Annotated in this window: 45 protein-coding genes and 3 pseudogenes; 17 read left to right on the top strand and 31 right to left on the bottom strand. The window is 67.4% G+C overall.

The window, feature by feature from the left end; all coding sequences use genetic code 11:
• The 4 genes and pseudogenes from EJK91_RS17860 to EJK91_RS17850 form a co-directional block, all read left to right on the top strand.
• A pseudogene (locus EJK91_RS17860) lies at window positions 1-524 on the top strand (glycine zipper domain-containing protein); the annotation flags it as partial.
• 151 nt (window positions 525-675) lie between these two features.
• Window positions 676-846: a hypothetical protein gene (locus EJK91_RS21890; RefSeq protein WP_164518013.1), complete on the top strand. Its 171-nt coding sequence runs from the start codon at window positions 676-678 to the stop codon at window positions 844-846.
• 19 nt (window positions 847-865) lie between these two features.
• Complete coding sequence (locus EJK91_RS17855) at window positions 866-1,372, top strand: LpqN/LpqT family lipoprotein (protein WP_164518012.1); 507 nt, start codon at window positions 866-868, stop codon at window positions 1,370-1,372.
• A gap of 21 nt (window positions 1,373-1,393) precedes the next feature.
• Entirely contained in the window at window positions 1,394-2,011 is a 618-nt protein-coding gene (locus EJK91_RS17850) for a class I SAM-dependent methyltransferase (RefSeq protein ID WP_024443575.1), read from the top strand.
• Here the strand turns inward: EJK91_RS17850 and mnhG are convergent.
• From mnhG to EJK91_RS17810, 8 genes are all read right to left on the bottom strand, one after another.
• Window positions 1,996-2,343, bottom strand: a complete 348-nt coding sequence (gene mnhG, locus EJK91_RS17845; protein ID WP_024443574.1) for a monovalent cation/H(+) antiporter subunit G — start codon at window positions 2,341-2,343, stop codon at window positions 1,996-1,998. The genes EJK91_RS17850 and mnhG overlap by 16 nt on opposite strands.
• Entirely contained in the window at window positions 2,340-2,621 is a 282-nt protein-coding gene (locus EJK91_RS17840; protein ID WP_024443573.1) for a monovalent cation/H+ antiporter complex subunit F, read from the bottom strand. The genes mnhG and EJK91_RS17840 overlap by 4 nt, the downstream gene beginning before the upstream one ends.
• Window positions 2,618-3,145, bottom strand: a complete 528-nt coding sequence (locus EJK91_RS17835) for a Na+/H+ antiporter subunit E (RefSeq protein ID WP_024443572.1) — start codon at window positions 3,143-3,145, stop codon at window positions 2,618-2,620. The genes EJK91_RS17840 and EJK91_RS17835 overlap by 4 nt, the downstream gene beginning before the upstream one ends.
• Complete coding sequence (locus tag EJK91_RS17830; RefSeq protein ID WP_444850830.1) at window positions 3,142-4,740, bottom strand: Na+/H+ antiporter subunit D; 1,599 nt, start codon at window positions 4,738-4,740, stop codon at window positions 3,142-3,144. The genes EJK91_RS17835 and EJK91_RS17830 overlap by 4 nt, the downstream gene beginning before the upstream one ends.
• Window positions 4,737-5,186 (bottom strand): Na(+)/H(+) antiporter subunit C, encoded by a 450-nt coding sequence (locus tag EJK91_RS17825; protein ID WP_024443570.1) that lies wholly within the window; start codon window positions 5,184-5,186, stop codon window positions 4,737-4,739. The genes EJK91_RS17830 and EJK91_RS17825 overlap by 4 nt, the downstream gene beginning before the upstream one ends.
• On the bottom strand, window positions 5,183-8,077 hold the full coding sequence (locus tag EJK91_RS17820; protein ID WP_125079588.1) for a Na+/H+ antiporter subunit A: 2,895 nt from the start codon (window positions 8,075-8,077) through the stop codon (window positions 5,183-5,185). Before EJK91_RS17820 ends, EJK91_RS17825 begins: the two co-directional genes overlap by 4 nt.
• 198 nt (window positions 8,078-8,275) lie before the next feature.
• On the bottom strand, window positions 8,276-8,932 hold the full coding sequence (locus tag EJK91_RS17815; RefSeq protein WP_024443568.1) for a response regulator transcription factor: 657 nt from the start codon (window positions 8,930-8,932) through the stop codon (window positions 8,276-8,278).
• Window positions 8,932-9,948 carry a sensor histidine kinase gene (locus EJK91_RS17810; protein WP_046301956.1) on the bottom strand — a complete coding sequence of 339 codons (1,017 nt, stop codon included), beginning with the start codon at window positions 9,946-9,948 and terminating at the stop codon, window positions 8,932-8,934. Before EJK91_RS17810 ends, EJK91_RS17815 begins: the two co-directional genes overlap by 1 nt.
• A gap of 309 nt (window positions 9,949-10,257) precedes the next feature.
• Between EJK91_RS17810 and EJK91_RS23005 the strand changes: the two genes are divergently transcribed.
• Window positions 10,258-11,622, top strand: a complete 1,365-nt coding sequence (locus EJK91_RS23005) for a PPE family protein, SVP subgroup (RefSeq protein ID WP_125079587.1) — start codon at window positions 10,258-10,260, stop codon at window positions 11,620-11,622.
• A 20-nt stretch (window positions 11,623-11,642) separates the two neighbouring features.
• Here the strand turns inward: EJK91_RS23005 and EJK91_RS17800 are convergent, their stop codons facing one another.
• Together EJK91_RS17800 and EJK91_RS17795 are read right to left on the bottom strand one after the other, a co-directional pair.
• Window positions 11,643-13,730 (bottom strand): vWA domain-containing protein, encoded by a 2,088-nt coding sequence (locus EJK91_RS17800; RefSeq protein WP_125079586.1) that lies wholly within the window; start codon window positions 13,728-13,730, stop codon window positions 11,643-11,645.
• Window positions 13,723-15,111 carry a sigma 54-interacting transcriptional regulator gene (locus EJK91_RS17795; protein ID WP_024443692.1) on the bottom strand — a complete coding sequence of 463 codons (1,389 nt, stop codon included), beginning with the start codon at window positions 15,109-15,111 and terminating at the stop codon, window positions 13,723-13,725. Before EJK91_RS17795 ends, EJK91_RS17800 begins: the two co-directional genes overlap by 8 nt.
• Window positions 15,112-15,202: 91 nt before the next feature.
• On the opposite strand from EJK91_RS17795, the gene EJK91_RS17790 reads away from it, so the two are divergent.
• Complete coding sequence (locus EJK91_RS17790) at window positions 15,203-16,240, top strand: alpha/beta hydrolase (RefSeq protein ID WP_024443693.1); 1,038 nt, start codon at window positions 15,203-15,205, stop codon at window positions 16,238-16,240.
• On the opposite strand, the gene EJK91_RS17785 is transcribed toward EJK91_RS17790, so the two are convergent.
• Both EJK91_RS17785 and EJK91_RS17780 read right to left on the bottom strand, forming a co-directional pair.
• Window positions 16,220-16,807 (bottom strand): TetR/AcrR family transcriptional regulator, encoded by a 588-nt coding sequence (locus tag EJK91_RS17785; protein WP_046301712.1) that lies wholly within the window; start codon window positions 16,805-16,807, stop codon window positions 16,220-16,222. The two genes, EJK91_RS17790 and EJK91_RS17785, sit on opposite strands and share 21 nt — an antisense overlap.
• Before the next feature lie 3 nt (window positions 16,808-16,810).
• Window positions 16,811-18,634, bottom strand: coding sequence for an N-acyl-D-amino-acid deacylase family protein (locus EJK91_RS17780; protein ID WP_444850831.1), 1,824 nt, complete (start codon window positions 18,632-18,634; stop codon window positions 16,811-16,813).
• A gap of 110 nt (window positions 18,635-18,744) precedes the next feature.
• Between EJK91_RS17780 and EJK91_RS17775 the strand changes: the two genes are divergently transcribed.
• Window positions 18,745-20,121, top strand: a complete 1,377-nt coding sequence (locus EJK91_RS17775) for an HNH endonuclease signature motif containing protein (protein WP_125079584.1) — start codon at window positions 18,745-18,747, stop codon at window positions 20,119-20,121.
• Between the two features lies 1 nt (window position 20,122).
• On the opposite strand, the gene purH is transcribed toward EJK91_RS17775, so the two are convergent.
• From purH to EJK91_RS17750, 5 genes are all read right to left on the bottom strand, one after another.
• Window positions 20,123-21,700 carry a bifunctional phosphoribosylaminoimidazolecarboxamide formyltransferase/IMP cyclohydrolase gene (gene purH, locus EJK91_RS17770; protein ID WP_046301709.1) on the bottom strand — a complete coding sequence of 526 codons (1,578 nt, stop codon included), beginning with the start codon at window positions 21,698-21,700 and terminating at the stop codon, window positions 20,123-20,125.
• Complete coding sequence (gene purN / locus EJK91_RS17765) at window positions 21,697-22,284, bottom strand: phosphoribosylglycinamide formyltransferase (protein WP_046301708.1); 588 nt, start codon at window positions 22,282-22,284, stop codon at window positions 21,697-21,699. Before purN ends, purH begins: the two co-directional genes overlap by 4 nt.
• A 217-nt stretch (window positions 22,285-22,501) precedes the next feature.
• Window positions 22,502-22,930 (bottom strand): hypothetical protein, encoded by a 429-nt coding sequence (locus EJK91_RS22625; RefSeq protein WP_241178735.1) that lies wholly within the window; start codon window positions 22,928-22,930, stop codon window positions 22,502-22,504.
• 134 nt (window positions 22,931-23,064) lie between these two features.
• Window positions 23,065-24,525 carry a cell division protein PerM gene (locus EJK91_RS17755; RefSeq protein WP_024443700.1) on the bottom strand — a complete coding sequence of 487 codons (1,461 nt, stop codon included), beginning with the start codon at window positions 24,523-24,525 and terminating at the stop codon, window positions 23,065-23,067.
• Window positions 24,526-24,570: 45 nt separating this feature from the next.
• Window positions 24,571-25,473, bottom strand: a complete 903-nt coding sequence (locus EJK91_RS17750; RefSeq protein WP_024443701.1) for a DUF5336 domain-containing protein — start codon at window positions 25,471-25,473, stop codon at window positions 24,571-24,573.
• Between the two features lie 155 nt (window positions 25,474-25,628).
• Here EJK91_RS17750 and EJK91_RS17745 point away from each other — a divergent pair, with 155 nt between their 5' ends.
• Window positions 25,629-26,477 carry an LLM class F420-dependent oxidoreductase gene (locus EJK91_RS17745; RefSeq protein WP_024443702.1) on the top strand — a complete coding sequence of 283 codons (849 nt, stop codon included), beginning with the start codon at window positions 25,629-25,631 and terminating at the stop codon, window positions 26,475-26,477.
• Between the two features lie 99 nt (window positions 26,478-26,576).
• Here EJK91_RS17745 and EJK91_RS17740 read toward each other — a convergent pair whose 3' ends face one another.
• From EJK91_RS17740 to sucC, 3 genes are all read right to left on the bottom strand, one after another.
• Entirely contained in the window at window positions 26,577-28,109 is a 1,533-nt protein-coding gene (locus tag EJK91_RS17740) for an acetyl-CoA acetyltransferase (RefSeq protein ID WP_125079583.1), read from the bottom strand.
• A 92-nt stretch (window positions 28,110-28,201) separates the two neighbouring features.
• Window positions 28,202-29,104, bottom strand: a complete 903-nt coding sequence (sucD, locus tag EJK91_RS17735; RefSeq protein ID WP_024443704.1) for a succinate--CoA ligase subunit alpha — start codon at window positions 29,102-29,104, stop codon at window positions 28,202-28,204.
• A 3-nt stretch (window positions 29,105-29,107) separates the two neighbouring features.
• Window positions 29,108-30,286 (bottom strand): ADP-forming succinate--CoA ligase subunit beta, encoded by a 1,179-nt coding sequence (gene sucC / locus EJK91_RS17730; protein ID WP_024443705.1) that lies wholly within the window; start codon window positions 30,284-30,286, stop codon window positions 29,108-29,110.
• Between the two features lie 288 nt (window positions 30,287-30,574).
• Between sucC and EJK91_RS17725 the strand changes: the two genes are divergently transcribed.
• Complete coding sequence (locus EJK91_RS17725; RefSeq protein ID WP_241178734.1) at window positions 30,575-31,573, top strand: M23 family metallopeptidase; 999 nt, start codon at window positions 30,575-30,577, stop codon at window positions 31,571-31,573.
• Window positions 31,574-31,647: 74 nt separating this feature from the next.
• Here EJK91_RS17725 and EJK91_RS21885 read toward each other — a convergent pair whose 3' ends face one another.
• A complete protein-coding gene (locus EJK91_RS21885; protein WP_164518011.1) occupies window positions 31,648-31,917 on the bottom strand; it encodes a hypothetical protein in 270 nt (89 codons plus the stop codon).
• Between the two features lie 338 nt (window positions 31,918-32,255).
• Window positions 32,256-34,577, bottom strand: a complete 2,322-nt coding sequence (gene pcrA, locus EJK91_RS17715) for a DNA helicase PcrA (RefSeq protein ID WP_024443708.1) — start codon at window positions 34,575-34,577, stop codon at window positions 32,256-32,258.
• A 246-nt stretch (window positions 34,578-34,823) separates the two neighbouring features.
• Here pcrA and EJK91_RS17710 point away from each other — a divergent pair, with 246 nt between their 5' ends.
• From EJK91_RS17710 to cysW, 4 genes are all read left to right on the top strand, one after another.
• Complete coding sequence (locus EJK91_RS17710) at window positions 34,824-35,087, top strand: chorismate mutase (RefSeq protein WP_024443709.1); 264 nt, start codon at window positions 34,824-34,826, stop codon at window positions 35,085-35,087.
• Between the two features lie 54 nt (window positions 35,088-35,141).
• On the top strand, window positions 35,142-36,806 hold the full coding sequence (pgi, locus tag EJK91_RS17705; protein ID WP_125079580.1) for a glucose-6-phosphate isomerase: 1,665 nt from the start codon (window positions 35,142-35,144) through the stop codon (window positions 36,804-36,806).
• A 625-nt stretch (window positions 36,807-37,431) separates the two neighbouring features.
• Entirely contained in the window at window positions 37,432-38,316 is an 885-nt protein-coding gene (gene cysT, locus EJK91_RS17700; RefSeq protein ID WP_125079579.1) for a sulfate ABC transporter permease subunit CysT, read from the top strand.
• On the top strand, window positions 38,313-39,143 hold the full coding sequence (gene cysW, locus EJK91_RS17695; RefSeq protein ID WP_241178733.1) for a sulfate ABC transporter permease subunit CysW: 831 nt from the start codon (window positions 38,313-38,315) through the stop codon (window positions 39,141-39,143). The genes cysT and cysW overlap by 4 nt, the downstream gene beginning before the upstream one ends.
• A gap of 16 nt (window positions 39,144-39,159) precedes the next feature.
• Here the strand turns inward: cysW and EJK91_RS17690 are convergent, their stop codons facing one another.
• The 4 genes and pseudogenes from EJK91_RS17690 to EJK91_RS23000 all read right to left on the bottom strand — a co-directional run bounded on the left by EJK91_RS17690 (window position 39,160) and on the right by EJK91_RS23000 (window position 43,194).
• Window positions 39,160-39,909, bottom strand: coding sequence for an SDR family oxidoreductase (locus EJK91_RS17690; protein ID WP_024443713.1), 750 nt, complete (start codon window positions 39,907-39,909; stop codon window positions 39,160-39,162).
• Window positions 39,910-39,957: 48 nt separating this feature from the next.
• A complete protein-coding gene (locus EJK91_RS22620; RefSeq protein WP_231384352.1) occupies window positions 39,958-40,431 on the bottom strand; it encodes a zinc finger domain-containing protein in 474 nt (157 codons plus the stop codon).
• 147 nt (window positions 40,432-40,578) lie between these two features.
• Window positions 40,579-40,821, bottom strand: a pseudogene (locus tag EJK91_RS22615) (DNA-formamidopyrimidine glycosylase family protein); the annotation flags it as partial.
• Between the two features lie 63 nt (window positions 40,822-40,884).
• On the bottom strand, window positions 40,885-43,194 hold the full coding sequence (locus EJK91_RS23000) for a cellulase family glycosylhydrolase (RefSeq protein WP_277424736.1): 2,310 nt from the start codon (window positions 43,192-43,194) through the stop codon (window positions 40,885-40,887).
• A gap of 120 nt (window positions 43,195-43,314) precedes the next feature.
• On the opposite strand from EJK91_RS23000, the gene EJK91_RS17675 reads away from it, so the two are divergent.
• Window positions 43,315-46,089, top strand: a complete 2,775-nt coding sequence (locus tag EJK91_RS17675) for a helix-turn-helix transcriptional regulator (protein ID WP_164518010.1) — start codon at window positions 43,315-43,317, stop codon at window positions 46,087-46,089.
• A gap of 36 nt (window positions 46,090-46,125) precedes the next feature.
• Here the strand turns inward: EJK91_RS17675 and EJK91_RS17670 are convergent, their stop codons facing one another.
• The 3 genes from EJK91_RS17670 to EJK91_RS17660 all read right to left on the bottom strand — a co-directional run bounded on the left by EJK91_RS17670 (window position 46,126) and on the right by EJK91_RS17660 (window position 49,696).
• Window positions 46,126-46,518: a phage holin family protein gene (locus EJK91_RS17670; RefSeq protein ID WP_024443717.1), complete on the bottom strand. Its 393-nt coding sequence runs from the start codon at window positions 46,516-46,518 to the stop codon at window positions 46,126-46,128.
• Between the two features lie 83 nt (window positions 46,519-46,601).
• Window positions 46,602-46,892, bottom strand: coding sequence for a hypothetical protein (locus EJK91_RS17665; RefSeq protein ID WP_024443718.1), 291 nt, complete (start codon window positions 46,890-46,892; stop codon window positions 46,602-46,604).
• Window positions 46,893-46,927: 35 nt separating this feature from the next.
• Window positions 46,928-49,696, bottom strand: a complete 2,769-nt coding sequence (locus EJK91_RS17660) for a helix-turn-helix transcriptional regulator (protein WP_125079576.1) — start codon at window positions 49,694-49,696, stop codon at window positions 46,928-46,930.
• Between the two features lie 208 nt (window positions 49,697-49,904).
• On the opposite strand from EJK91_RS17660, the gene EJK91_RS17655 reads away from it, so the two are divergent.
• The 3 genes from EJK91_RS17655 to EJK91_RS17645 all read left to right on the top strand — a co-directional run bounded on the left by EJK91_RS17655 (window position 49,905) and on the right by EJK91_RS17645 (window position 52,484).
• The gene (locus EJK91_RS17655) at window positions 49,905-50,807 is read left to right on the top strand and encodes an AurF N-oxygenase family protein (RefSeq protein WP_125079575.1); all 903 of its coding nucleotides are present in this window, start codon (window positions 49,905-49,907) and stop codon (window positions 50,805-50,807) included.
• The gene (locus EJK91_RS17650) at window positions 50,804-51,529 is read left to right on the top strand and encodes a DUF4873 domain-containing protein (protein ID WP_125079574.1); all 726 of its coding nucleotides are present in this window, start codon (window positions 50,804-50,806) and stop codon (window positions 51,527-51,529) included. Before EJK91_RS17655 ends, EJK91_RS17650 begins: the two co-directional genes overlap by 4 nt.
• 82 nt (window positions 51,530-51,611) lie before the next feature.
• On the top strand, window positions 51,612-52,484 hold the full coding sequence (locus EJK91_RS17645; RefSeq protein ID WP_125079573.1) for a TIGR03619 family F420-dependent LLM class oxidoreductase: 873 nt from the start codon (window positions 51,612-51,614) through the stop codon (window positions 52,482-52,484).
• 6 nt (window positions 52,485-52,490) lie between these two features.
• On the opposite strand, the gene EJK91_RS22175 is transcribed toward EJK91_RS17645, so the two are convergent.
• On the bottom strand, window positions 52,491-52,652 hold the full coding sequence (locus tag EJK91_RS22175; protein WP_206430437.1) for a hypothetical protein: 162 nt from the start codon (window positions 52,650-52,652) through the stop codon (window positions 52,491-52,493).
• A 190-nt stretch (window positions 52,653-52,842) separates the two neighbouring features.
• Window positions 52,843-53,056, bottom strand: a pseudogene (locus EJK91_RS21880) (IS3-like element ISAar46 family transposase); the annotation flags it as partial.

Below are 53,056 nucleotides of genomic sequence, written 5' to 3'. Positions count from 1 at the left end.
CCACCCCACCCACCCAGATCAACGGCAAATGGGGCAACGTCGGCGACGGCCTCGCCGCGGCCGGTGAACGAGCGAACGTACCCGCCAATCCAGCGAAGTTGCCCGGGTTCGTTCCGGGCGGCTCCCCCAGTCCCGCTATTCCCGGCGGCGTCCCGATGACCACTGCGTTGGAAAACGTCGAGAGGTTCGGCAAACGTCTGGGTTTGGCCGGAAACGTCGTCACCGGCGTGAATGGGATCGTGGAGGGCTTCGACGACGTGAGCAACGGTGCCGCCGTGAGCACCACTCTGGTCGACGTCGGTGCCAAAACCGCGGGTGATATCGGCGGTGGCTTGGTCGGCGCCACCACTGGGGCCGAAGCGGGGGCCTGGATCGGGACCATGATCGCCCCGGGTGCCGGAACCGTGATCGGCGCCGGCGTCGGAGCGGTGGTCGGCGGCGTGATCGGCAGCGACATCGGAAAGAAGATGGGCGAAGAGATTGCGGATGTGTCCCACAGTGTTTGGCGGAGCCTCTTCGGCTGAGCTGGCCCATAGGTAAGGGAGATCGATCACCATCAGTAACGCAGAGCGCATCATCTTTGCTGCCGGAGCGGTGATGTTTCTTGTCGCAGTCCCCGTGGACCCCCGTAAGGACGCGAAGTCGAAGTGGCTGTTTTGGCTCATCGGCCCTCTGGTGTGTACAACGTTATTCGCTGTCGCGTTCTACAGCGCCGTGAAGAACCCGGAGACGTCAGACCTGATCAGCGCGGCCATCGGAGCAGCGTTCTTCTCCTACCTCGGCTTCGGCGCCGCCTATGTCCGCAAACGCTGGCCGATCGGGCGATGGCCTGGTTCTCGTTCGTGACGCACCGAAAGGACTTGACGTGGAACCCGATAGTCAGCCAGCCAGCGAGGGACCCATCCAGCTGGATCCCCGCACGCCCGACGAACCGACGATCACCCTCCCCCAGCCGCCGGGTTGGGGGTTCATGCCGGGCAAAGACGAGACGTCGATCCGCGGCATTCTGTTCAACCAGGAGCTGCGGCAGCACGGCTTCACGCCCAACGCGGTGGTGACGTGCGAAGAGCTCACCGGCCAGGTGGGACTCCCATCGCAGGCCCTGGCCAAGGAGCGCGCCGCGGTCATCGACCTCGTCGGTGACCTCGACACCGACATCGCAGGCACGGTGTCGGGCTTTCCCAGCAGAACGATCACCTACAACCTGCAGGGCCGGCCCGCCACCGGCCTGCTCATCGCCGTGCAGAACACCAAGGCCAGGATCTGGGCGATCACGGTCACCCTGCAGACCACCGACGCCGACAACCCCCACTACGTCGCAGCCAAACAGGCACTACTGGATTCGGTGGAAGTCCGCCTGCCCACCCCGTGAGGACCCTGCGACAATGCATCCATGGTCGAGCAGAGCCTCTGGATGCAGAAAGTCGCCGCCGATCCCGGGCATTCGCAGTGGTATATCGAACGCTTCCGCGAGATGGCCCGCGCCGGTAAGGATCTGGCCGGCGAAGCACGCTTCATCGACGCGATGGCATCGCGGGGCGCGCGCATCCTCGACGCCGGCTGCGGCCCGGGCCGGGTCGCCGGCGTCCTGGCCAAGTGCGGTCACGACGTGGTCGGTGTCGACGTCGACCCGGAGCTCATCGAGGCCGCCGAGCAGGACCATCCCGGGCCGCGCTATCTCGTGGGTGACCTCGCCGAGCTCGACCTGCCCGCCCGCGGCATCCCCGAACCGTTCGACCTCATCGTGTCGGCGGGCAACGTCATGGCGTTTGTGGCCCCGAGCACGCGCCCGGAGATCCTGCGCCGATTGCGCGCCCACTGCGCCGACGACGGCCGGACCGTGATCGGCTTCGGCGCCAACCGGGACTACGACTTCGATCAGTTCCTGCGCGACGCGTCGGCCGCCGGTTTCGCGACCGATCTCCTGCTGGGCACTTGGGAACTGCGGCCCTTCACCGCGGACTCCGATTTCCTGGTAGCGGTGCTGCGCCCCGCTCACAGCGGCAGCTGATCCTCCTCGGTCAGCTCGCCGAGTTGGTCAACGCTCAGCACCTCGGTCATGTCCTGCTCCTGATAGGCCAGACGGCCCACCCGATGCGCAACCACCGGGGCGGTGACCAGGGTGAACAGGATGCTCACGGTCACCATGCCGGCGTCGTGGCTGCCCCGTAGCCGGATCAGCGCACCGCCGAGTACCAGCAATAGGCCCAACACCTGCGGTTTGGTGGCCGAGTGCATCCGGGCCAAGGTGTCGGGGAACCGCACCACTCCGATGGCCGCCGTCAGCGCCAGCACCGAACCGGCGAGCACCAGCACCCCGGCGAGCACGTCGAGCAGGATCATGAGTGCCTCCCCACGTTGGGTGCGTCGTCGGGCACCCGGAAGCGTGCCACGCTCACCGACCCGATGAAGCCGACCAGCGCCAGTGCCGCGAGGCTATAGGTGACGGTGGTGTCCCGGCTGACCGCAGCCCAGATACCGATACCACACATCGTCATCGCGGCCAGCGTGTCCAGCGCCACCAGCCGATCCAAGGTGCTGGGTCCGGCCAGCAGTCGATACATGGTGATGACGGCGGCGAAGCCCAACAGCACACCTGCAGTTCCCCAGACCACGGTCATGCGTCTACTCCCGCCGGCCGCCACTTGTCGTCACGCTCGAACGCGGCGATCAACAGTCGCTCCACTTGGGCGACCTGCTGGAAAAACCGTTCCACCGCGGACGCCGAGCCGACATCGATCACATGGCAATACAGAATCCGCCGAACCTGATCGATCTCCAGCACCATCGATCCGGGAATCAATGTGGTGATGTTGGCGGCCAGCACCAAAACCAGGTCGGATTTGATGGTCAGCGGCACCCGTAGCACCCCGGTGCGCGGCGGCGGTCCGGGTCGGACCGCCAGCCACATCAACTGAAGGCTGGACTCCATCAGATACCAGGTGAACAACCCCAACAGTTTCAGCAGCGGCACCAGATGAACGCGGCCCTGCACCGGCACGGGCGGCATCGGTAGCAAGACCACGATCACGAGCGCGACCACGATTCCCGTGGTGATGTTGGGGATCGTGAAGCGGCCCCACAACAGCACCCACACGATCGTCAACGCGGACACCGTGAAAATCCGCAGCGCGAGGGCCCTCATGGTGCACCCACCGACAACACGGTCGAGATGTATTCGCTTCGGTCCAGAATCTCGGCCGCCGCCCGCTCGGTGTAGGCGAAAATCGGGCCGGCCAACACGCTCAGCGACAGGCCCAGCGCGATCAGTGCGAGGGTCGGGACCACCATCCACGTCGGCATCTTTCCGACGTCATCACGGTCGTCGTAGGCAACGTCGCCGACGTCGTCAAGCAGCACCGGCGGAGCGGCTAGCACCAACTCGCCCTCGGGAGCGTCGACGCGGCGGCGCCAGAACGCCATGGTCCACACCCGCGCCAGGACGTACAACGTCAGCAGGCTCGTCACCACTGCCCCACCGACCAGGCACCAGGCCAGCACCGACCCGTCGCCCACCCCGGCCTGCAGCACGGCGGTCTTGCCGATGAACCCCGAAAACGGCGGAATACCACCGAGATTGAACGCCGGAATCAGGAACACGAAGGCCAACAACGGATTGGCGATCAGACCGCCCAGCCGGTAAAGCGACGATGCGCCGCCCTGGCGTTCGATCAGTCCGGCCGCCAGGAACAGCGTGGTCATCACGATGATGTGGTGCATCACGTAGAAGATCGCGCCGGACATCCCCAGCTGGCTCGACAACGCGACCCCGAACATCATGAAGCCGATGTGACTGACCAGCGTAAACGACAGCACTCGCTTGATGTCGCTTTGCGCGATGGCGCCAAATATTCCGATCAACATGGTCAGCAACGCCGCGACCAGCAGCACCGAGTCCAGACCGCCGTCGGGGAACAGCAGTGAGTGCGCCCGGATGATCGCGTACACACCGACTTTGGTCAGAATCCCGGCGAACACCGCGGTGATCGGGGCGGGCGCGGTGGGATAGGCGTCGGGTAGCCAGGCCGACAGCGGGAACACCGCGGCCTTGATGCCGAACGCCACCAGCAACACGGCGAACACCGCGCTTCGGGTACCGCCCGGCATGGCGCCGGTCCGCGTCGCCAACTCGGCGAGGTTCAGTGTTCCGGTGGAGGCATAGACCAGGGCGATGCCGAGCAGAAAGACCATCGACGAGGCCATCGAGACCATCACGTAGCCGATACCGGCGCGGATACGTTCAGCACTGGCGCCGATGGTCAGCAAGACGAAGCTCGCCGACAGCAGCATCTCGAACCCGACGAACAGGTTGAACAGGTCACCGGCCAGAAACGCCAGGGAGACGCCGGTGGCCAGGGTCAGATAGGTGGGCAGGAAGATCGAGACCGGCTGGCGGTCGTCACCGTCGCGCACGCCCTGCCCGATGGCGTAGACGATGACCGCCAGCAGCACGACCGCCGACACCACCAGCATCAGCGCCGACAGTCGGTCGACGACCAGGCTGATGCCGAGCGGCCCCAGCTTCTGCTCGGTCGGTCCCCATCCCCCGACATGCAGCACCAGCGTGCCGTTGCGGTCGGTCAGATACAGCAGCGCCGCGCTGACCGCGGTTACCGCGCACAGCACACCGATGGTGATCGGCCGCTGCAGCCGGGGGCGGCGGCCGACGATCAGCGTCAGCGCCGCGCCCAGCGTGGGCAGCAGCACCGGCAGCGGCATCAAGACGGCGGCAAGACTCACCGCGAGACCTCGCTTTCAGGAACGGCGTCGAGCTCACCGGCCGCCACCGGCACGCCCTGGTCGGGTTCGGCGGCGATGACCTCTTCGTCGGACAGCTGCGAGACGCGGGTCGCTTCCTGGTCGTCGCCGATGTCATCGGTGGTCGTCAGGTGGTAGGAGCGGTAGGTCAGGGCCAGCACGAACGCGCCGACGCCCATGGTGATGACGATGGAGGTCAACACCATGGCCTGAGCCAGTGGGTCGGCGTCGGTTTCCTTACCGGAGCTGGCCCAAAGAATCGGCGGATTTCCGTCGGGTCCGCCGACATCGATGATCAGCAGATTGATGGCATTCCCGATCATCATCAGGCCCAACAACATTCGGGTCAGGCTGCGCTCGAGCAGCATGTAGACCCCGCAGGAGGTGAGCCCGGCGGCCATCAGCAACGGAACCAGATGCGCGGTCATGACACTCCTGCCATCGGTCGGCTGACGGACTGCGATTCAAGCTCCTGGTCCAATCGCACGCCCAGGCTGCGCAGCACATCGAGGACCATGCCGACGACCACCAGGTACACGCCCAGATCGAAGAACAACGACGTCACCACATCGACGTGCCCGAACACCGGGAGGGTGAAGCTCAGCACCGCCGAGGACAACACCGGCGCGCCCAGGAACAACGATGCCAGCGCCGTCCCTCCGACCAGGGCCAGTCCGACGCCCAGGATCTTGCTGGAGTCCAGGGGCAGTGTCTCGCCGAGCTCGTAGCGTCCGCCGGCCAGGTAGCGCAATGCCAGCCCCAGCCCGGCGGCAAGCCCGCCGGCGAAGCCACCGCCCGGATAGTTGTGCCCGGCGAACAGGAAGTAGACCGAGACCACCATGATCAGCGGGAAGATGATCCGGGTCGCGACCTCCAGCACCAGCGACCGCTCATTGGGGTCGTGGTAGGCGCTGCCGCGCAGCCAGGTGGTCGACCCGATCGCCGGACTGTAGGGCGTGGTGATGCCCACGGTCTTGCGCGGGCTGCCCGCGTCGGCGATCCGCGGAGCCCGGCCGAAGCGGCGGTTGCGGAACACCATCGAGGCCACACCCGTCGCGGCAACCAGCAACACCGAGATCTCACCGAGGGTGTCCCAGGCCCGGATATCGACCAGCAACACGTTGACGGTATTGGCGCCGTGGCCGCGAACGTAGGCCGCCTCGGGCAACGCCTCGGCCACGCCGTCGCTGCTGCGCGCCGCCATCGCGAAGGCCGCCAGTACCGCGACGGTGATCCCCACCGCGCCGGCAAGCACTATGCGCGGCAGCCGGTTCAGCATCATGGTGGGGCGCTCCGCCTCCGCCGGCAACGTGCGCAGCACCAACACGAAGATCACCAGGGTCACGGTCTCGACCAACAGCTGGGTCAGCGCCAGGTCGGGTGCACCGTGGAAGGCGAATGCCGCCGCGCACCCATAACCGGTCACCCCGACCATCAACACCGCGGACAGCCGGTTGCGAGCCATGGTCGCGCCGATCCCGCCAGCAACCACCAGGACCGCGACCGTCAGCTGCAGCGGGGTGTCCCACAGATGCAGCTCGACGTGATTGCGCGCGCCCAACGCCAGCGCCGTCAGCGGCAGCACCACCAGCGTCGCGAAGATCACCCCCTGGTTGAGCGGCAGGGAGCCACGCTGGGTGATGCCGGTCAGCCGTACCGCTGCCACATCAAGCAACCGCAGCACGTCGTCATAGATGCGGTCTGCCCTGCCCATCGGCAGTCGACGCAGCCGGGACAGACCCAGCGGGCCGCGGGCCGCGAACACACTGGCGCCGACCACCAGGACCAGCGCCGACAGCAGCACCGGCAGCCCCACGCCGTGCCACAGCGCCAGGTGGTAGCCGGTTCCGCCGGGCATGGTGTCGGCGTAGCTGCGCAACACGGTGTCGAGGGTGAGTGCACACAACCCCAGGATCAGGCTGGCGGCGGCCAGCACCGCCGGCGGCGCCAGGAACGCCACTTCAGGTCGGTGCAGGTTCGCCACATTCGCACTCGGCGCGGACTTGCCCTTGCGGGCGAAGCCGCCCCACACGAACCGCACGCTGTAGATCACGGTGAACATCGAGGCGACCACACCGGCGGCCAGCACGTACGGGCCGGCGGAACCCAGGACCGGCGACTGGGCCTCAGCCCCGAAGATGGTCTCCTTGGCTATGAAGCCCACGAACGGCGGCACCCCGGCCATGCTGGCGGCGGCCGCGGCGGCGATCACGAACAGCCCCGGGCAACGGCGTCCGAGCCCGGCCAGTTCGCGCAGATCGCGGGTGCCGGTGGCATGGTCGATGATCCCGACCACCATGAACAGCGTGGCCTTGGCCGCGGCGTGCGCGCACATGGCGGTCAACCCGGCCAGCATGAGATCACCGGTACCGGCTCCGACCAACACGATCATCAGACCCAGCTGGCTGACGGTGCTGTAGGCCAGCAGCAGCTTCAGGTCGTACTCGCGCACGGCCCGCCATCCCGCCAGCAGCGCGGTGGCCAGACCGAGAATCATCAGCGTCGGCCGCCACCCGGGCGAATCGGCGAACCCCGGAGCCAGCCTCGCCACCAGATAGATGCCGGCTTTGACCATCGCCGCGGCGTGCAGGTAAGCGCTGACCGGTGTCGGTGCCGCCATGGCCCCGGGCAGCCAGAAGTGCAGCGGCAAGATGGCCGACTTGCTCAGGGCGCCGACCAGGATCAGCAGCACCCCGACGGTCACCACGGTCCCCGACGGCGGACGGGCCACCAGCTCTGACAGCAGGTACGTGCCGGCGGCGTTGCCCACCATGATGATGCCGACCAGCATGGCCAGCCCACCGGCAGTGGTCACCAGCAACGCCTGGATGGCGGCACGGCGATTGACCGCACGTTCGGCGTAGTGACCGATCAGCAGGAACGACAACACGGTCGTCATTTCCCAGAAGACGTAGAGCACCAGCGCGTTGTCGGCGACCATCAGCCCGAACATCGCTCCGGCGAAACCGACCATCTTGGCGGCGAAGCTGGGCAGCCGAGGATCGGCTTCGTGCGCCCCGACCGGCCGGAAGTATCCGGCGCAGTAAAACAGCACCAAGGCGCCGATCCCCAGCGCCAGCACGCACATGATCGCGCTCAGCGAATCGAACCGCAGCGCGATGTCCATTGACAGCCCGGGCACCCAGGGCACGGTGACGCGGTGATCGGCGGCCGGACCGGCGGGCCAGTACGCCACCACCCAACCCAGCGATACCAGCGGGATCGATCCCAGCGGATAGAAAGCCACCCTGCCCCACCTGCGCACCAACGCTGGTGCCGCAGCTGTGCCAACAACATGGGCAAGCAGTATCGCCAGCATCACGCTCCACGGGCCGTTTCGTTTAAGTCGATGCAATCAGTCGTAGCACGAATCGTCAGAAGACACGCGGGCGCGACAAAGCACGCCCACTCCCATCTCCCACCACCACTGATTCCAGTCTGTGTGGTGCAGCGGCCGCGCGCCATGGAATGCAACCCCCATTCGGCGGGGGGTGAAACACCCATGACCAACGGCGGCCTACGGCTCGATCAGCCCGGTCCTGATTGCATACCGGGTGAGCGCCAGGCGGTCGCGAAGGCCCAATTTCTGCAGGGTGTTGGTCCGGTGGCGGTCGACTGTCTTGGCGCTGATGCCGAGCGTCTTGGCGATCTCCCGCGCCGAGAAGCCCTCGGCGATCAGCTTGAGGACTTCTTCCTCGCGGGGCGTGAGGATGGTCTCGGGCAACGTATTGCCGTGCCGCGCCCGGTGCAGGTAGTCGCGAATCAGGGCGGTCACCGCCCCGGCGTACAGAAACGGCTCGCCGCGAATCGTCGCCCGGCAGGCCTCAAGCAGATCGCGGTCGGCGACCGACTTCAAGACGTAGCCCGACGCGCCCGCCTTGAGAGCTTCGAAGAAGTACTGCTCGTTGTCGTGCATCGACAGCATCAGCACCCGCACGTGGGGATGGTTGCGGTTGATCTCCCGGGCGGCCTGCAAGCCGGTCATCCGCGGCATCGCGATATCCAGAATGGCCAGGTCGACCGGGGTTTCCTGCAACACTGCGAGCGCCTCGGCGCCATCGGCGGCCTCGGCGACGACGGACAGGTCGGGCTCGGCGTCCAGAATCATCCGCAGGCCACTGCGCATCAGGGCATGATCGTCGGCCAACAGGATGCGGGCCGGCTGCGTCGGCATCATGACCGGCCCACCCCCGATCGGGCCGGCACCACCAGCCGGATCTCAGTCCCCTGCTCGGCCGACGAGGTGATGGTCAAAGTGCCGTGCACCAGCAGTGCGCGCTCACGCATTCCGGTGATGCCCGCACCTTCGACGCTCATCGCACCCGTGCCGTCATCGGAGATCCGCAAGGTCAACTCCCCCGTTGCATCGACATGCAGGTCCAGCCACACCTTCTGCGCACCCGAATGCCGGGCAATGTTGGTCAGGCTCTCCTGCACTATGCGATAGCACACCAACTCCACGTTGGGATCCAGTCGTTCCGCTTGCGGGCCAATGTCTTTGACCACGTCAATGCCGCTCGCCTGGGTGAACTGATTGCATAGCGCCTGCAGGGCGCTGGACAGGCCGAGGTCTTCCAACGCGTCCGGTCGTAGCCGTCGCGCGATGCCGCGCACTTCGTCGAGGCTGGCCCGCACGATCTCCTGCGCATCCGCGAGATCCCCGCGTAGTCCTTCCGGCGCGGCGTCGACGGCTCGTTTGAGGGTGAGCAGGGCGACCGTCAGGGTTTGACCGATCTCATCGTGCAACTCCCTGGCGATCCGCTGCCGCTCGTTCTCCTGCGCAACGAGCACTAAGGCACTCGAGGATGCGCGTTCGGTTTCCAGCCTGTCGAGCATGGCGTTGAACGACGCCATCAGGTGGTGCAGATCTCCGTCGCCCGGATCGTCCACCCGGTCGGTGCGCCGGAGCAGGTCAACCCGCCGCATGGACGCGGCGAGCCGGTCCAGCGGGGCCAGGCTGGACCGCAGCAGCAGCGCATTGGCCCCCACCACGACTGCCAGCCCGACCATCAGCACCGGGATCTCGGTTAACCGGACGGGGCCCGAAACAGTGGCCGGCGACATGGCCAGCACCAGGGTGCCGAAGGTGAAGACCAGACCGTTGATCAAGACGACGCGCCGAAACAGCCCCCGCGCGGGCGCGCTCGCCCGCCGCCGAAATCGGTCGACGAGCCCAGTCCAACGGCTCATCCCACCACCCTGGTCTGCGCAGTACACATTGTCCATACGGGTCGGCCTTCGATGCGAATGGGTGTCAAACACCATGGCGAGCCGCTGGTTCGGGCTCGGACAATGGTGGTACGCCCAGCGCATCGTCGGCTTTGCCGCCATGGTCGAAGTGTTTGCCGCCCCGGAGTGTCGCGCCCCTGGTGGAGCGCTGGGCGCGTTAGATCGAAAGATCACACCATCGCCGACCCGTGACCGGAGGGATGCAACTGCAATGGACCGCTGTACCCGAGCGCGGCGTCGCGCAACGCCCGGGTCCGCCGTGCACCGCCGATGAACTTCGCCGCGTTGCCGCCGGAAGTCAACTCCGGTCTCATGTACCTCGGCGCCGGCTCGGGGCCGATGCTCGCCGCGGCGACCGCCTGGAACGGGCTGGCCGCTGACCTGCATTCGGCCGCGGCCGGTTACGAGTCGGCGATCGCCGAGTTGACCGGCACGGCGTGGTCGGGTCCTTCGGCGGCGGCGATGACGGCCGCGGCCACCCCGTTCGTGGCGTGGCTGAACGCCACCGCCGGTCAGGCCGAAAAGACCTCGCTGCAGGCGAAGGCTGCGGTCGCCGCCTACGAGGCGGCGTTCGCCCTGACGGTGCCCCCATCGGTCGTCGCCGCCAACCGCGCTCAATTGATGACCTTGTTGGCCACCAATGTGCTGGGCCAGAACGCCGCGGCGATCGCGGCCACCGAAGCCCAGTACGGCGAGATGTGGGCACAGGACGCCACCGCGATGTACAGCTACTCGGCCCTGTCGAAGACCGCATCCGAGCTGGAGCCGTTCGCGCCGCCGCCGCAGACCAGTAACCCGGCGGGACCAGCCGGCCAGACCGGCGCTCAGGGCAATCCCGCCGCCAACCTGGCGCAGACGGTGTCGTCTCGACTGGCCTCCACGCTGACCGGACCCGGCTCGGCGGAGGCCGTCCAGGGGTTGCCCGGCGTCGCGCTGCCGGGCGACATCCCGTCTGGGTTCTTCGACTGGATGGCCGTCATCGCCGACGAGACCGCCCTGGGGATCGCCCTGCCGATGTCGATCATCGGTGTCTTCCTGGCAGGCGCGGCCATGCACTTCGCGGAGCAGGACTCCCAAGAGATCTTCGACACCCAGGACATTCTCCGCGGCGGCCAGCGAAGCATCCTGGAGGCCCTGGGCCAGATCGGAGGGGTCGCGGAGCTGCCCAGCACGGACACGCTGCGCATCCCGCACGTCCCGGTGGTGGCGTCCAGGGGTGAGGCGTTCCCGCTCGGGGCACTCTCGACGCCGATCAGCTGGGCCGAGCTGGCACCCGAGATCCGCCATGCCAGCTTCTCAACGCCGCTCGGCGCGGCGCCCGCCACCTCGCCGGCGGGGCTGGGCACGGCATTCGGCCAGATGGCCCTGGCCGGTATGGGCGGCAGCGCGTTGGCCGGCGCCATGAACCAGCGCCGCTCGGATTCCGGGAAGGCGATTGCGGCCACTGCGTCCGCCGGGGTCGGCAAGCCGTCCTCGGATTCCGCGGAGCAGACGGCCGTGGCCGCGGCGCATACTCCGCTGACCTCGGTGGCGGAACTGGCCGCCGGCATCCGCGAACTCGGCGAACTACACGACGCCGGCTATCTGACCGGCGAGGAGTTCGCTGCGCAAAAGCGCCGCCTGCTGTCGCGGTAACTCCCTCGGTCGAGCGCCGGCTAGCGGCGGCGCGACCTCAGGTAGTCCCCGACCACCGCTGCGCCCAGACCATCGAGTTCGGGCACCACCACCCGGCCCTGGACCCGACGCGCCACCTGGTCGATGAAGCGGGCCAGCCCTGGATCGTCGCCGAGCCGGAAGATCGTCACCTGGGCACCGAGCCGGGCGACGTCATCGAAGCCCCGCACGGTGTGGGCAATGGTCCGCGGGTGCGGCGGGTAGTCAAAAAACACCGCAGAACCCGCCCCCGCGCCGTCATAGTCCTCTAAGTGCGCCGTCGGCTCCCCGTCGGTGACCACCAACACCACCGGCTGGGCATTGGGGTGGCGACGCAGGTGCCGGCTCGCCAGCGCCAGCGCATGGTGCAGATTGGTGCCCTGCTCATAGACGCCTTCCAGGCCGGTCAGCTCCGCGGCGGTCACCGTGCGCGCATAACGGCCGAAGGCGATGATCTGCAACGCATCTGAGCGAAATCTGGTGCTGACCAGGTGGTTCAACGCCAACGCCGTGCGTTTCATCGGCAGCCACCGATTATCCATCACCATCGAGAACGAGGTGTCCACCAGCAGCGCAACGGCAGACTGGGTGCGCGTCTCGGTCTCGGAGACCTCGACGTCGTCGACGCTGATCGACAGCCGACCGCTCGCTGAACCGCCGGGCCCATGCGGCGGTCCCAGCTTCGCCTCTCCTACGTCGAGCCTCGCTGAACCGCCGGCGACTTGCCGCAGCACCGTGTTGGTCAGGGTCCGGGTGACGTTCCACGGCTCGGTGTCTCCGAACTGCCAGGGCCGGGTCGCTCCGGTCAGCTCGCCGGCCGCCCCGGCCCGACGGTGGTCGCGTTCGCCGCGGCGTCCCGAAAGTTGGCGCGCCACATCACGTAACGCCGTTTCGCCGAGGCGGCGCATCGCCTTGGGCGACAGCCGCCACTGCCCGTCGGAGCTGCGGTCCAGGAAACCCTGGTTGAGCAGCGCACGTTCGAGCTCGGCCAGCGTGCGCGCGTCGACGGCGGCCTGATCGCCGAGCTGGCGGGCCAGCGCGTCGAGGTCGACGTCGTCCATGCTCGCGCCCGGATACGCCTGTGACAGCTGCTCGGCCAGCTGTTCTAGCTCGGCGATATCGGACAGTGCCTGGGCGCCCTCTCCCATCCCGAGCGGGTTATTGCCGGAGAACTCTGACGAGCCGGTCCAGTCCTCTCCCGGACGGGCCGCCTGCAGATGTGCGTCCAGTCGTCCCAGCGCCTGTTGCAAGGCCGGCGAGCCGAAGGCCTGTTCGGCCAACGCATCCAACTCGGCGCGCTGCTCGGCGCTCAGGCTGTTACGGAAGCGCTGCGCGGCGGCCGCCCGCTGGGCCAGCGAGTCCAGCAGCTCCTCGACATTGCGCGGGTTCTCCGGAAAGAACTCACCGTGTTTGTCCATGAACTGCTGGAAATCCGCACTCGTGTCTTTTCCTTGAGAGTGCTTGTCCAACAGGTCATTGAGATCGTCGAGCATGTCGCTGACTCGTTGCCGGTCGGCGTCGGTGGCGCCCTCCAGCGCCTGCTTCATGCCGGCGAATCGCTGGTCGAGCATCTCGCGACCGAGCAGATCCTTGATCTTGTCGTAGGATTCGCGGGCCTCGCCGCTGCGCCAGTCGTAGTCGGCCAGTTCCTGCACCGCTTTGGCCGGCGACGGCGACAGCCCCTCGATCTGCATCTCGGCGAAACGGGCGTCGTCGTCGAGCGCGCGGGCCAGTTCTTTGCGTTCAGCGAGCACTGCTTCGTCGAGCAGCTTTTTGACCTCGGCCAGCGTTCCGTCCAAGTTGTTGCGGCGCAACAGTTCCCGTCGTCGCCGCTGCGCCTCGGCGGCCAGCTGGTCGGCTCCGGTCAGGTTCTTGGTGCCGCGGCGCAGTAACTCTTGCAGTGCCCGCCGTGGCGACGTCCCCTCCATGACGTCCCGCCCGATCTCCTCCAGCGCCTCGGCCAGGTCGACCGGCGGCGCCAACGGATCCGGCCCACCGGAGTAGGCCGAATACCGGGAGGCGTGGCTTCGTGACGATCGCGAGCGCGGCGAAGCCGGGCGCAGCGGGTCGTCACCATCAGATCTAGCCATAGACGGTTTCACCCTCGTCGGAGGTCTTGTCGATGCGCTTGGCCAAATACAGCGCTTCCAAGGCCAACTCGAGCGCGGCGGCGCGTTCGCCGTCGGACTCCGCCCCCAGGCGCTGCGCGATGGCGTCGATCACCGGCAGATCCGGCAACGCCGCCAGCACCGCTTTGGCCGAAATGCGCTCGCCCGTCGTCACCGTCGCGTTCTCGACCGCCGCCACCAGCGGTCCCACATCGATCCCGCCCAATGCCCGCGACGCGGTATCGGCGGTAGCCCGGCGCAGCAGGTGCTCCAGCACCGCCTGCTCGCGGCCCTCCTCGCCGGATTCGAATTCCAGCTTGCCGCGCAGCACGTCGACGATCGTGCTCAGGTCCACCACCCGAGCCACCGGGTCGGTTTCGCCCAGCACCGCCCCGCGATGACGCGCCGAGGCCGCCACCGTCTCCGCGGCGGCGATCGCGAAGCGCGCCGAAACACCGGAGCGCTGATCCACCGAGCGGGACTCGCGCAGATAGCGCGCGAATCGAGCCAGCACCGCCAGCAGGTAGTCGGGCACCTGGGCGCTCAGGTGTGCCTCCTGCGCGATCACGCCGACCTCGGCGTCGAGTTCCAGCGGGTAGTGGGTGCGGATCTCGGCGCCGAAGCGGTCCTTGAGCGGGGTGATGATGCGGCCGCGGTTGGTGTAGTCCTCAGGGTTGGCGCTGGCTACCACCAGCACGTCCAGCGGCAGCCGCAGCGTGTAGCCGCGCACCTGGATGTCGCGCTCCTCCATCACGTTGAGCATCGCCACCTGGATGCGCTCGGCGAGGTCGGGCAGTTCATTGACGGCGACCACGCCACGGTGCGCCCGCGGGATCAGGCCGTAGGCGATGGTCTCGGGGTCCCCCAGGCTGCGGCCTTCGGCCACCTTGATCGGGTCGATGTCGCCCACCAGGTCGGCGACGCTGGTGTCGGGGGTGGCCAGTTTCTCGGTATAGCGCTCGCTGCGGTGCCGCCACGCGACCGGCAGGTCGTCGCCGAGCTCGGCTGCCCGGCGAATCGACTCGGGCGTGATCGGCGAGTACGGGTGCTCTCCGAGCTCGGCGCCGGCGATCACCGGGGTCCACTCGTCGAGCAATCCGCTCAACGCGCGCAGCAGCCGGGTCTTGCCCTGGCCGCGCTCGCCTAGCAGCACGATGTCGTGACCGGCGATCAGCGCGCGCTCAAGCTGCGGCAGCACGGTGTCTTCGAACCCGAAGATGCCGGGCCAGATGGCTGCGGCATCGTCACCGTCGGCGAGTCGGGCCAACAGGTTCTCGGCGATCTCCTGTTTGACCCCCCTCTCACGATGGCCGGCAGCACGCAGCTCACCGAGAGTCTTGGGCAGATCGTGCGGGGCATTCAGCGCGGTCACCACTCCACGCTACGACGGGCGTGGTGGTCCGTCACTGTGTCCCGGTTTATCCGGTCGGCCAATACCCGATACCCTGGGTACTGTGAACTTTCCGGAATGGCGCGAACGACCGGCTCAGACCTATTTCGGTCCGGCCTCCTGGCAGGCTCGACTGCTGGCTGCGGCCGCGGCGATCTTTTTGCGCACCTCGATCGCAGTGCTGACCCTGGTCGGCATGGTCGTCAACCGGTTCTGGCCCGCCGCTCTGCAGCGGGCGCGCCTCGACCTCATCGACCAGCCGATGCGCTACATCCGGGCCCTGCCCGGCACCGAGGTGACACCGGAGCGGTTGACCGACTGCCCGGCCGAGTGGGTGGTGGCACCGGGCGCGCGCGACTCGAACCGGGTGATCGTCTACTTCCACGGTTCGGCACTGATCACACTGGGCCTCAATTCCCACCGCCGCTTCGCCAGCAAGCTCTCCGCGGTCACCGGCGCGAAGGTGTTCAACGTCGGCTACCGGTTGGCGCCGCTGGCCGGGATCGACGAGGCCGTCGCCGACGGTCTGTGCGCCTATCGCCGCGTCCTCGACGCCGGGTTCACCGCAGATCACATTGTGGTGGCGGGAGATTCGGCCGGTGGCCTGATGGCGGTGAACACCGCGATCGCCGCACGTGATGCCGGGCTGCCGGCGCCCGCAGCTCAGGTGTTGATGTCACCGCTGACGTCGTCGGACATGGAGATTAAACGCGAGGCCGCGCGCAGCCACCGCGACCCGTTCTTCCCCTTCATGGCGTTCATGTTCATCTACCGCGTGTTCGCCACCGTGAACGGCACCCGCGAGCTGCCGGTGATGCCGCCGGAGGCAGAGCTGCGCGGGCTCGGGCCGTTCCTGCTGCAGGTCGGCAACAACGAGTTGCTGCGCAACGACGCGTTCGTGCTGGCCGACAAGCTTGCCTTCGCCGGGGTGCCGGCCTGGGTTCAGGTCTGGGACCGTGCGTTGCACATGTTCCAGCTCACCTTCGACTTCAACCCCGACGCCCGCCGAGCCGTCGCCGAGATCGCCGACTTCGTGGACTACGCGACGGCGGCCGCACCGAGCAATGCCGACTCGGCGCGCTCAGATACGGCCGTCCAGTAGCGTCAACAGCAGCGGAATCCGATTCGCCTCGATCTCGGGCTGGGGCAGCACGGCGCGCACGATCGCCGCACCGTCGAAGGTGTTGGTCAACAGCGCCACCAGATTCGGAAAGAGTTCCGGCGGAAAGGCATCCGCGCCGGGCAGCACCCGGGCGGCTTCGCCGATCTTGGCGCTGTATTCGGCGAGCACATGTTGCAGGGTGGCTCGCAGCTTCTCGTCGGTGCGCGCAGCGATCAGCAGCTCGTAGAGCACCGCGTTGGTGGAATTGGCGGTCAGGTCGCGCAGCACCGTCAGCACCGCCTCCAGCGCCGGCACCTCGGCCGGGATCTCGGCGACTTGCTTGCCGAACCGCTCCAGTTGGCGGCGCAGGACTTCCTGCGCGGTGGCCGCCATGAAGTCACCCATGGTGCCGAAGTGGCGGAACAACGCCCCGTCGGACACCCCGGCGCGCGCGGCGATCACCTTCGCCGACGCCCGGGCATAGCCGATCTCGGCGATGGTGGCGATGCTGGCGTCGAGCAATCCGGCGACAGTGGTCTCGCGGCGCTCCTGCTGAGTTCTGGCCATGCGCTAGACCGATTGCAGCTCACGGGATCCGGCGCGCAGGAATCGGCCGGTCTTCACCGTGGTGCCGTAGCCCTCGCAGAACTGGCCGTTGCGGAACACCACCGTGCCACCCACGCCGGTCGCGACCACCGCGTCGTCGTTGCGGTTGACCATCCGGCTCAGATCGCCATAGAACGGCACCTTCTCCTCGTGGTAGCCGTCGACGGCGTCGGTCAGGCCCGCCGGGTCGATCACCACAAAGTCCGCACGGTCACCCTCTCGCAGCGTGCCGGCGTCGAACCCGAACCAATCGGCGACCTCGGAGGTCAGCCGGTACACCGCCCGCTGGACGCTCATGAACGGTCGTCCGGCCGCCTCGGCGTCGCGGACGCGCTTGAGCAGGCGCAGCGAGAAGTTGTAGAAGGCCATGTTGCGCAGGTGCGCTCCAGCGTCGGAGAACCCCATATGGATCACCGGTTCGTTGGCCAACTTGTCCAGCTGCTTGGGCCGGTGGTTGGCGACGATCGTGGTCCAGCGGACGTTGCGTTCGCCGTTGTCCACCAGTACGTCGAGGAACGCATCCAACGGGTGCAGCCCGCGTTCCTGAGCGATCTGGCCGAAGCTCTTGCCGACCAGGCTGGCATCCGGGCATTCGACGATCACCGCGTCGTGGAAGTCACGGTGCCACAACGACGGTCCCAGCTTCTTGCGGTCGAAGGCCTTGCGGAAGTTACGGCGGTACTCGGTGTCGGCCAGCAGCGCGTTGCGCTCCAGCTGGTCGCGCAGATGCAGAGCGGCGGTTCCCGCCCCGAACTCCTCGAACACCGGCAAGTCGATTCCGTCGGAATACAACTCGAACGGCACCGGCAAGTGCTGGAACCGGACGCTGGAGCCCAGCACGGTGTTGAGCAGCCGAGCGCCGGGACCGAATACCCGGACCGCGCCCGGCGCCGACTTGGCGTCCGCGGAGACCAGCAGGCTCATCCGAACCCCGCGCCGCCGGCCGAACATGCCACTGCTGGTGAGGAAGAAGTTCAAGGCCGTCAGCGGGTTTCGGACGTCGGGTGCGCTCTGCAACATCCGGCCACGCTTGCGCAGCACCTTGATCAACCGACGGCGCTCCCGCCAGGTGGCGAACGTCGACGGCAGCGCCCGAGACCGGAACCGGTCACCGTCGAGCTTGTCGATGGGGGCGTCCATCCCGGACATGCCCAGCAGTCCGGCGTCGAGACCCTGATCGAGCAGGGCGGCCATCTTCTCCAGTTCGTCGTCGGTCGGGACGACGCCGTCGGTGGTGGCGCGGTCCAAGCCGAGCACCGCGGTCCGCAGATCCGAGTGGCCCAGCATCGAGCTGATGTTGGGTCCGAGCGGCAACTCCTCAAGGGCACTCACGTACTCGGCGGGCGTGGACCAGGTCTTCCTGGACTGCAGCGCATCCAGCACGAACTTGCGCGGGACCGCCTCGACCCGGCTGAACAGGTCGGCGGCGTCCTCGGACTCGGCGTACACCGTCGACAGCGAACAGTTGCCCAGCAGCACCGTGGTGACACCGTGGCGCACCGATTCCCGCAGACCCGGGTCCAGCAGTACCTCGGCGTCGTAGTGGGTGTGCACGTCGATGAAGCCTGGGACCACCCACTTGCCGGCGGCGTCGATCACCTCCGGGCAGCCGGCCTCATCCAGCTGCCCCGCGACGATGTCGGCGACGATGCCGTCGCGAATGCCCAGGGTGCGGACCTGCGGGGCGTTGCCCAGGCCGTCGAACCACAGTCCGTCGCGGATGATCAGGTCATAGCCCACTACCGTCTCCCAACTTCGAGGTTGAGATAGATAGTGAGCGCTAACAATCTTTATTGTCAAGGGGTCAGCGCCCCGGGGAGTCATCCCCAGTTCGAGTTTGATCCACAGATTCGCGTTCTGCCTGCGTCAATCCCGGACAGACTCAATAGAATTAGCACATGCGTTCGAATAGCCGGGAAGCGATCGTCGAGGTGTTCGACGCGCTGGCCGCCGGGCTGGACCGGGCGCTGGACCTGGACTTCGAGGCGCTGACCCCGCGCGAGTGCCTGGCACTGCTGCGGCGCTGCGAAATGCTACGGCGCCGGCTCCCGGCAGTGGAACACCCTCTGGTCAACCAGATCGCCGCCACCGACCCCGCCGAGCTGGGCGGCAAGCCCCGCTGGGTGTTGGCGGACGAGTTGCACCTCACCCGCGGTGAAGCGGGCCGCCGTCTCACCGACGCCAAAGAACTGGGTCCGCGCCGGGCCATGACCGGCGAGCCCATGGAACCGGTGCTACCGACGGTGGCCGCCTCTCAGCGAGATGGACAGATCGCGGCCGCCCACATCGCAGTGATCCGGGCCTTCTTCAACTACCTACCCGACGACGTCGATGCGGGCACCCTGGCCCAGGCCGAACAGCAGCTGTCCGGTCTGGCCGCCGAGTGCCGGCCCGACGAGCTGGCCAAACTGGCTCAGCGGCTCGCCGACTACCTGCACCCCGACGGCAACTACACCGACGACCAGCGCGCCAAGCGACGTGGCTTGGTGCTGGGGCCCCAAGATCGTGACGGCATGAGCCCGATCAAAGGATTCCTCGATCCCCAGGCACGCGCCACCCTCGAGGCGGTACTGGCACGCTGGGCTGCCCCCGGCATGTGCAACGCCAACGACGAGACCCCTTGCACCAGTGGCACTCCCTCGCAGGGGGCGATCGACGCCGATACCCGCAGCGCCGCACAACGCAACCACGACGCGCTCACAGCCATGGGCCGCGCGCTGCTGGCCTCCGGAGAATTGGGGCAACACAACGGGTTACCGGCCAGCATCATCGTCTCGACCACGCTGGCCGACTTGGAAGCCGGTAGTGGGAAAGCCCATACCGGCGGCGGCAGCTGGCTACCCCTGCGTGATGTGATCGCCATGGCGAGCCACGCTCACCACTACCTGCGGATCTACGACGGCGCCAAGGAGTTGGCGCTGTTCCATACCAAGCGGTTGGCTTCGCCGGGGCAGCGAATCGTGCTCTACGCCCGAGAACGCGGCTGTTCCCACCCCAATTGCCCCGTCTCCGGCTACTACTGCGAAGTGCATCACGACGACACCTACGCGAACACCAAGCGCACTGACATCACCGGCCTGACCCTGCGCTGCGGCCCCCACCATGAGCTCATGACCTCAGGCGGCTGGAAGACCCGGAAACGCCACGATGGCACCACGGAAACACTGCCGTCGCCACACTTAGACCACGGTCAACCGCGGGTCAACTATTACCATCACCCCGAAAAACTATTGGGCGAGCACGGTTCCGGCGCCGACGAAGACGACGGACCCTAGCTCAGTGCGCGAAATGCCGCGCTCCCGTCAGGTACAGCGTGATCCCGGCCTCGGCCGCCGCCGCGGTCACCTCGTCGTCGCGCACCGAACCACCCGGGTGCACGATCGCCTTCACCCCGGCCGCGGTCAGCGTCTGCAGGCCGTCGGGGAACGGGAAGAACGCATCCGATGCAGCCACCGCACCGGCCACCCGCTCGCCCCCGCGCTCCACCGCCAGTCGGGCCGCGTCGACCCGGTTGACCTGGCCCATGCCCACGCCGATGGTGGCGCCGTCACCCGCGACCACGATCGCGTTCGATTTGACCGCGCGGCAGGCCCGCCAGGCGAAGACCAGGTCGGCCAGGGTGGCCGCATCGGCCGGTTCGCCGGTGGCCAGCGTCCAGTTCACCGGGTTGTCACCGGAAGCGTCGAGGCCGTCGCGGCTCTGCATCAACAGCCCACCGCTGATCTGGCGCCATTCGGTGCCGCCGCGCAGCGGTTCGGAGGCCAGCAGCACCCGGATGTTCTTCTTGCGCGCCAAGATCTCCACGGCCCCGGCCTCGTAGGCCGGCGCGACGATCACCTCGGTGAAGATGGTGCTGACGTACTCCGCCATCTCCACGCTGACCTCGGTGTTGGCCGCGATGACGCCGCCGAACGCGCTCAGGGGGTCGCACTCGTGCGCCTTGCGGTGGGCATCGGCCACCGAGGTCGCCGAGACCGCGATGCCGCACGGGTTCGCGTGCTTGATGATGGCCACGCAGGTCTCTTCGTGATCGAACGCCGCGCGCCATGCGGCATCTGCATCGGTGAAGTTGTTGTAGGACATCTCTTTTCCGTGCAGCTGCTCGGCCTGAGCCAAGCCCGGCCACGCGCCGGCGTCACAGTAGAGCGCGGCCTGCTGGTGCGGATTCTCGCCGTAGCGCAGCTGCGCAGCACGGCGGTAGGTGCGCCCGTACCATTCCGGCAGTGCTTGACGCGGCTCTTCCGCCGGTTCGGAGGGGGCCAGCGTCGACGACATCCAGCTGGCGACGGCCACGTCGTACTCGGCGGTGTGCCGGAATGCCAGGGACGCCAAGCGCTTCCGCTCTTCGAGGGTGAAGCCGCCGGCGTTGACCGCGGCCAGCACACCGTCGTAGCCGAGCGGGTCGACCACCACGGCGACGCTGGGGTGGTTCTTGGCAGCCGCCCGGATCATCGAGGGCCCGCCGATGTCGATCTGTTCGACGCACTCGTCCTGGCCGGCACCGGAATCCACGGTCTCGCTGAACGGGTACAGGTTGACCACGACCAGCTCGAACGCTGCGATCTCCAGCTCATCGAGCGCCGCGGCATGCTCGGGCTTGCGCAGGTCGGCCAGCAGTCCGGCATGCACGCGGGGGTGCAGAGTCTTGACTCGGCCGTCGAGCACCTCGGGGAAGCCGGTCACCTGCTCCACGGGCGTCACCGGAATACCCTCGGCCGCAATCGACTTGGCGGTGGATCCGGTGGAGACGATATCCACGCCGGCGGCGTGCAGGCCAGCGGCCAGGTCGACCAGTCCGGTCTTGTCGTAGACGCTGATCAACGCCCGGCGAATCGGTCGCTTGCCGTCGGTCATCCTAGGGTTGCCTTTCGTCCGTTCCAGGTCACGCCGCCGGTCGCCAAGGCGGCCAGTACGTCAACCAGGAGCTTGCGCTCCACCTTCTTGATGCGTTCATGCAGAGAGTCTTCGTCGTCGCCGTCGAGCACGGCGACCGGTTCTTGGGCCAGCACCGGGCCGGTGTCGGTGCCGGCGTCCACCAGGTGCACGGTGCAGCCGGTGACCTTGACCCCGTAGGCCAGCGCCTCGGGGACCGCGTGCGCGCCCGGGAAGGAGGGCAGCAGTGCCGGATGGGTGTTGACGGTGCGCCCGAGAAACCGGTTCAGGAAATGCGATCCCAGAATCTTCATGAAGCCCGCCGAGACCACCAGATCGGGGTTGTGGGCCGCGGTGGCCTCGGTCAGCGCAAGGTCCCATGCCGCCCGGTTCGGATAGTCCCCCATCCGGACGGTGAACACCGGCAGCCCCGCCGCGGCAGCGACCTCCACCGCCCGGCAGTCGCGGTCGGTGCCGACGGCAACCACCCGCGCGGGGTAGTCGTCTACCGCTGCGGCCAGCAGCGACTCGAGCAGCGACCCGGTGCCCGACGCCAGCACCACCATCCGGGCGGGGACGCTGGGGGCCACATGGATCGGTTGCACGGTGACTGAGCCTAACGCGGTGATCGCAGGCGCGGCGAAGCCGGGCGCCGCGGCTCACCGCCATCGGCGGTGGCGGTTGCGAACGTAGCGAAGCTGGAACCGGCGCGAGAACCCGGCGGTTCAGCGAGGCTCGACGCAGGAGAGCCGAAGGTGGAACCGCCGCAAAACCCCAAGCGGTTCAGGCGGAGCGCTGCGCTCGCGCCCGGGCGACCCGAAGTGCGGCCGCCACGCCGTCCGTCCAGATCTCGACCATGTCCCAGGTGACCTCGGGATGGCCCATCGGCTGAGTCATCTTGCCGAGCTTGCTGACTCTTGCATACGCCAGGTCCTGAAAGTCGGGGTCGTCCAACTCGGGGAACTCGTCGTACTCACTGCAGAACCCCGCACCCTCCAGCTCGTCGTAGAGGGACTCGGCCACGTCATCGCTCAATCCGAGAGGTCGCGACTGCGGTGACGGCTCGGTCATCTGCATTCCGGCCTGGACGCCGTCCACCCAGATCAGGACCACCACGTCGAGCACCCGCTCATGGCCCGGCGGCAGGATCTGCCCGGTCAGCATCTCGGCCCGGACGCCCGCCAGCATGTTCAGGTTCCGCCGCCTGGGCACGCCAGATGGGCCATTCTTGCGGGCTGGCTCGGCGCTCACGACGTCGGTCATGTCGTCCCCCTGGAGTTCGGACGGTCGGCACCACCCATCCGATCAGCCAGCGGCGACATATATAAGGGACCGAAGTCCTTGATTTAGCGGTCGTATCCGTCGTCGTCGGTAAACATCAGGTCCTCGGGATCTTCCAGCGGGCCCGGCGGCTGCGTCGGCGTGTGCGACCGAAACGTTCGCGGCGGCTCGGGTTCAGGCCTCCACTTCAACTCGCCGTCATCGGTGACCTCATCTGACTGGAAGCCCGGTTCGAAGTCATCGTCGAACAGCTCGTCGGTTTCGAAGGGCTCTCCGACGACAACGAGGTCCTCGGGATCGACGTCGGCGAGGGGCGCCGGCCCAGATACGGAGACGCCTTCGGGCTCCACGGGCCGCTCCGGGGCGGGTGGCAGCACACGCTGTGGCCCGACCACCGCGTCAGCCCGGACCCCGCCGATCATCACCACCGTCAGTGCTCCGATCGCGGCGAACCACCCGAACACCGCCGGACCGAACGTCAGCTGATCCACCCCGACGTCGCCGAAGTTGCCCAACCGGCCTCCACCGGCCAAGCCGAGTACGGCCATCGACACCGCCGCGATGAATGCCGCCACCGCCACCTTGGCCAGAGCTGGAAGCAGCGGCAGCGGCCGGCGGGCGCACTGCTGGCCTACGGCAACCCCGGACGCCGCCCCGATGATCAGCAGCGCCACCCACGCGGGGCCCAACGGCGGGACGGGCGCCGCAGCCAGGATCGGCAGCGCGGGGATGTCGCCGCCGAGAACGGTGAAGGCACTGAACAGCGCGGGACCGATGTGTGCGCTCGAGCCGACCGCCATCGCCGTCGCGCCGACGAGCACATTGGGCACATACAGCAGGGCCAGCAGCGTCAGGCTGAGCTGGCCGAACAGTGAATCGGTGATCGCGTAGAGCTCATGCATAGTCCCCCAGTGCCAGATCAAGGAGCACACCGTCACCGCCCCGGCCAGGCCGAACAGCGCCAGCATGCCGGTGATCGCGGCTCGTACCGAGTCCGCCAGCCAATCCGGTAGCCGGGCCTCGGCCAGCGCCCGACGGCCCACCCGCGTCCCCAAGCCCAGCGCCGCACCGATCACGTGCACGAAAAACACGTGCGCGAAGGCGCTCAGGGCATGGGGGGTCTGCAGTTCGGTGATGACCGAGGCCGCGTCGTGAATGACCGCCAGGGAGACCGCGGCGATCAACAGTGGTCCACCCACCGCGGAAGCCACGATCCAGCGGATGACGAACCAGGAGGCTCCACGGGCGGTGGCCTGCGCGGTGGTTCGGGCCGTACCGGCCACCATCAGCAGCACCGGCAGCAGCGGCAGCGCGCCCAGGTCACGGCCGCCTATCGATACCGGCACCTGGTGCACGGCCAGCCACATGCTGGCGATGGCACCTGAGGCCCCGGTCATGTCACTGTTGGCGATCAGCAACTGCAGCAGTGTCACCGCTGCGATGATGGTCAACGCCACCACGGACGGCCCGAAGGCGACCCGTAGCAGGTCGCGGGTCGGGTTCGAGCCTGGTTTGACGCCGGTCACCGATGTCACGCTGCGAGCACGTTCAACTCGGCGCGCGGGCGCGGGTTAGGGCTGCGCCGGCCCCGACGAGGTGGAGCCACCCTGCGACTGCTGGCCACCCGTCGAGCTCTGATCCGAACCGGCTGCGCTGTGGCCACCGGTCGACGCACTCCCCGACCCACCGGACGACGGCGGGTTGTAGGACGGAAATCCGGTCGGCGGGGTCGGCGGCCCCTGCGGCGCCGCCTGCTGTGCGCCGGAGTTGAAAGCGCCCGTCGAAGGGGAGCCCTGCGCCTGCTGCGCGCCGAAGCCGCCGCTGGAAGGCGCGGAGGGGTAGCTGCCGTACGAGGACGGGTAGCCGGGCTGCTGTGGAGCCTGCTGGCCCTGGTGTCCCGGGTGGCCATAACCCTGCTGGCCGGGCTGACCGTAGTAGTTACCGCCCGGCGGCAGGCCGTACTGGGCATAGGGGTCGTACTTGGGACGCGGCGCCGGGGCAGTCACCACGCCGGCCTCCAGCAGCAGCGATCCGACCGCGGCGGCAGCCTGCAGGACGCTGAAGATCAGGATCAGCCACAGCCCCCAACCGATGGTGTAGCTACCACTGGCACCGGCGATCGTCGAAATAGCCAGCAGCGCACCCAGCGTCGAGACCACGGCGACCACCGCCGTGTAACTCTTCGCCTTGGGCAGCAGGGCCACCGCGGCCAGCAGTGCGGACAGCACCGCCAGCGGAACGGTGTGGCCTGCGTCGCTGAGGATCAGGGGGTAGTCAACATCGGTGATCGTCACGATCGGACCGAAGTTCGCCAGGTAGACACCCAGCCCCAACGCAACGACCGCGATTCGGAGGTATTGCGGCACTTTGCTCTCGACGTCGCCACCCGATTTCGCGAACGATGGGGTCGGTTGTCCGTAGGAGCCTGATGGTTGTGAAGGCTGGTAGCCGGGATTCCCGGGCGAGTAGGTCATGACCTCTCCTGTGCTTGTGGGCAGGCGCTGGTGGGCGGTGCGGCGCGCTTCGACCATCCACGCTAGCGCACTTGCGGGCCGAGTCGGTGGGTCAACACTGCGCGACCGGCACCCCCCCGTTGCCCACCGAACAGGAACACGTTCTAATCGGGGATATGGATTACGGGCTCGTGCTATTCACCAGTGACCGTGGCATCAACCCGGCAGCGGCCGCCAAACTCGCCGATGATCACGGTTTCACCACCTTCTATGTACCGGAGCACACGCATATTCCGGTGAAGCGACAGGCCGCGCACCCGACCACCGGCGACGAGTCCCTGCCCGATGACCGGTACATGCGCACCTTGGATCCGTGGGTCAGCCTGGGAACCGCATGCGCGGTGACGTCGCGGGTGCGGCTGTCCACCGCGGTGGCACTGCCCGTCGAGCATGATCCGATCACGCTGGCGAAGTCGATCGCCACCCTGGATCACCTGTCCGGGGGGCGAGTCAGCCTGGGTGTCGGATTCGGCTGGAACACCGACGAATTGGCCGACCACGGCGTTCCCGCCGGCCGCCGGCGCACCATGCTTCGGGAGTACCTGGAGGCGATGCGGGCGCTGTGGACCGAGGAAGAGGCGTCCTTCGAAGGCGAGTTCGTGAACTTCGGCCCGAGTTGGGCTTGGCCCAAGCCCGTGCAGTCGCACATTCCGGTGCTGGTCGGTGCCGCCGGGACCGAGAAGAACTTCAAGTGGATCGCCCGCAGTGCCGACGGCTGGATCACCACGCCGCGTGACTTCGACATCGACGCGCCGGTCAAACTGCTGCAGGACACCTGGGCGGCCGCCGGCCGCGACGGAGCACCGCAGATCGTGGCGCTGGATTTCAAGCCGGTGCCCGAGAAGCTGGCGCACTGGGCCGAGATCGGGGTCACCGAGACTCTCTTCGGGCTGCCCGACAAGTCCGAGTCCGAGGTGGCGGCTTATGTGGAGCGCCTGGCTGCCAAGCTGGGGCTCAGCGCCTAGCGCAGGAGCCCCCACTCCGCGCGAAGGTGCGTGTTTGTACGGCGACACGCCAGTTCTACTGACATTCTGTGCACCCTCGCGGCGGAACGGTGGTGGAGATCAGCGCGACGAGCAGCGGTTGCCGTAGTCGAGTGCGTGCACCGTCACCGGGGCGCCCAGCGGGTCGCCGTCGGACATCAGCGCCACCAGATCTTCGTCTTCGGTGGTCGCCAGGAACCGGGTGCCGTCGGCGTCGAGTCGGCCGATGATGATCCCGGTCCGGGTCTCCCAGTCGTAACGGACGCTGTAGGTCTCGATGGTGCCCGGCCCCTCGGCACTCTCGGTGACCGGCACGGTGGGCGCGGTGTCGGCCTGCGCCTGCAGTTCGGCGCTGCGATCGGCCTTCCACGGCACCGGAGTGGTCGAATACACCCCGGTCGAGTACTTGCTCATCATGCCGCCGTTGGCCCCGACGAACGTGAATTGGCCTGGGACACTTCGCGCTGAGGCGACGGCCTCGGCGATCGCATGCATGGAGTAGTTGTTGCCGGCGCCGCCGAAGAAGGGCAGCCCGCCGGTCAGGGTGAGGCCGCGCGGGTCGTCGGCCGACAGGCCGAAGGCATCGCAGATGGCGAACACCGGGACTGGGAAGCAGCTGTAGAGGTCCATCGCCGCGACGTCGTCGAATCCGATCCCGGCCATCTCGAGCGCCTCGGTGGTGGCCGTGATGGCGGCCGGGTAGGCACTCAGGTCCAGGCGCTCCAGGAGGCGCTGCTCACGCATGTCTGCGTGGCCGTGCAGGTAGACCCAACGGTCTTGCGGGACGCCCAGGCGGGTGGCGGCCTCCGCCGACATCACCAACACCGCGGCACCCTGGTTGACCTGATCCCGCGCCACCAGCAGTCGCGGGTAGGGGTCACAGATCAGGCGGTTGCCGGCGTTGATCGTCGTCAGCTCTTCAACGGAACGCTCCACCGGCGAGGCCGAAAACGGGTTCTTGGCTGCGATCTTGGTCATCGGGGCGAACAGCTCGGCCATGGCCTGCAGGTAGTCGGCCTTGCTCAGGCCCAACCGCGCCCGCCGAGCGTTCTCCAGCAGCCCGTACTGCACCGTGGCACTGGTCAGCCCATGAATGACGGTGTAGTGCTCGACGAACTCCTCAAGCCCGAAACCCCGGTCTTCGAGCTGCCCCTCGACCGTCTCACTGAAGTCCGGCTTGTTGTCGGCCTTGGCGAAGTGACGCAGCGTAGAAGTCGCGTCGGACCCGCACAGCAGCACCACGTCGGCGGTGCCGGCCATGATCTCGCCGGCGAATTCGGTCAGCAGCTTCTGCGGCCCCTGACCGCCCACCTTGTCCAGCACCGCGCGAGCCGGCTCCGCCCCGATCAAACGCGCAACGGACCGAGGGAAGTTGTTGGACTTGCCTAGCGGCGCAGGGGCTTTCGGAATCGAGATCTCAAACTGGCGGGTGGCCACCACCGCGTCGATGGCCGACGCGACCTGCTCTGAGCTCGCTCCGCAGTCCACCAAGGCCGCCTGCGCCGCGGCTGCGGCCAGCTCCACCGGCGACATCGCCCGGTAGTCGGCGTCGTCGATGTGCTCGGCGGCCTGCCCGACGCCGACGACGACGGGAGTGCGGGGGTCAATGCTCACGGTTTCACCTCACCACAAATGCCGACCGTGCCGTCTCATACGCGACGCGCTGTTGGCGGCGTACGAAACGGCACGGTCGGGGTTGTTCTTACCTACAGGCTCTCGAGGATCTGTCGAGCCAGGGCCGCGGTGGCCGACGGGGTCTTGCCCACCTTCACCCCGGCAGCCTCCAGTGCCTCCTGTTTGGCGGCCGCGGTGCCCGACGAGCCCGACACGATGGCGCCGGCGTGGCCCATGGTCTTGCCCTCCGGCGCGGTGAACCCGGCCACGTAGCCGACGACCGGCTTGGTGACGTGGGCCTTGATGTAGGCCGCGGCCCGCTCCTCGGCGTCGCCGCCGATCTCGCCGATCATCACGATGACCTTGGTCTCGGGGTCCTTCTCGAACGCCTCGATGGCGTCGATGTGGGTGGTGCCGATCACCGGGTCGCCGCCGATGCCGATGGCGGTGGAGAAACCGAAGTCCCGCAGCTCGTACATCATCTGGTAGGTCAGGGTGCCCGACTTCGACACCAGACCGATCGGGCCGGTGCCCGAGATGTTGGCCGGGGTGATGCCGACCAGGCATTCACCCGGGGTGATGATGCCGGGGCAGTTGGGCCCGATGATCCGGGTCTTCTCACCCTTGTCCACGTTGTAGGCCCACGCGTAGGCGCTGTCCTGCACCGGGATGCCCTCGGTGATGACGACCAGCAGCGGGATCTCGGCGTCGATGGCCTCGATCATGGCGTCCTTGGAGAAGGCCGGCGGCACGAAAGCGATCGACACGTCCGCGCCGGTCTCCTTCATGGCCTCGGCGACGCTGCCGAACACCGGCAGCTCGACGTCGGCGCCATCCTTATCCTTGTGCGCCACCGTGGTGCCGGCCTTGCGGGCGTTGACGCCGCCGACGATCTGGGTGCCGGCCGCGAGCATCCGCGCGGTGTGCTTGGTCGCCTCGGCACCGGTGATGCCCTGGACGATGACCTTGCTGTCCTTGTTGACGAAGATCGACATGACTTAAGCGTCCTTTCCGGCTGCGAAAGCCAGTTCGGCGGCCTTGTCGGCGGCCTCGTCCATGGTGGCGACGACGGTCACCAGCGGGTGGTTTGCCTCGGCCAGGATCGCCCGGCCCTCCTCGACGTTGTTGCCGTCGAGGCGCACCACCAGCGGCTTGGTCGCGGCGTCACCGAGGATCCCCAGCGCCGACACGATGCCGTTGGCCACCGCGTCGCAGGCGGTGATCCCGCCGAACACGTTGACGAACACGCTCTTGACCTGCTTGTCACCCAGGATGACGTCCAGGCCGGCGGCCATCACCTCGGCGGAGGCCCCGCCGCCGATGTCGAGGAAGTTGGCCGGCTTCACGCCGCCGTGCTTCTCACCGGCGTAGGCGGTGACGTCCAGCGTCGACATGACCAGGCCGGCGCCGTTACCGATGATGCCGACCTCACCATCGAGCTTGACGTAGTTCAGGTCGTGCTCTTTGGCCTTGATCTCCAGCGGGTCGGTCGCGTCCAAGTCGGCGAACTCGGCGTGGCCGGGCTGACGGAACTCGGCGTTGCCGTCCAGGGTGACCTTGCCGTCCAGCGCCAGGATCTGGTCGTCGGGGGTGCGAACCAGCGGGTTGACCTCCACCAGGGTGGCGTCTTCGGCGACGAAGACCTCCCACAGCTTCTGGATGGTCACCGCGGCGGCGTCGAGCACCTCGGCCGGCAGATGGCCCTGCTCGGCAATCGAGCGAGCGAACGCCAGGTCGACACCCTTGACGGCGTCCACCGGCACCTTGGCCAGCCGCTCCGGCTTCGTCGCGGCGACCTCTTCGATCTCCATGCCGCCCTCGACCGAGCACATGGCCAGGTAGGTGCGGTTGGAGCGGTCGAGCAGGAAGGAGATGTAGTACTCCTCGGCGATGTCGCTCGCCTCGGCCACCAGCAGCTTCTTGACGATGTGACCCTTGATGTCCAGGCCGAGAATGTTCTGCGCGTGGGTCAGCGCGTCGTCCGGGGTGGCGGCGTACTTGACGCCACCGGCCTTACCGCGGCCGCCGGCCTTGACCTGGGCCTTGACCATGACCGGTCGACCGATCTCGGTGGCGATGGCCTTGGCGTCCTCAGCCGAGGTGGTTACTCGACCAGGAGTGGTGGGCACGTTGTGCTTGGCGAACAGCTCCTTCGCCTGATACTCGAAAAGATCCATGGGCTCACTGTCTTATTACGGGTAGCCGGAAGGCCGGCACTGTCGGATTGTGAGAGATTTCGCTCCCGAGGCACTGTATCGAGCCTGCGCCGGGGTTCCCTCCTCGCGTACCACTGCTGTGGCACATCTCACCGCCAGAAAAACGTGATTCGTTTCACATTAACGCCGGGATTCGGGCGATAGCTTGCCACGCCCCAGCGGGAGTGGTTACCGTCACCAAGTCCAGGTCTTTATAACGTTCTGATCACGACCAGAGGAACTTCCAGGCTGATGCAGCACGGTGCACCGATGCGTCCGGTTTCCGGTGGGGCTCTCCCTCGACGTCGAAACGGCGCTACGGCAGCTGCGATCCGCCCGTCGGCACCCAGTCCCACCGAGGTCACCGACATCATCCCGTTCAACGAGTTCGGCTGGCCCGAGGACGACTTCAGCGAAGACGTGTTCGACGAGGCGTCGGACGTATTGCTGGCCCCTGAGCTCGACGACATGACCGACACCGACAACATGCCGGTTCTGCAGTTGGCGTTCCCCCGCGGCGGCTATTCGGACAGCTACTACCGTCCGCACGGGGCGGCCCAGCTGCCCCCGCGCCGCGGTAAGCACCGCAGCCAGCCCGCCAGTGCTGTCAAGAGTCGCGTGATGATCGCGGCGATGGCCGCCGGTGCGGCCGCTGCCGCCGCGCACGCCGCCACCCACCAGTCCGACGAGACCGTTGCCCGACCGGCCGTGCTGGCGGCCAGCAAGACCGCGCTAAACAACGGCACCACGACGTCCAGCCACGGCTTGCAGATGATCACGGTGAAGGCTGCGGCCAGCGTCGTCGTGCACAACGAGGAGCTGGCCAAGGGCATGGCGTTCGCTCAGGAGCGCGCCGAGCGTGAAGCCCGGCTGCAGCGCCCGTTGTTCGTCGCCCCCACCCAGGGCGCGTTCACCTCGAACTTCGGCTACCGCTGGGGCGTGCTGCACGCCGGAATCGACATCGCCAACGCCATTGGCACCCCGATCCTGGCGGCCTCTGACGGCGTGGTGATCGAGTCGGGTCCCAGTGCGGGTTACGGCATGCTGGTCAAGCTGCGCCACTCCGACGGAACCGTGACGCTCTACGGCCACATCAACCGGTCGCTGGTCAGCGTGGGTGAGCGGGTGATGGCGGGCGACCAGATCGCCGAGATGGGCAATCGCGGCTACTCGACCGGTCCGCACCTGCACTTCGAGGTGCTGCAGAACGGCACCAACCGGATCGACCCGACTTCTTGGCTCGCCAAGCGCGGGATCAATTTCGCCTGATACGACGGCGCCGGCCTGTCCCCCGCAAGCGGGTGGTGCGCCAGCGCCCGGCTCCATCGCGCTTGCCGGCGCCGCTAGCCTGGAATGGTGAGCGACCGCCACCAGCCACCGACCGGCGCCAGTTCCTCCAGACCCTCCGGGACCGATCCGGCGAGTCCTCCCAGCCGCATCATCCGCCGGGCACCCACCGGCGCCATCCCGATCGTCACCGGCTCGGGCCGGATACCGCCGGCCATCCAGCCCAGCCCCGCGGCATTGCCGGCGCAGTTCCCGTCAGCCGGCGTCGCGATCAGTGCCTGCGTGCTCGCCCTGATCGGCTGTTGGGCCACCTCGGTGGTCTCCACCGATCTGATCGCCAGCTGGTGGCATACCGACCGGCTGTTCTGTGTCGCGGTGGGTTTCTTGAGTCCCGACTCAAATCCGGCAGTTAGCGAGCCTCGACGCAGGAGAGGCGAAGCTGGACTGCCGACTCAAATCCGGCAGTTAGCGAGCCTCGACGCAGGAGAGGCGAAGCTGGACTGCCGACTCAAATCCGGCAGTTAGCGAGCCTCGACGCAGGAGAGGCGAAGCTGGACTGCCGACTCAAATCCGGCAGTTAGCGAGCCTCGACGCAGGAGAGGCGAAGCTGGACTGCCGACGAAAATCGGCAGTTAGCGGGACTGCCGACTCAAAACTTCGGCAGTTAGAGCTTGGTCACCGGCGCATGGTTGTGCATCAGCTTGACCCGCCCGGAACTGCCGAAGTCGATCAGCGACATCGCCGACTCGCCGACCCCGGAGACTTCCTCCACCCGCCCCAGGCCGTACTTGTCATGGGTGACCCGATCCCCCGGCGCCAACACCAGTAACGGCCGGCTGCCCGATCGGCTCGGTGCCGGTCTGGGGGTCCCGAACCGGCCCGCGCCGCTGACCGGAGCGCTCGGCGAGGCGGTGACGTCGGTCCGGCGCCAATCGATGAGCTGCTGCGGGATCTCCCGTAGGAATCGCGACTCCGGGTTCAACATCGGCTGTCCCCATGACGAACGCACCTTGGCCCGGCTCAGATACAGCCGTTGCCGTGCTCGGGTCAGGCCGACGTAGGCCAGCCGCCGTTCCTCGGACAGCTCGCGGGCATCCCCCAGCGAGCGCATGTGCGGGAACATGCCGTCCTCCCAGCCGACGACGAACACCACTGGGAACTCCAGCCCTTTGGCGGTGTGCAGCGTCATCAGGGTGACCATGCCCGACCCGTGCTCGGGGATCTCGTCGGTATCGGCGATCAGCGAGACCCGCTCCAGAAACGCCGCCAGCACCCCGACATCAGGTACATCCTCCTCATCGAGGCCGCCGTCTTGGTCAGCGAGTGCGTTGGCCCGGTCGATGCTGAACTCGTGTGCGACGCTGACGAGCTCGTTGATGTTGTCCAGACGGGCCAGATCCTGCGGATCGGTCGAAGCCTCCAGCTCGGCGCGGTAGCCGGTGCGGTCCAGCACCAGCTCCACCAGGCCACCGAGGTCGTCGTCGCCGGTGTTCAGATGCGCCCGCAATTCCTCCAGCATCGCCACGAAGGCGGCGATCGCGTTCTGCGAACGGCTGTTGAGCATCGGCACGCCGCCCTCTGCGGCAGCAGCCAGCGCCGCGGCGAACCCCGTGCCGGTGTTCTCCGCATGCACCGACACGCAGGCCTCGGCACGGTCGCCGATACCGCGGCGCGGGGTGTTGAGGATGCGCCGCAGGCTCACCGCGTCGCCGGGATTGTCGAGCACTCGCAGGTAGGCGATGATGTCGCGGATCTCTTTGCGTTCGTAGAAGCGCACGCCGCCAACGACTTTGTACGGGATACCGCTGCGGATGAACACCTCTTCCAGCGACCGCGAAGCGTTGTTGGTGCGGTAGAACACCGCGACGTCGCTGTAGTTGACCGCGCCCGCATCGGTCAGCTCATCGATCTCCTGAGCGACGAACCGCGCCTCGTCGTGTTCGTTGTCGGCGACGTAGCCGACGATCAGCTCGCCGTCACCGGCGTCGGTCCACAGTCGCTTCTCCCGGCGCCCGGAGTTGTAGGCGATCACCGCATTGGCCGCCGAGAGGATGTTCTGCGTGGAGCGGTAGTTCTGCTCCAACAGGATGGTGGTCGCGTCGGGGTAGTCGCGCTCGAAATCCTCGATGTTGCGGATGGTGGCGCCCCGGAAGGCGTAGATCGACTGATCGGCATCACCGACCACGCACAGTTCCGCCGGCGGCAGGTCGTCGCCGCCCGCGCCGGCCTGCGGTCCGTGCCCCGCAAGCTCGCGCACAAGCATGTACTGGGCATGGTTGGTGTCCTGATACTCGTCGACCAGGATGTGCCGGAATCGGCGCCGGTAGTGCTGGGCGATCTCCGGAAAGGCCTGCAGAATCGCGACCGTCTCACCGATCAGGTCGTCGAAGTCCAGCGCGTTGGCCGACCGCAGCCGGCGCTGATACTCCGCGTAGACCGAAGCCACCACCCGGCTCAGGTCATCGGAGCTCTCGGTGAGGTCGGCCAGCGCCCGGTCCGGGTCGATCAGTTCGTTCTTCAGGTTGGAGATCGCATTGGCCAGCAACCGGGGCGAGTGCCGCTTGACGTCCAGGCCCATGTCGCGGCCGATCATCAACAGCAGCCGCCGCGAATCGTCGGCGTCATAGATCGAGAAGTTCGAGTTCAGCCCCGGAACGACCGAGGCCTGGTTACGCAGGATCCGCACGCAGGTGGAGTGGAACGTCGACACCCACATCACCCGGGCCCGGGGCCCGACCAGACTCGACACCCGCTCGCGCATCTCCGCGGCGGCCTTGTTGGTGAAGGTGATCGCCAGGATCTGCCCCACTCCGACGTCGCGGGCGGCCAGCAGATAGGCGATACGCCGGGTGAGCACCGCAGTCTTTCCCGAGCCGGCCCCGGCCACGATCAGCAGCGGGGAGCCCTCGTGCAGCACGGCCCGGCGCTGCTGCGGGTTGAGCCCGTCGAGGAGGTGATCGGTCTGCGGAGTCGCGTGCACTGTCATATCGCAACCCAACGTACCGCCGCCCGACGACACTCTTTGCGCTGGCACGACCCTTAGTGGCAGACTCGGTTCGTGCTCGACATGCAGCGTCGATTTTTTTACGGGTACCGATCAGCGGTGCCCGTGGTTTAGCTGCAACGCCAAGCCCCGCGGTCCGCTTCGCCGACCCGGGGCTCGTCTGTTGTGTGAGGCCGGATCGCCGATGGGACCAGAAACCACCAACAGCGAGAACCTGGAGTTTTGATCATGTCTGCCCAACCCCAACAGCTGCCCGACATTGACGAGCTGCGCCATGAGATCGACCGGCTCGACGCCGAGATCCTGGCCGCGGTGAAGCGCCGCACCGAGATCTCGCAGGAGATCGGTAAGGCCCGGATGGCGTCCGGCGGCACCCGCCTGGTGCACAGCCGCGAGATGAAGGTGCTCGAGCGCTACAGCGAGCTCGGCCAGGACGGCAAGGACCTGGCGATGCTGTTGCTGCGGCTCGGCCGCGGCCGGCTCGGCCACTAAAGCGCCGCGCCCGGCGCCGCACCGGCGACGGCGACCCGCCGCTAATGTCGGAGTATGAGCCCCGTTCCCCAGAGCACGGACATCTCCACCACGCCGGCCTGGAACGCGTTGCGCAAGCATCAGCAGCAGATCGGCGACACCCACCTACGTGAGTTCTTCGCCGACGATCCCGGCCGCGGCACACGGTTCACCGTCACCGTCGGTGATCTCTACATCGACTACAGCAAGCACCGGATCACCTCCGAGACCGTGCGCCTGCTGGTCGACCTAGCCAGGACGGCCGGCCTGGAGGACCGGCGCGACGCGATGTTCGCCGGGGTGCACATCAACACGTCCGAGGACCGGGCGGTGCTGCACACCGCGCTGCGGCTGCCGCGCACCGCCGATCTACACGTCGACGGCCAGGATGTCGTGGCCGACGTGCACGCCGTGCTCGACGCGATGGGCGATTTCACCGACCGGTTGCGCGGCGGCGAATGGACCGGTGCCACGGGCAAGCGGATCGAGACCGTGGTCAATATCGGTATCGGCGGCTCGGATCTGGGTCCGGTGATGGTGGACCGGGCGTTGCGCCACTACGCCGACGGCGGCGTCTCGGCACGGTTCGTCTCCAACGTCGACCCGGCCGACCTGACCGCGAAACTGGCCGGCCTGGATCCGGCCACCACACTGTTCGTCGTCGCCTCCAAGACGTTCTCGACCCTGGAGACGTTGACCAACGCGACTGCGGCCCGCCGCTGGCTCACCGATGCCCTGGGCGACGCGGCGGTGTCCAAGCATTTCGTTGCGGTCTCCACCAACGCGGTGCTGGTCGAGGAGTTCGGCATTGACACCGCGAACATGTTCGGGTTCTGGGACTGGGTCGGCGGTCGCTACTCGGTGGACTCGGCGATCGGCCTGTCGGTGATGGCGGTTATCGGCCGGGAGCGCTTCGCGGAGTTCCTGTCCGGTTTCCATATCGTCGACGAGCACTTCCGCACCGCGCCTTTGGAATCCAATGCGCCGGCCCTGCTGGGCCTGATCGGGGTGTGGTACTCCAACTTCTTCGGCGCGCAGTCCCGCGCGGTGCTGCCCTACTCCAACGATCTGAATCGCTTCGCCGCCTACCTGCAGCAGCTCACCATGGAATCCAACGGCAAGTCAGCCCGCGCCGACGGCACACCGGTCAGCACCGATACCGGCGAAATCTATTGGGGCGAGCCGGGAACCAATGGCCAGCACGCGTTCTACCAACTGCTGCACCAGGGCACCCGGCTGATCCCGGCCGACTTCCTGGGCTTCTCCCAACCCGTCGATGACCTGCCCACCGCAGACGGCACCGGCAGCATGCACGACCTGTTGATGAGCAACTTCTTCGCCCAGACCCAGGTGCTGGCGTTCGGCAAGAGCGCCGAGGAGATCGCCGCCGAAGGCACTCCCGCAGATGTCGTGCCGCACAAGGTCATGCCCGGAAATCGCCCGACGACCTCGATCTTGGCTACCCAGCTGACACCGTCGGTGCTGGGCCAGCTGATCGCCCTCTACGAACACCAGGTGTTCACCGAGGGTGTGGTGTGGGGCATCGACTCCTTCGACCAGTGGGGAGTGGAGCTGGGCAAGACTCAGGCCAAGGCGCTGCTGCCGGTGCTCACCGACGACGCTGCTCCACCGTCCCAGACCGACAGTTCCACCGATGCGCTGGTGCGCCGCTACCGATCGGAGCGGGGCCGGGCGACCTAGACCCGGCCTTCGGCATTTCCCTCACCCTGACTTTTTTCGGCGGCCGCCGCCCGCCATGCACTGTGCGCAGGGATCGTCCCGTGCCAGGAGCGTGCCGCGGCGGCATCGCCCACAGCGCTCCGGTGCGTATGACGGCGGCCAGCAGCAGAGCGCATCTGGCCCTGACCGAAGCCTGCTCCGGGCCGAATTATCGCTGTTGACAATGGGTTTTGCCTCCTGCTTCAGGACGGGCGACGACGGACCGCCAGCGCTGCGGGGCTGAGTGCACGTCTGCCCAGTCGCGGAGCGGCAGGCGCTACCGCCGCTTTGCAGAGGCGACCCGACAGCACAGTCGGTGGCCGCCGGGTGAACTCCGGCCGGGAAAAACCTATCGCGGCACGACAAAGATTTCGGCACCCAGGTTTCCTTAAGCTACGCGCCATGCAGATGCCACGCCGGGTTGGGCAGAGCGCCGCAATGGCGTTCGGCCGCCGCGGAGCCCTCGGGAGCGGCTTGGCGGGCTTTGCACACTGTTGTCGCTGACTCCCCTGCCACTTGCTAATTCTCGGTAGTCACTTTCGGTGACCGGTGCCGAACATCTCGGGCATTGGAAGGCCAGCATGCACTCTTCTTTCGGATCCAGCCGATGACAGTCACAACTCCTCTCGACCCGGCGCCACGCGTCGACCCCGACACGGACGTGGTGGACACCGCCGCTGCGCTGCCTGCCGCTCCGAACCGGTCCGTCGTCACCCCGCTGCGCATCGGCGTGACGACGCTGTGGTTGTCGTTGATCGTGCTGCTGCCGTTGGTCGCCATCGCGTGGCAAGCCGGCGGTAGAGGCTGGAACGGCTTCCGGCTGGCCGTCACCTCGCACGCGGCGCTCGAATCATTCCGCGTGACATTGACCATTTCGGTCCTGGTCACCGTGCTCGATGTGGTGTTCGGCTTGGCGACCGCCTGGGTGTTGGTGCGCGACGACTTCGTCGGAAAAGGAGTCATCGATGCGCTGATCGATCTGCCTTTTGCACTGCCGACAATCGTCACCAGCTTGGTGATGCTCGCCCTCTACGGCAACTCCAGTCCGATCGGCATTCACCTGCAGCACACCCCACCCGGCGTCGCGATGGCACTGGCCTTCGTCACGTTGCCACTGGTGGTCCGTGCCGTCCAGCCGGTGCTGATGGAGATCGACCGCGATGTCGAGGAGGCGGCCGCGGCCCTCGGCGCGACGCGCCTGGTCACCTTCAAGACGGTGGTGCTGCCGTCCCTGCAACCGGCGTTGTTGACCGGTGCCGGACTTGCGTTTTCGCGGTGCGTAGCCGAGTTCGGCTCGGTCGTGACGATCGGCGGCGCCGTGCCGGGCAAGACCGAGGTGTCGTCGCAGTGGATTCGCTCGCTGATCGAGAACGATGACCACACCAGCGCGGCGGCGATTTCGATCGTGTTGTTGGCGATCTCGTTCGCCGTGCTGGTGCTGCTGCGGACCGTGGGTGGGCGGGCGGCCAAGCGCGAGGAGGACGCCGAGTGACGGCCCGCTTGGAGAAGCATCACGTTCTGCGCTTCACCGTCTTGACCTATATCGGTGTCATGCTGATCGCTCCGGTGTCGGTGATTCTGTACCGAACGTTTGAGCACGGGTTAGCCCAGTTTTGGGCCTGGATCAGCACCCCCGCGGCGATCTCGGCGCTGAAACTGTCGCTGCTATTGGTGATCATCGTGGTTCCGCTGAATGCCTTGTTCGGCGTTTCGACATCGATCCTGCTGGTACGCAACAAATTCCGCGGCCGATCAACCCTTCAGGCGATCCTGGACCTGCCGTTTGCGGTCTCTCCCATCATCGTCGGGGTCGCCCTGATCGCACTGTGGGGATCGTCGGGGGCGCTGGGCTTCGTCGAGAACCACCTGGGGTTCAAGATCATCTTCGGGCTGCCCGGGATGGTGCTGGCCAGCATCTTCGTCACGCTGCCGTTCGTGGTGCGCGAGGTTCAGCCGGTGCTCGTGGAGATCGGAATCGAACAGGAGCAGGCCGCGGCGACTCTCGGTTCCAATGCGTGGCAAACGCTTTGGCGGGTCACGCTGCCATCGATCCGGTGGGGACTGACCTACGGCGTGGTGTTGACCACGGCGCGCACACTCGGCGAGTTCGGCGCGGTCATCATGGTGTCATCGAATCTGCCGGGTCACTCCCAGACCCTGACTCTGTTGGTCAACGATCGCTACCACCGCGGGGCCGAGTACGGCGCCTACGCCGTGTCCACGCTTCTGATGGGGGTGGCCGTTGCGTTCCTGATCGCCAAGGCGGTGCTGCTGATCTACCGCCGGCGAGCCAAAGCCATGCAGTGGATGGCCCGCTGAGGCGAGCGGGAACCGATCACGCGAAGCGCTTGGTGTACCGCGGCGGCATGCGGCGCAACAGCCAGACCAGCGGGGCCCACGGCCAGGACGGGACCACGGCCCGGCCGGTTTCGCGTTCGATCGCACGCACCATGGCCTTGACCCCCGATTCGTTGTCCACCATCAACAGGGTGGACGCCGATTTCGCGGTCATCTCCGATTCGATGTAGCCCGGTTCCAGCACGGTCACCTTGATCGGTCCGCGCGAGTACTCCGCACGCAGCGACTCCCCCAGCGACGACACCCCGGCTTTGCTGGCGGCGTATGCGGCCTTCACGCCCGGAACACCTTTGTTGCCCAACACCGATGAGATCAGCACCAGGTGGCCGCTGCCGGCAGCCTTGAATATCTCCAGCGCGGTCTCTATCTGCACCAGTGCAGCCACCAGGTTCGTTTCAACGGTGGCCTTGTTGGCCCACAGCTTGCCGGATCCGAGCGGTGCGCCCTTGCCGACGCCGGCATTGACGATGACCCGGTCTATTCCACCCAACTCGGCGGCGAAATGGTTGAACACCTTGGGTATTTCGTCGTGGTCATTTACATCCAGCGCGGCCACCGCTACATTGATTCCTGGAAACTTGTCTGTCAGTTCGGCTTTCAGTTCATCAAGCCGGTCGGTCCGGCGGGCGCACAGGGCCAGGTCACGTCCCTGCGCAGCGAAAACGCGGGCCATGCCGGCGCCCAGTCCTGAACTGGCACCGGTGATGAGGATTCTCTGACGGGTCACCAGGGCAGCTTAACGGCGCTGGCAGCCTGCCGAAGTCACGTCGAAGAATTACTTGAGCAGTCGCGACATCCGCCGATCGGCCAGCACCTTTCCACCGGTCTGGCAGGTCGGGCAGTACTGAAATGACTTATCGGCGAAAGAAATTTCCCGAACCGTGTCGGCGCATACCGGGCACGGCAGCCCGGTTCGGGCATGAACCCGCAGACCGGAACGTTTCTCCCCCTTCAAGGTGGCGGCCTGTTGGCCGACCGAGCGGGTGACGGCGTCGGCCAGCACGGTGTGCATGGCCTCGTGCAACGCGCTCAGTTGGTCTGCCGACAGCTTGCCGGCGGTGGCGAATGGCGACAGCCGGGCGGTGTGCAGGATCTCGTCGCTGTAGGCGTTGCCGATTCCGGCGATCACCTTCTGGTCGGTCAGGACGGTTTTGATGCGACCGGTATTGCCGGCCAGCAATCCAGCCAGCTCCTCGGCGTTGACCGCCAGCGCGTCCGGCCCCAGTGTGGCGATACCCGGCACCTTCAGCGGGTCGTCGACCAACCAGACCGCCAGCCTCTTCTGGGTGCCGGCTTCGGTCAGATCGAAGCCGGGGGCCTGCCCCGGGACGCCCAGGTGCACCCGCAGCGCAATCGGTCCCTTACCCGGTCGCAGCGGCGCCGCCGCCAGCTGATCCGACCAGCGCAGCCAACCCGCCCTGGACAGGTGGGCGATCAAGAACAGCTCACCGGCCTGCAATCCCAGATACTTGCCCCAGCGGTGCGCGCCGGTCACCTGCTGACCGTGCAACGCCGTCGGCGGCGGGTCGAAGGTTTTGAGCACCGACAGCGCCGCCACATCGATCCGGCCGATGGCGCAATCGACGGCGTGCCGCCGCAGGTGATCGGCGAGTGCTTCGACCTCGGGCAGCTCCGGCATGCCCCCGAGTCTGCCCGTTTCCCCGGCGGCGCGCCCGACTCTTCGGCGCGTGGTAGCGGGAGGCTATCCCGTCGCCGCGGCGGGGCTCACCACGACCGAGACCGTGACGGCGCCGGAGTCCGAGGCGACGGCCAGTTCAGCGGCATTGGCTGCCGAGACGACGTGCCCACCGCTGACGACGACGTCGTAGCCGCCGGGGTAGGCGAGCGCCGGCACCGAAATAGTGGTGATGGAGCCGTCGGCAAAGCTGCCCGACCCATTCGCCATCGCGGTGGAATAGCTGAAGTGCAGGGCGCCGTCGACCATTGACCAGTTTGTCGGGGTTCCGGAAACCACCTGGGGATAGGGCTCGGCCAACAGGCCCAACTTCGCGGCGTCCACGTTGTCCCCGGTCGGCGCCACCGCGGGGTCGTGGACCAGCCACCCATGGCCACCCCCGGTGGTGGTGATGTCACCCCGGTCGCTGTACTCCCACTCGGTCCACCCGATGAAATTCTTGTCGGCGGCCCGCATGGTGGCGCTGATGGTGTCGAGGCTGCCGCCGGAGCCGAATTCGCTCATGAACGACGGGATGCCGTGGGCGTTCGCGTATGCCATGGCGTTGTGCACGGGTATGTCGGTCAGCGGCCCGACGTAGCCGAGGTAGTTGTGAAACGAGAAGACGGTGTTGGGGTCGTCGACCGTGCCCAGGCTGATCGGGAACGCCAAGCCGTTGATGACCGCGGGCTCGAAGAACACCGGGGTGTGCGGGTCGACGGCCCGGATCGCGGCGTCCACCTGGTTGTAGAACGGGGTCAGCTCCTGGGTGCCGAAGTGCGAGCTGAACAGGCTCGCCAGGGTCTGGGAACCCGCGGCCGGTTCGTTCATGATCCCGTAGCCGGCCACCCCGGGATTGCCCTTGAAGTAGTCGGCCACGTGCTCCCACATCAGCGCGTAATGGTTCTGCAGCCCGACCTGATCGGGCGCCTGCGAGTTGGACCAGAACTCATCCCAGGCGTGGTTGCTCGCGGGATTGAGCAGTCCGTTGAGCAGGAAGCCGAAGTCGAGGTTGGGCACACCGCCGTCCTGCGCCGCCCAGTCGGGGGCTCCTTCGCCGGCGAACTTGGCGCCGTAGTCGTCCTGGTGCAGGTCGAGGATGCCGGTGATGCCGTGGTTGTGCAGGATCTGCACGGTCTGGGCGATCGACGCGAGGTAGGCGTCGTCGAAAACGCCGGGTTGTGGCTCCACCCCAGCCCAGATGACGCCCAGGCGAACCACATTGAACCCGTTGTCGGCGAGGAAGGCCGCGTCGTCGTCACCGAACCCGATCGCCGAGGGTTCATACGGCGCAAGCTTGTACACCTCGTTGAGGCCGTGCAGGATGACGACCTGCCCGTCAGCGTTGGTGATCCAGCCGCCTGTGCTGGCCAGAGCCGCCGGGCCCACCGGGCTCCGGGTGGGATCGGTGCCGTAGTGGCCGACCGCGCCGTGGGTGCCGAGCGCGCTGCCGTTGCCGCCCGCACCGCCCAGCGCCGGCAAGCCCGTGGCAGGCCCGCCGATTCCGCTGTCGCCGCCGTCGCCGCCGTGACCGCCGCTGCCCAGTAGTCCGATGCCGTCGCCGCCATCGCCGCCGTGAGCGCCATCAGCCCCGCTGCCGCCGGCACCGCCCGCACCGCCGATCCCGAACAGCAGCCCGGCCGCGTTGCCGCCGGCCCCGCCGACACCACCTGTTGCGCCCGACGCATCGCCCCCGGTGCCGCCGGCACCACCGACGCCGAGCAACACGCCGCCCGATCCGCCGACGCCCCCGGCTGCCCCCGCGCCGCCGGCACCGCCGATACCTCCGTTGCCGAGCAGTCCCGCCGCTCCGCCCGCGCCGCCGGCGACCTGGTCGGTGGTGCTGTCATAACCGGCCCCGCCGTCACCGAACAGCCAGCCGCCCGCAGCGCCGTCGACGTGCTGCGCGGTGCCGGCGGCCCCGTTGGCCACCATGGGCCCTAGACCGACCGCCTCACTGAGCTGGTTCAGCCCGTCAATCAGCGGCGTGAGCGTCGCGCTGTGAATCCAATTCTCGATTCCGGTGTGCAGTGGGGTGTAGATGTTCTGGTCGAACCAGGCTGTCGCATCGAATACCGAAGTGTCGGCGCCGCCCGGCCAGCTCAGGCCGGCGAAAGCCGCCTCCCAGTGTGCGGAGTCGAAGAAGGTGTCCCAGGCCGCTGGCGTCGCCAACGCCTCCCAATCAAGACCCCCGGTTGCCGCGTCCACGAACGGCGCCAGCACCTGATCGAGCACCTCGTCGACGACGTCGGCACGCGCCACCGGGGCCGCCGCCAGCGGCAGCGTGGGCAGATTCAGCAACGCCGCGATCGCCGCGGTCACGCCTACACGACTCATCTCGGACGGCCCCCCACCCACTGAAAACAGCATGAGATTCAGCTAAGGAGCAACGTTCCACCGGTCGCATTCCCTGTCAACCCGTTCCGCTCGCCGCCGTTCGTTGCGACCATGTTGATCGTGTCGGAAGCGTTGGCGGGGAGGGAATCCGAAGTCCGCGCGATATCGGACTTCCTTGCCCAGGTCGGGGACGGCCCAGCGGGGTTGCTGTTGGAGGGCGAGCCGGGCATCGGAAAGACGTCCTTGCTGGTCGGCGCCACCGACCAAGCCTTGAGTCGGGGGTTTCGGGCGTTGTCAGCACGCGGTTCGCCGGCCGAGGTCAGCTATGCCTATTCGGCGGTGGCGGACCTGTTGAGCGGGGTCGATGAGGCAGCGTTGGCTCAGTTGCCCGACATGCACCGCCTGGCCCTGGAGCGCGCGCAGCTGGGTGATGTGGCCGCCGGACCGGTTACCGACGAACGCGTGGTCGGAACGGCCTTCTTGACGGTGATCCAGCACCTCAGCGCCCAGGCGCCGGTTTTGCTGGCCATCGATGATGCGCAATGGCTGGATCGCTCGAGCAAGGCGGTGATCAGCTACGCCGCCCGCCGACTCAGCGGACGAGCCCGAATGCTGGCCACCGTCCGCCTCGGGGATCCGGACTCGCTCGACATCCAGTCGCGGCTGCAGTTCCGCCGGCCGGAGGCGCTTACCCGGCTGCGCATCCGGCCGCTGCCGCTGGGCGGCTTGCATGCCCTGATCGCCGCGCGGCTGGGGCACACGCTGCCACGCCCGACGATCACCCGCATCCACGACATCTCCGGCGGTAACCCGTTCTTCGCACTCGAACTCGCGGCGCGCACGGCGGCCGGCGAATCCGATGCCATCGTCGATCTGCCGGACACGTTGTCGGCGCTGGTGCGCGGCCGAATCGGGGACGCCGGCGACGAGGAGTCCACGGTATTGCTGGCAGCGGCGTCCACGGCGGCGCCGACCGTCGAATTGATCGCCCAAGGCACCGCCTTGACCACAGCTCGTGTTGTCGAGTTGCTGGACTCGGCGGCAAGCCGCGCGATCGTCGGCCTCGACGGGAACAGGGTGCGGTTCACCCATCCGCTGTTCGCCACCGGGGTCTACACCGGCGCCACACCTGCGCGGCGGCGGGCCATGCATCGCCGGCTCGCCGATGTCATCGATCAGCCCGAGATCAAGGCACGCCATCTGGCCCTGTCCGCGAGCAGCGGTGATCAGCTGACCTTGTCGACGCTCGACGCGGCCGCCGAATCCACGTCCGCGCGAGGCGCACCGGCGGTGGCCGCCGAATTGATCGAGCTGGCGATCAACTTGGGCGGTGACACCCCGCAGCGACGGGTCCGCGCCGGAGAGCTGCAGTTCCGCGCCGGATCACTGGTTGCCGCACGTCGGCATCTGCAGACCGCCTTGAAAGACGTACCTTCAGGAGCACTGCGGTCGATGGCACTGCTGTGGTTGGGCGCGGTGCTGGGATACGACGACGACACGGTGGGTTCCGCGGAATCGATGGCCGCGGCGGCCGATGAGGCCGGCGACAACGCCGCACTGCGGCTGCTGTGCCTGCTGCGCTTGGTCCTGCCGCTGGCCATGCTCGGCCGGCTCGACGATGCGGTCGCACGCGCCGACGAGGCCGTCGAACTCGCGAATCAACTTGGCGTGCCGAACCTGCGGAGCCAGGCGTTGTCGATCATGGTTTTCGCCAAATTCGCACGCGGGCTCGGCGAAGATCGCGACGCCCTGCAGCTGGCACTGGAGCTGGAGGACCCGCACGGCGGCGCGTCCACCTGGTTTCGGGCCAGCGGCGCCGCGGCAATGATGCCGGCCTACCGCGGCGACCTCGAGAGCGCGCTGACACGCATGCGCGCACTACAGCAACAGTTGCGCGAGGGCGGCACCGAGGTGGACATTCTCTGGGCGGCCGTTCGGATTTCCATGATCACGCTGTGGGCGGGCCGATATCAGGAGGCAGATGCTGCGGCACGCGAGGCGGTCGAGCGCGCCGAGCAGATGGATGGCCGGCTGGCGCTGGTCACCGCCTGGACGGTCCAGGCTGCGGTCGCGGCATACACCGGCCGCGAAACCGAAGCACGCAATGCGGTCGCGGCCTCGATCGAGACCGCCGATCGCATCGGGGCACCACTGTTGACCAAAGAACCCAGCCTGATCCTGGGGTTCCTCGAGGTCTCGCTAGAGAACTATCCGGCGGCGCTGGCGGTGCTACAGCCCCTCCTCGACGGATTCCGCACCGCCCCCAGCTGCGATGTCCAAGGCGGCGGATATCTTCCCGACGCCATCGAAACGCTGACCGCGCTGGGTCACATCGACGACGCCGAGCATCTGGTCGACACGCTGGAGCAACACGGCACCATCCATGATTGGCCGTGGACGCTGGCGGTGGCGGCACGCGGCCGGGCCCATGTGCTGGCGGCTCGCGGCGAGTTGCCTGCCGCGCTCGCGGCCCTCGATCGGGCGGTGACACACCATGCGCGGCTGCCGATGCCCTTCGAACAGGCCCGCACCCAGTTACTGCTCGCCACAGTGCAGCGCCGCCGACGACGCCACTCGAGTGCAACGGCGAGCCTGCGCGCGGCGCTGCAGATTTTTCAGCAGCTCGGCGCGCCACTGTGGGCAGCGCGAGCACATGCCGAACTGGGCCGTGTCGATCAGTCCCAGGGTGCCACCGCGACTTTGACCGCCGCAGAGCACCGGGTGGCAACCCTGGCCGCGGATGGCATGTCCAATAAGCAGATCGCGGCGCAGCTCTACATCTCGGCCAAGACCGTCGAAATGAATCTGAGCCGCGTCTACCGCAAACTGGGCATCCGCTCGCGCGCTGGATTGTCCGCGGCATTGGCCGGCGCCCAAGCCACGGACGAGAACTGATCGCCTGCCGTAGTCACCCGCGGCCGGCCGGTCAACCTATCTGGCGATGCGTCCGGCGACTAGCGACAACACCCAGCCCACCAGCGACAAAACGATCGCCGCCCAGATCGCGTCCCACCAGAAATCGGCGATGTAGAGGCCCCAGTGTTTGGCCGTCTTGTCGGTGATCCACGCGGTGATCCACAGCATCAGCGCATTGACCACGATGTGGAACAGCCCCAGGGTGACGATGTACAGCGGTATCGACAGCAGTTGCACCACCGGTTTGATGAAGGCGTTCACCAGACCGAAGATCAAGGCGATGACGAAGATGATGCCCACCCGTTGCAGCGTGGTGTCGCCGCCGACGATCTCGATCCCCGAAACGATCTGAGTGACGATCCACAAGGCGAGTCCGGTCAGCGCAGCGCGGAGCAGGAAGGGTCCCATGCGCAGATCTTGCCACGGGGCAAACGTTGAGAACCTGGCTTTCTCAATTGCGTCGGGTTGGAGCCCGGGACGCCCAGACCCGACTAAAGCCAGCTCCCGGCAGCCTCGGCGCGGGCCCGCACCCCCGCCGTGATCCGGTCGGCGTGCCACCCGGCCTGACGACAAGCCGTCAGCACCGCGTCAGAGGAGTCGGCGGCGACCACCCCGAACAAGGTCTCGTCGCTGGGCGAGCTCAAGGCAACCACCAGCCTCCCGCGCACGGCGACCGCGGCGGATGCCAGCCGGTCGATCACAGCGTCGACGGTTGATTCGCCCAGGTCCGGTTGATACCACTCCACCAAGAAACACTGACGCGCCGCTTCGATGTCGCCCATGCGCCCGACGCTAGCCAACCCGACCCCGCAGCGAATCAGGGTTTTCCCTGGACTCCTCCTGAATTGAGCGCAGCAAACAGCCCGGCACGGGAGCGGATGCCCAACTTGCGGTACACGGCGCTCAGCGTCATCTCGACGGTTTTGGGGGCGATGAACAACTCCGCGGCGATCTGTTTGTTGGACAAGCCCGCTGCCGCGTGTTCGGCGACTCGCCGCTCGGCGGTGGTAAGTCCCGACCCCAGGCCTGCCGCGGCCATCCGGTCCAGCTCGGCACGGGCACGGCGGGCCCACAGCGGAGCCCCCACCCTCTCGAAGGTGGCCAGCGCCGTAGTCAAGCTCGCCTGAGCATCCTGTTTGCGCCGACGACGGCGCTGCACCTGACCCAGCAACAACTGCGTGCGCGCCGTCTCGAACGGCATCGGCAGCCGCCCATGGTGCAGCAGCGCCTCGATGGCCGTCCGCTCTGCGGCTTCGAGCTCTCCCCGCGCAGCCAGCCAGTGGCTGCGCCCGCGGGCGCCAACCGCCAACATCCAGGGCCGATCAAGCCGCGCTCCGTTGGTCTCCAGCGCCACTATCAGCGGTTCGGCCTCGTCGAGACGTCCCAGCGCGGTGAGAGCCTCTACCGCGTCGGGCAGGTATGCGCCGACGACGATCTCGGTGTCGTGATCGGGATCGAATCCGCAGAGCAACGGCTCCAGTGTCGCGACCGCAGCCGCGTAGTCGCCCCGCGACACCTCCAGAAATCCCAGTGCCGCCGTCGCCGATGCCACCAGAAACGCGGCCCCGGTATCCGAGGCCGCCTCAATCGCCGTCGTCGCGATGCTCCGTGCCGCGTCTTCGTCGCCACGCAATGCCGCGATCTCCGCTTGCGTGCACCAGGCATGGACGAGCAGGTGCGTTCCGCCCATCTGTTCAGCTCGCTGGACGCTGTCTTCGGCGAGATCCGCTGCGGCTGTCAGATTTCCCAGCCACAAGTCGAACCTGGCGACGTAATTGGCCGCCCACAGCGTGTCGACCTCCGTCCCGTGGGCTAGAAAACGCTGGTGAATGGCGCGCATCTGGTCGCGCCCCACCTGCACCTCCCCGGCCACGGCAGCCATGACGGGCAGGGCTGCACTGGCCCGGAAGGTGGCCGCGGCGCCACTGCTGTGGTCTTCGATCTCCGCGGCCCAGCGCAAGGCCTTGCGGTCCACGCCCAGCCCGTACAGGAGACGCACATGCGCAGCAATCGTCAGGGCTTGGCTGCGAAGCGGCGCGATATCCAAGTCTTCCGCCTGTTCCACAGCGGTGTTCGCCAGTTCGACCGATCTCTTCATGTCCCCGATCAGCCCCGCCACCGGCACGAGCAGCAGCCTTGCCCGCAGCTGCAGAACGGGATGATCGGCGGCTTCAGCTACGGCCTTGGTGAGCAGCTCGGCGGCCGTCACCAGACTTTCGACATAGCCGGTGACAGCGGCAAGGAGCATCAGCGCCATGCATCGCAGCGGGTTCCCGGACGGCAGATCATCGAGAATGCACTGCAGATGCGAACGCGCCAGGGCCACCTCGCCGGATCGGAAATGCTGCTCTGCGGCCTGAATTCGACGGACCGGGTTGTCATCGCCGAGTTTGATCGCCAGCTCGATCAACTCGGCGGCCACCGCGGGGGCGCCTCGAGCCCGAGTAGCGGCGGCCGCTCCGTCCAGCGCCTGCAGCACTTCGGGGTCGGCGGTGGTGGCCGCCAGCGCCAGGTGCCGGGCCTTGACCTCGGGTTCGGTGACGATATTGCTGAGCCGGCGGTGCATGGCCCGGCGCTCCGACGGGCCGGCGGCGCTGTAGACGCCGGTGGCGAACAACGGATGACGGAACCGGATCCGGCTGCCGTCGATTCCGACGACCCCGCTCGCCGGTGCGGATTCGGCCACCTCGACTACGCGCTCGGGGCTGATGCCGGTGGCCAGGCTCACCCGCTCCACGGTCGGCGGTACGGAGCAGGCCGCGGCCAGCAACACCGCGCCGACTTCCGCATCAACCTGCCCGATGTGCTCGTGCACCAGCGTCGCCAGGCTGTCGGGCAGGCCGATCGCGGCTCTGTCGGGGTCCTCGACGATGAACCGCGCCAACTCGAGGGCGAAAAATGGGTTCCCACCGGACGTTTGGTGAATCCGGGTGACGGTGGGGCGGGGTAAGGTACGCCGCAGGCGTGCCGATATCAGCGCGTGCACTCCGCCCAACGTCAACGGGGTGATCCGTACGCGCTCGATCGACCCGGGAAGAGCAGGGCTAAGCCAACTCAAGTCGGCGACGTCTGTCTCGCCGGTTCGCAGGGCCAACAACAGACCGACCCGCCCGGTGAGCCGTCGTTCGGCGAACCCGATCACCATCTGGCTCGACATGTCCAGCCACTGAACGTCGTCGATGCACAGCAACACCGGGGTCTTCGAACTCAGCTTGCGGAGCACCGCCAGAAAGGCGGTGGCGACCATCCGCTCGTCGCTCGCCGGCCCGTCATCGCCGCCGAGCAGAATCCGGTCCACTGCCGCGCGCTGTCCGTCGGGCAGCTGCGCCAGCACCTCGGCCTCGACACCACCGAGCAGGTCAGCCACCGCGGCGTAGGCATAGCGGACCTCGGTCGGAGCGCCCGCCGCCGAGAGCACCTGGAAGCCCCGCTCGACCGCCGCGGCGGCCGCCCCCCATAGGAGTGTGGACTTTCCGATGCCAGCTTCGCCTTCGAGCAGCAGCGTGGCGGGTTCGGTCAGGGCCGCTTCCAGGAAAGCGCAGACGGCTGACATCTCAGCCTTTCGGTCCGCCAGACCCAGTCGCATGGCCACATTGTGGCAGGCGACACCCCGCTCGGTAGGTAGTTGCGAGCCGCCGGCAGCAAACCTGACCGCGCTGTTTCAGCAGTGTTTCCCGCCCGCCACGTATGTGACGGGTACCACAGTTCGGACCGACGGTATCCGGTACCGCCGGTATTGACATGTCTGGTCGCGGCTCCTAGTTTTTGAAGTCCGAGCGAGAAGGGATTCCGCGATGACCACTGCGGTGCGGCCGAGCGAACCGACCCGGGAGGAATTTGCCGAGCGGCTACTGAAGGGCTCGGTGAAGAAGTCCTACGCGCCGGTCGTCGACATCGACTGGAACGCCCCGCTGGAGGAGGACAGGTTCTTCCTGCCGCCACGGATGTGCACGCTCTACGGCACCCGCCTGTGGGAGTCCATGACCCGCGAGCAGCAGATCGAGATGTCACGCCAAGAGCTGGTCAACGTCCTGTCGGCCGGCATCTGGTTCGAAAACATCCTCAACCAGGCGCTGCTGCGCGACATAATGCACAAGAACCCCACCGCGCGCACCACCCAATACTCGTTGACCGAACTAGGCGACGAGACCCGTCACATGCTGATGTTCGGCAAGACCATCGACCGGATCGGCGGCGTACCGGTACGCCCGCGGCTGCACCAGCGCATCGCCATCAACGCGCTTCCGTTCCTGTTCCGCGGCAGCATCCTGTGGGGAGCAGCACTGGTCGGCGAGGAGATCTTCGACTCGCTGCAGCGCCAGATCCTCGACGATCCCGACCTGCAGCCGATCGTGCGGCGGGTGATGCGCATCCACGTCACCGAGGAAGCCCGCCACATTCAGTACGCCCGCGACGGTCTGCGGCGCAGGGTCCCGGCGATGCCCCGCTACCGCCGGATACTGCTGGCCAACCTGCAGGGCGTCGGCGGACCGTTCTACCGCCACCTGTTCACGCTGCCGGTCATTTACAACCGAGTCGGGCTGGACGGTCGCGAAGCTCGCCGCGTGGCGCGGGCCAACCCGCACTTCCAGGCGGCGTCCCGCTCGTCGTTCGCACCGCTGGCCGCGTTCTTCACCGAAGTCGGACTGATGGGCGGGCTGGCCCGGCGGATGTGGCGGCGGGCCGGATTCCTGTGAGCCGCAACGGCGTCATCGACGTGGTGGTGCTCGGCGACCCGGCGCCCCTGCACGGGTTGATCGACGGAGTTCGGGTGGTCGACGCGGCGAACGTGACCACCGGATTCGACAGCGGCACCGACACCTGGACGGTGACCACCTCCGACGGCGAAAAGCTGAGTGCCCGCGCGCTGATCGGCACCGCCGCCTCAACCGACGACGCCGTCGCCAGACATGGCGTCCCCAACCGATTTCAGATACCGGGCCCGCACACCCGCCGGCAGGCCCGCTATGTGGCTCGGCTCATCGATGCCCTCCGGCGCAGCGGGGCCAGCCGCATCGAGTCTCGCTCGCCACGGCTGCGGGTGCGCCCGCTGCTGCCGACCCGGGGGATCTCCCGGTTCTATCTCACTGGGTGCGGTGGCGTTGATTTGGAGAACGCAGAAACCTACGACGGCCCAGCGATTCTCACCCACAACGGCGAGGATTACCCGACGCAAGTCCGGCTGACCGGGCATTTCGATCCGGTTGATGGCCAATACCATTGGCAGGGAATGCTTTTCAATGACCTTCCCGGGGCGAGTGTCACCGGCTCGAAGGTCAGCATCCGGATCGGCGAGCACACCGCCGAAGGGCGCGTCGCCGAGCGGACACCGTGGGGCACGCTGACCGTGGTCGGCGCCGCCGGATATCCGCCGTATCCCTTGGCGGATGTCGAGGTCGCGATGCCGCCGCGGATGTGAACGCAGTCCCCACTCGGGCCGGGCAGGGCCAGTCTGCTATGCAGAGAACAGCGCCCCACCACCGAAAGACCGAGGAGACGACGTGCGGTTCACTTACGCCGAAGCGATGACCGACCCGAGCTATTACATTCCGCTCGCCAAGGCCGCCGAGGCCGCTGGGTACCACAGCATGACGATCCCCGACAGCATCGCCTACCCGTTCGAATCTGACTCGAAATACCCCTACACCCCCGACGGCAACCGGGAATTCCTCGACGGCAAGGCCTTCATCGAGACCTTCGTCTTGATCGCGGCACTGGGCGCAGTCACCAGCACGCTGCGTTTCACCCCGTTCGTGGTCAAGTTGCCGATCCGCCCGCCGGCCTTGGTCGCCAAGCAGGCCGGCTCGCTGGCCGCGATGATCAACAACCGGCTGGCACTGGGCGTGGGCACCAGCCCGTGGCCGGAGGACTACGAATTGATGGGGGTGCCGTTCGCCCGGCGCGGTAAGCGGATGGACGAGTGCATCGAGATCATCCGGGGCCTGACCACCGGCGACTACTTCGAGTTCCACGGCGAGTTCTATGACATCCCCAAGACCAAGATGACCCCGGCCCCGTCGCAGCCGATCCCGATCCTGATCGGCGGCCATGCCGAAGCCGCGCTGCGGCGCGCGGCCCGGCACGACGGCTGGATGCACGGCGGCGGCGACCCGGCCGAGCTCGACGGGCTCATCACCCGGCTCAAGCAGCTCCGCGAGGAAGAGGGTCGCGCCGATGACCCGTTCGAGATCCACGTGATCTCGGTCGACGGATTCACCCTCGATGGCATCAGGCGGCTGGAGGACAAAGGCGTCACCGACGTCATCGTCGGCTTCCGGGTGCCCTACATCCTCGGGCCCGACACCGAGCCGCTGGAGAACAAGATCCGCAACCTGGAGAGGTTCGCCGAGCACGTCATCGCCAAGGCGGGGTGACACCGGTCATGTCTTGACCCCCAGGTGCGCACCCTCACCGTTTTGCCCTGCCGAATCGGGATCAATTTCGCCGCCACCGGCGTTGACCCCTATGTGCGCTGACCGTCCACCCACATCGGTCAGGTACTGCAGTTCTCGTTGCGTGACCTGCAGGGGGTAATCACACATGAAGACACAAAAGTATTCACCGGTCGAGCCACGAATCGGCCATGGCGACCACCAGCGGGTTATCCGCCTGCTTCGCGCCGCCGCAGCTGAGGCCGGGCAGAGCGACGCCCGGCGTCAGTGGATTCGCGCCGCGACGCAATGTTGATCGGGCTCCCCCGGAATTTGTCAAGGCGTTTGAGTCCATCAGGTGTTAGGCGGCTGTTGTGTCGGCCTCCTGGGCTGGCTGGTTGATCCAGACGGTGTCGGGCAGGTCGAGGATCTTCGGCGCACGGTTGGTACCGAAGCGGTGCGGGTGTCGGATACGGGCGTCGGCGAGCACGGCTCGCCGGTCGGCAGCCTTGTCGGCGGCCAGCCCGAAGTGCACGTCGGCAGGCGTGTGTAGCCCGATCCCGGTATGACGATGC

It is taken from the genome of Mycobacterium sp. P7213 (genome assembly GCF_900604305.1).
In the GTDB taxonomy this organism is placed as follows: Bacteria; Actinomycetota; Actinomycetes; order Mycobacteriales; family Mycobacteriaceae; genus Mycobacterium.
The sequence above is the reverse complement of the archived record's forward strand: the minus strand, read 5'-3'. Positions and strand labels throughout refer to the sequence as shown.

Coding starts and splice junctions, on each gene's coding strand:
- EJK91_RS17775 (WP_125079584.1), top strand. CDS start 18,745: ATGCGTTCGAATAGCCGGGAAGCGATCGTCGAGGTGTTCGACGCGCTG.
- EJK91_RS17750 (WP_024443701.1), bottom strand. CDS start 25,473: ATGACCTACTCGCCCGGGAATCCCGGCTACCAGCCTTCACAACCATCA.
- EJK91_RS17825 (WP_024443570.1), bottom strand. CDS start 5,186: ATGACCGCGCATCTGGTTCCGTTGCTGATGGCCGCCGGGCTCACCTCC.
- pcrA (WP_024443708.1), bottom strand. CDS start 34,577: ATGACAGTGCACGCGACTCCGCAGACCGATCACCTCCTCGACGGGCTC.
- purH (WP_046301709.1), bottom strand. CDS start 21,700: ATGACCGACGGCAAGCGACCGATTCGCCGGGCGTTGATCAGCGTCTAC.
- EJK91_RS17665 (WP_024443718.1), bottom strand. CDS start 46,892: ATGGGCGACATCGAAGCGGCGCGTCAGTGTTTCTTGGTGGAGTGGTAT.
- EJK91_RS17745 (WP_024443702.1), top strand. CDS start 25,629: ATGGATTACGGGCTCGTGCTATTCACCAGTGACCGTGGCATCAACCCG.
- EJK91_RS17835 (WP_024443572.1), bottom strand. CDS start 3,145: ATGAGGGCCCTCGCGCTGCGGATTTTCACGGTGTCCGCGTTGACGATC.
- cysT (WP_125079579.1), top strand. CDS start 37,432: ATGACAGTCACAACTCCTCTCGACCCGGCGCCACGCGTCGACCCCGAC.
- EJK91_RS23005 (WP_125079587.1), top strand. CDS start 10,258: ATGAACTTCGCCGCGTTGCCGCCGGAAGTCAACTCCGGTCTCATGTAC.
- purN (WP_046301708.1), bottom strand. CDS start 22,284: ATGGTGGTGCTGGCGTCGGGCACCGGGTCGCTGCTCGAGTCGCTGCTG.
- EJK91_RS17850 (WP_024443575.1), top strand. CDS start 1,394: ATGGTCGAGCAGAGCCTCTGGATGCAGAAAGTCGCCGCCGATCCCGGG.
- EJK91_RS17820 (WP_125079588.1), bottom strand. CDS start 8,077: ATGCTGGCGATACTGCTTGCCCATGTTGTTGGCACAGCTGCGGCACCA.
- EJK91_RS17815 (WP_024443568.1), bottom strand. CDS start 8,932: ATGCCGACGCAGCCGGCCCGCATCCTGTTGGCCGACGATCATGCCCTG.
- EJK91_RS17660 (WP_125079576.1), bottom strand. CDS start 49,696: ATGCGACTGGGTCTGGCGGACCGAAAGGCTGAGATGTCAGCCGTCTGC.
- mnhG (WP_024443574.1), bottom strand. CDS start 2,343: ATGATCCTGCTCGACGTGCTCGCCGGGGTGCTGGTGCTCGCCGGTTCG.
- EJK91_RS17670 (WP_024443717.1), bottom strand. CDS start 46,518: ATGGGACCCTTCCTGCTCCGCGCTGCGCTGACCGGACTCGCCTTGTGG.
- pgi (WP_125079580.1), top strand. CDS start 35,142: ATGAGCCCCGTTCCCCAGAGCACGGACATCTCCACCACGCCGGCCTGG.
- EJK91_RS17725 (WP_241178734.1), top strand. CDS start 30,575: ATGCGTCCGGTTTCCGGTGGGGCTCTCCCTCGACGTCGAAACGGCGCT.
- EJK91_RS17800 (WP_125079586.1), bottom strand. CDS start 13,730: ATGGCTAGATCTGATGGTGACGACCCGCTGCGCCCGGCTTCGCCGCGC.
- EJK91_RS22175 (WP_206430437.1), bottom strand. CDS start 52,652: ATGTGTGATTACCCCCTGCAGGTCACGCAACGAGAACTGCAGTACCTG.
- EJK91_RS17655 (WP_125079575.1), top strand. CDS start 49,905: ATGACCACTGCGGTGCGGCCGAGCGAACCGACCCGGGAGGAATTTGCC.
- EJK91_RS17840 (WP_024443573.1), bottom strand. CDS start 2,621: ATGACCGTGGTCTGGGGAACTGCAGGTGTGCTGTTGGGCTTCGCCGCC.
- EJK91_RS17785 (WP_046301712.1), bottom strand. CDS start 16,807: ATGGCCAGAACTCAGCAGGAGCGCCGCGAGACCACTGTCGCCGGATTG.
- EJK91_RS17810 (WP_046301956.1), bottom strand. CDS start 9,948: ATGAGCCGTTGGACTGGGCTCGTCGACCGATTTCGGCGGCGGGCGAGC.
- EJK91_RS17710 (WP_024443709.1), top strand. CDS start 34,824: ATGTCTGCCCAACCCCAACAGCTGCCCGACATTGACGAGCTGCGCCAT.
- sucC (WP_024443705.1), bottom strand. CDS start 30,286: ATGGATCTTTTCGAGTATCAGGCGAAGGAGCTGTTCGCCAAGCACAAC.
- EJK91_RS23000 (WP_277424736.1), bottom strand. CDS start 43,194: ATGAGTCGTGTAGGCGTGACCGCGGCGATCGCGGCGTTGCTGAATCTG.
- sucD (WP_024443704.1), bottom strand. CDS start 29,104: ATGTCGATCTTCGTCAACAAGGACAGCAAGGTCATCGTCCAGGGCATC.